The 49291-nt window shown below is 66.1% G+C and carries 50 protein-coding genes, 2 tRNA genes and 1 pseudogene; 35 read left to right on the top strand and 18 right to left on the bottom strand.

Going from position 1 to position 49291, the window contains the following annotated elements:
- From Q0982_RS07550 to Q0982_RS07525, 6 genes are all read left to right on the top strand, one after another.
- A partial coding sequence (locus Q0982_RS07550) for a class I tRNA ligase family protein (protein ID WP_299393722.1) occupies window positions 1-752 on the top strand: 752 nt, incomplete at its 5' end.
- Between the two features lie 53 nt (window positions 753-805).
- Window positions 806-1216: a DUF6314 family protein gene (locus tag Q0982_RS07545; protein ID WP_299393721.1), complete on the top strand. Its 411-nt coding sequence runs from the start codon at window positions 806-808 to the stop codon at window positions 1214-1216.
- A 63-nt stretch (window positions 1217-1279) separates the two neighbouring features.
- Window positions 1280-1891 carry a biotin transporter BioY gene (locus tag Q0982_RS07540; RefSeq protein ID WP_299393719.1) on the top strand — a complete coding sequence of 204 codons (612 nt, stop codon included), beginning with the start codon at window positions 1280-1282 and terminating at the stop codon, window positions 1889-1891.
- Between the two features lie 171 nt (window positions 1892-2062).
- A complete protein-coding gene (gene ilvD, locus Q0982_RS07535; protein WP_299393717.1) occupies window positions 2063-3802 on the top strand; it encodes a dihydroxy-acid dehydratase in 1740 nt (579 codons plus the stop codon).
- 21 nt (window positions 3803-3823) lie between these two features.
- A complete protein-coding gene (locus Q0982_RS07530; protein ID WP_299393714.1) occupies window positions 3824-5347 on the top strand; it encodes a M81 family metallopeptidase in 1524 nt (507 codons plus the stop codon).
- A gap of 183 nt (window positions 5348-5530) precedes the next feature.
- Window positions 5531-6142 (top strand): PilZ domain-containing protein, encoded by a 612-nt coding sequence (locus Q0982_RS07525; RefSeq protein ID WP_299393712.1) that lies wholly within the window; start codon window positions 5531-5533, stop codon window positions 6140-6142.
- Between the two features lie 27 nt (window positions 6143-6169).
- Here the strand turns inward: Q0982_RS07525 and Q0982_RS07520 are convergent, their stop codons facing one another.
- Genes Q0982_RS07520 through erpA form a run of 3 tightly spaced genes read right to left on the bottom strand, consistent with a single transcriptional unit; the run spans window position 6170 to window position 8147 of the window.
- Entirely contained in the window at window positions 6170-6943 is a 774-nt protein-coding gene (locus Q0982_RS07520) for a rhomboid family intramembrane serine protease (protein ID WP_299393710.1), read from the bottom strand.
- A gap of 28 nt (window positions 6944-6971) precedes the next feature.
- The gene (locus tag Q0982_RS07515; RefSeq protein WP_299393708.1) at window positions 6972-7751 is read right to left on the bottom strand and encodes an exodeoxyribonuclease III; all 780 of its coding nucleotides are present in this window, start codon (window positions 7749-7751) and stop codon (window positions 6972-6974) included.
- A 51-nt stretch (window positions 7752-7802) separates the two neighbouring features.
- A complete protein-coding gene (gene erpA, locus Q0982_RS07510; RefSeq protein ID WP_299393705.1) occupies window positions 7803-8147 on the bottom strand; it encodes an iron-sulfur cluster insertion protein ErpA in 345 nt (114 codons plus the stop codon).
- A 197-nt stretch (window positions 8148-8344) separates the two neighbouring features.
- On the opposite strand from erpA, the gene Q0982_RS07505 reads away from it, so the two are divergent.
- The 17 genes and pseudogenes from Q0982_RS07505 to Q0982_RS07425 all read left to right on the top strand — a co-directional run bounded on the left by Q0982_RS07505 (window position 8345) and on the right by Q0982_RS07425 (window position 24339).
- Complete coding sequence (locus Q0982_RS07505) at window positions 8345-9532, top strand: deoxyguanosinetriphosphate triphosphohydrolase (protein WP_299393703.1); 1188 nt, start codon at window positions 8345-8347, stop codon at window positions 9530-9532.
- On the top strand, window positions 9529-11286 hold the full coding sequence (gene argS / locus Q0982_RS07500; RefSeq protein WP_299393701.1) for an arginine--tRNA ligase: 1758 nt from the start codon (window positions 9529-9531) through the stop codon (window positions 11284-11286). Before Q0982_RS07505 ends, argS begins: the two co-directional genes overlap by 4 nt.
- Window positions 11287-12441, top strand: coding sequence for an SPOR domain-containing protein (locus tag Q0982_RS07495; protein WP_299393699.1), 1155 nt, complete (start codon window positions 11287-11289; stop codon window positions 12439-12441).
- A 69-nt stretch (window positions 12442-12510) separates the two neighbouring features.
- Window positions 12511-13536, top strand: coding sequence for a beta-N-acetylhexosaminidase (gene nagZ, locus Q0982_RS07490; protein WP_299393696.1), 1026 nt, complete (start codon window positions 12511-12513; stop codon window positions 13534-13536).
- A gap of 9 nt (window positions 13537-13545) precedes the next feature.
- On the top strand, window positions 13546-14253 hold the full coding sequence (locus tag Q0982_RS07485) for a site-2 protease family protein (RefSeq protein ID WP_299393695.1): 708 nt from the start codon (window positions 13546-13548) through the stop codon (window positions 14251-14253).
- On the top strand, window positions 14250-15056 hold the full coding sequence (locus Q0982_RS07480) for a ScpA family protein (protein WP_299393692.1): 807 nt from the start codon (window positions 14250-14252) through the stop codon (window positions 15054-15056). Before Q0982_RS07485 ends, Q0982_RS07480 begins: the two co-directional genes overlap by 4 nt.
- Window positions 15053-15601 (top strand): annotated as a pseudogene (gene scpB, locus Q0982_RS23805) (SMC-Scp complex subunit ScpB); the annotation flags it as partial. The gene Q0982_RS07480 and the pseudogene scpB, both read left to right, overlap by 4 nt.
- A gap of 535 nt (window positions 15602-16136) precedes the next feature.
- Window positions 16137-17225 (top strand): ABC transporter ATP-binding protein, encoded by a 1089-nt coding sequence (locus Q0982_RS07470; RefSeq protein ID WP_299393689.1) that lies wholly within the window; start codon window positions 16137-16139, stop codon window positions 17223-17225.
- Between the two features lie 89 nt (window positions 17226-17314).
- Entirely contained in the window at window positions 17315-17563 is a 249-nt protein-coding gene (locus Q0982_RS07465) for a twin-arginine translocase TatA/TatE family subunit (protein ID WP_299393687.1), read from the top strand.
- Between the two features lie 53 nt (window positions 17564-17616).
- Window positions 17617-18120 (top strand): Sec-independent protein translocase protein TatB, encoded by a 504-nt coding sequence (tatB, locus tag Q0982_RS07460; protein WP_299393686.1) that lies wholly within the window; start codon window positions 17617-17619, stop codon window positions 18118-18120.
- On the top strand, window positions 18117-18749 hold the full coding sequence (locus tag Q0982_RS07455) for a twin-arginine translocase subunit TatC (protein WP_299393684.1): 633 nt from the start codon (window positions 18117-18119) through the stop codon (window positions 18747-18749). The genes tatB and Q0982_RS07455 overlap by 4 nt, the downstream gene beginning before the upstream one ends.
- Window positions 18746-19624 carry a twin-arginine translocase subunit TatC gene (gene tatC, locus Q0982_RS07450; RefSeq protein WP_299393683.1) on the top strand — a complete coding sequence of 293 codons (879 nt, stop codon included), beginning with the start codon at window positions 18746-18748 and terminating at the stop codon, window positions 19622-19624. The genes Q0982_RS07455 and tatC overlap by 4 nt, the downstream gene beginning before the upstream one ends.
- A 245-nt stretch (window positions 19625-19869) precedes the next feature.
- Window positions 19870-21147 (top strand): serine--tRNA ligase, encoded by a 1278-nt coding sequence (gene serS, locus Q0982_RS07445; protein WP_299393680.1) that lies wholly within the window; start codon window positions 19870-19872, stop codon window positions 21145-21147.
- On the top strand, window positions 21140-21952 hold the full coding sequence (gene surE / locus Q0982_RS07440; protein ID WP_299393678.1) for a 5'/3'-nucleotidase SurE: 813 nt from the start codon (window positions 21140-21142) through the stop codon (window positions 21950-21952). The genes serS and surE overlap by 8 nt, the downstream gene beginning before the upstream one ends.
- Complete coding sequence (locus tag Q0982_RS07435) at window positions 21949-22623, top strand: protein-L-isoaspartate(D-aspartate) O-methyltransferase (RefSeq protein ID WP_322096974.1); 675 nt, start codon at window positions 21949-21951, stop codon at window positions 22621-22623. The genes surE and Q0982_RS07435 overlap by 4 nt, the downstream gene beginning before the upstream one ends.
- On the top strand, window positions 22620-23912 hold the full coding sequence (locus Q0982_RS07430; RefSeq protein ID WP_299393672.1) for a peptidoglycan DD-metalloendopeptidase family protein: 1293 nt from the start codon (window positions 22620-22622) through the stop codon (window positions 23910-23912). Before Q0982_RS07435 ends, Q0982_RS07430 begins: the two co-directional genes overlap by 4 nt.
- Before the next feature lie 100 nt (window positions 23913-24012).
- Window positions 24013-24339: an antibiotic biosynthesis monooxygenase gene (locus tag Q0982_RS07425; protein WP_299393670.1), complete on the top strand. Its 327-nt coding sequence runs from the start codon at window positions 24013-24015 to the stop codon at window positions 24337-24339.
- A gap of 103 nt (window positions 24340-24442) precedes the next feature.
- On the opposite strand, the gene Q0982_RS07420 is transcribed toward Q0982_RS07425, so the two are convergent.
- Window positions 24443-25318, bottom strand: a complete 876-nt coding sequence (locus tag Q0982_RS07420) for an ATP-binding protein (RefSeq protein ID WP_299393667.1) — start codon at window positions 25316-25318, stop codon at window positions 24443-24445.
- A 173-nt stretch (window positions 25319-25491) separates the two neighbouring features.
- Between Q0982_RS07420 and yajC the strand changes: the two genes are divergently transcribed.
- Genes yajC through Q0982_RS07400 form a run of 4 tightly spaced genes read left to right on the top strand, consistent with a single transcriptional unit; the run spans window position 25492 to window position 28929 of the window.
- Window positions 25492-25920 (top strand): preprotein translocase subunit YajC, encoded by a 429-nt coding sequence (gene yajC / locus Q0982_RS07415; protein ID WP_299393665.1) that lies wholly within the window; start codon window positions 25492-25494, stop codon window positions 25918-25920.
- Between the two features lie 57 nt (window positions 25921-25977).
- Window positions 25978-27537 (top strand): protein translocase subunit SecD, encoded by a 1560-nt coding sequence (gene secD / locus Q0982_RS07410; RefSeq protein ID WP_299393661.1) that lies wholly within the window; start codon window positions 25978-25980, stop codon window positions 27535-27537.
- A gap of 13 nt (window positions 27538-27550) precedes the next feature.
- Window positions 27551-28498 (top strand): protein translocase subunit SecF, encoded by a 948-nt coding sequence (gene secF / locus Q0982_RS07405; RefSeq protein ID WP_299393658.1) that lies wholly within the window; start codon window positions 27551-27553, stop codon window positions 28496-28498.
- A gap of 53 nt (window positions 28499-28551) precedes the next feature.
- Window positions 28552-28929, top strand: a complete 378-nt coding sequence (locus Q0982_RS07400) for an Mth938-like domain-containing protein (RefSeq protein WP_299393657.1) — start codon at window positions 28552-28554, stop codon at window positions 28927-28929.
- 96 nt (window positions 28930-29025) lie between these two features.
- Here Q0982_RS07400 and Q0982_RS07395 read toward each other — a convergent pair whose 3' ends face one another.
- From Q0982_RS07395 to Q0982_RS07385, 3 genes are all read right to left on the bottom strand, one after another.
- Complete coding sequence (locus tag Q0982_RS07395; protein WP_299393654.1) at window positions 29026-29628, bottom strand: superoxide dismutase; 603 nt, start codon at window positions 29626-29628, stop codon at window positions 29026-29028.
- Between the two features lie 286 nt (window positions 29629-29914).
- Complete coding sequence (locus Q0982_RS07390; RefSeq protein WP_299393653.1) at window positions 29915-30598, bottom strand: nitroreductase; 684 nt, start codon at window positions 30596-30598, stop codon at window positions 29915-29917.
- Window positions 30599-30810: 212 nt separating this feature from the next.
- Complete coding sequence (locus Q0982_RS07385) at window positions 30811-31407, bottom strand: urate hydroxylase PuuD (RefSeq protein WP_299393650.1); 597 nt, start codon at window positions 31405-31407, stop codon at window positions 30811-30813.
- Between the two features lie 219 nt (window positions 31408-31626).
- Between Q0982_RS07385 and Q0982_RS07380 the strand changes: the two genes are divergently transcribed.
- The gene (locus tag Q0982_RS07380; RefSeq protein WP_299393648.1) at window positions 31627-32466 is read left to right on the top strand and encodes a phytoene/squalene synthase family protein; all 840 of its coding nucleotides are present in this window, start codon (window positions 31627-31629) and stop codon (window positions 32464-32466) included.
- Between the two features lie 15 nt (window positions 32467-32481).
- On the opposite strand, the gene trmFO is transcribed toward Q0982_RS07380, so the two are convergent.
- The 4 genes from trmFO to uvrA form a co-directional block, all read right to left on the bottom strand.
- Window positions 32482-33858, bottom strand: a complete 1377-nt coding sequence (gene trmFO, locus Q0982_RS07375) for a methylenetetrahydrofolate--tRNA-(uracil(54)-C(5))-methyltransferase (FADH(2)-oxidizing) TrmFO (RefSeq protein WP_299393645.1) — start codon at window positions 33856-33858, stop codon at window positions 32482-32484.
- Window positions 33859-33935: 77 nt separating this feature from the next.
- Window positions 33936-35180: an adenylate/guanylate cyclase domain-containing protein gene (locus Q0982_RS07370; RefSeq protein WP_299393633.1), complete on the bottom strand. Its 1245-nt coding sequence runs from the start codon at window positions 35178-35180 to the stop codon at window positions 33936-33938.
- Window positions 35181-35257: 77 nt separating this feature from the next.
- Window positions 35258-35761, bottom strand: coding sequence for a GNAT family N-acetyltransferase (locus Q0982_RS07365; RefSeq protein WP_299393631.1), 504 nt, complete (start codon window positions 35759-35761; stop codon window positions 35258-35260).
- Window positions 35758-38613, bottom strand: a complete 2856-nt coding sequence (gene uvrA, locus Q0982_RS07360; protein ID WP_322096973.1) for an excinuclease ABC subunit UvrA — start codon at window positions 38611-38613, stop codon at window positions 35758-35760. Before uvrA ends, Q0982_RS07365 begins: the two co-directional genes overlap by 4 nt.
- Window positions 38614-38851: 238 nt before the next feature.
- Here uvrA and Q0982_RS07355 point away from each other — a divergent pair, with 238 nt between their 5' ends.
- The 5 genes from Q0982_RS07355 (at window position 38852) to Q0982_RS07335 (ending at window position 44796) form a co-directional block, all read left to right on the top strand.
- Window positions 38852-39349, top strand: a complete 498-nt coding sequence (locus tag Q0982_RS07355) for a single-stranded DNA-binding protein (RefSeq protein ID WP_299393627.1) — start codon at window positions 38852-38854, stop codon at window positions 39347-39349.
- Between the two features lie 400 nt (window positions 39350-39749).
- Complete coding sequence (gyrA, locus tag Q0982_RS07350; protein ID WP_299393626.1) at window positions 39750-42524, top strand: DNA gyrase subunit A; 2775 nt, start codon at window positions 39750-39752, stop codon at window positions 42522-42524.
- 36 nt (window positions 42525-42560) lie between these two features.
- Window positions 42561-43115: a pantetheine-phosphate adenylyltransferase gene (coaD, locus tag Q0982_RS07345; protein ID WP_299393623.1), complete on the top strand. Its 555-nt coding sequence runs from the start codon at window positions 42561-42563 to the stop codon at window positions 43113-43115.
- A gap of 151 nt (window positions 43116-43266) precedes the next feature.
- A tRNA-Lys gene (locus tag Q0982_RS07340) sits at window positions 43267-43342 on the top strand.
- A 371-nt stretch (window positions 43343-43713) separates the two neighbouring features.
- A complete protein-coding gene (locus tag Q0982_RS07335; protein ID WP_299393724.1) occupies window positions 43714-44796 on the top strand; it encodes a HAMP domain-containing sensor histidine kinase in 1083 nt (360 codons plus the stop codon).
- A gap of 114 nt (window positions 44797-44910) precedes the next feature.
- Here Q0982_RS07335 and Q0982_RS07330 read toward each other — a convergent pair whose 3' ends face one another.
- Together Q0982_RS07330 and Q0982_RS07325 are read right to left on the bottom strand one after the other, a co-directional pair.
- Window positions 44911-45111, bottom strand: coding sequence for a hypothetical protein (locus Q0982_RS07330; protein WP_299393620.1), 201 nt, complete (start codon window positions 45109-45111; stop codon window positions 44911-44913).
- 191 nt (window positions 45112-45302) lie between these two features.
- Window positions 45303-45548: a hypothetical protein gene (locus Q0982_RS07325; RefSeq protein ID WP_299393618.1), complete on the bottom strand. Its 246-nt coding sequence runs from the start codon at window positions 45546-45548 to the stop codon at window positions 45303-45305.
- A 322-nt stretch (window positions 45549-45870) separates the two neighbouring features.
- Here Q0982_RS07325 and Q0982_RS07320 point away from each other — a divergent pair, with 322 nt between their 5' ends.
- Complete coding sequence (locus tag Q0982_RS07320; protein ID WP_299393615.1) at window positions 45871-46089, top strand: hypothetical protein; 219 nt, start codon at window positions 45871-45873, stop codon at window positions 46087-46089.
- 75 nt (window positions 46090-46164) lie between these two features.
- Here the strand turns inward: Q0982_RS07320 and Q0982_RS07315 are convergent, their stop codons facing one another.
- The 5 genes from Q0982_RS07315 to Q0982_RS07295 form a co-directional block, all read right to left on the bottom strand.
- On the bottom strand, window positions 46165-46611 hold the full coding sequence (locus Q0982_RS07315; RefSeq protein ID WP_299393612.1) for a hypothetical protein: 447 nt from the start codon (window positions 46609-46611) through the stop codon (window positions 46165-46167).
- 326 nt (window positions 46612-46937) lie between these two features.
- A complete protein-coding gene (locus Q0982_RS07310; RefSeq protein WP_299393609.1) occupies window positions 46938-47246 on the bottom strand; it encodes a hypothetical protein in 309 nt (102 codons plus the stop codon).
- Between the two features lie 304 nt (window positions 47247-47550).
- A complete protein-coding gene (locus tag Q0982_RS07305) occupies window positions 47551-48042 on the bottom strand; it encodes a hypothetical protein (RefSeq protein ID WP_299393607.1) in 492 nt (163 codons plus the stop codon).
- A gap of 84 nt (window positions 48043-48126) precedes the next feature.
- Window positions 48127-48486, bottom strand: coding sequence for a TraR/DksA family transcriptional regulator (locus tag Q0982_RS07300; RefSeq protein ID WP_299393604.1), 360 nt, complete (start codon window positions 48484-48486; stop codon window positions 48127-48129).
- Between the two features lie 294 nt (window positions 48487-48780).
- Complete coding sequence (locus Q0982_RS07295) at window positions 48781-49014, bottom strand: hypothetical protein (RefSeq protein ID WP_299393602.1); 234 nt, start codon at window positions 49012-49014, stop codon at window positions 48781-48783.
- 178 nt (window positions 49015-49192) lie between these two features.
- Between Q0982_RS07295 and Q0982_RS07290 the strand changes: the two genes are divergently transcribed.
- Window positions 49193-49279, top strand: a tRNA-Leu gene (locus Q0982_RS07290).
- The last annotated feature ends 12 nt before the right edge of the window (window positions 49280-49291 follow it).

Here is a 49291-nt window from a genome sequence, read left to right as displayed (position 1 = left end):
TCAACGAGGCGGCCCAGGCGCTCTACCAGTTCATCTGGCACACCTACTGCGACTGGTACCTGGAGTTCGCCAAGCCGCTGTTCCAGGGCGATGACGAGGCGGCCAAGGCGGAGACCCGCGCGACGGCCCTCTGGGTGCTGCACAAGGCGCTGTTTCTGCTGCACCCCATCATGCCCTTCCTGACCGAAGAGCTTTGGCAGCAGAGCGGCAACGGCGATGACGCCCTGATGACCACCTCGTCCTGGCCGAACTTCCCGGCAACCCTGATCGACGAAGACGCCGACAGCGCGCTCAACTGGGTGGTCCGCATGATCAGCCAGATCCGCGCCGTGCGCTCGGAGATGAACGTGCCGCCGGGCGCGCGCGTGGCGCTGATCGTCAACGACGCCGCCGCGACGTCGAAAGGGCGCCTTGCCGATCACGAGGCGCTCATCAAGTCCTTGGCGCGCGTCGAGACCATTGCCTTCGACCAGCCGGTGCCAAAGGGCTCCGTGCAGGACGTGGTGGACGAGTGCACGCTGGTCCTGCCGCTGGCCGAGGTGATCGACCTGGCGCAGGAACAGGCGCGGCTGAAGAAGGAGATGGAGAAGCTGAAGGGCGAGATCTGCAAGCTCGACAAGAAGCTCTCCAACGAGCAGTTCCTCGCCAAGGCGCCGGAAGAGGTGGTCGCCGAGCAGCGCGAGCGCCTGGCCGACAGTCAGCAGACCATGGACAAGCTGCGGACGGCCCTGGACCGGCTGGCCTCTGCATAGGCCGGGGGATGGTTGCGGTGGATGAGCGAAGATGGCCTTTTCAAGTCAACGACTTGAAGGATTTTCTTGAAGGTTTGTGGAGCCTGGAGCGGCGGATCGACGACTGCCGCGCGGGGCAGGCGGGCCGGCTCTGCGGCAAGGCGGTTTTCACAGCCGAAGGTGCGGAACTGGTCTACCGCGAAGAGGGGCGCCTCCGCTTCGGCGACCATGAGGGCCCGGCGCTGCAGTCTTACCGCTACGGCTTTCCGACGCCGGCGCGTGCGGCAGTGCATTTCAGCGACGGGCGGTCGTTCCACGAACTGGACCTGTCGCGCGGCGTCTGGACCTGCACCCACCTCTGCGACCCGGACCGCTATGAAGGCCGTTTCCTGGTACCGGACGCCGATACCCTGCGCGTGGTCTGGAAGGTCATGGGGCCACGCAAGGAGCAGAGGCTTGACAGCACCTATCGTCGGGCGCTGTAAGATGGGCCCGGCGTGGTCGATTCAGACCACGAAAACATCTTTGATGAAGGGGAAGCGAACGACATGACGGCTTTGCAAGCACGGCACGCGACCTTGGCGGCGGCCTTGTGGCCCAGCCAGGGCAGACTGGCGGAAATGAACGGCCTCCTTCGGGCCTCCCTGCTGGCGGTCGCCGGTTCGCTGTTTCTCTGGCTCTGCGCCAAGATCCAGGTTCCGTTCTATCCGGTACCGCTCACCATGACCACGTTCGGCATTCTGGCCATCGGCATGGCCTTCGGCTGGCGCCTCGGCGCGGCGACCGTGCTGCTTTATCTGGCGGAAGGCGCCATGGGCCTGCCGGTCTTCGCCGGGACGCCGGAAAAAGGCATCGGCCTGGCCTACATGGCCGGCCCGACCGGCGGCTACCTGCTCGGTTACGTGCTGGCGGCAGCTGCCTGCGGCTGGCTGGCCGAGCGCGGCTGGGACCGCAACGTGGCCACCGCAGCGCTGGCGATGCTGGTCGGCAACGTCGTGCTCTATGTGCCGGGCCTGCTTTGGCTGGGCGTGCTGTTCGGCTGGGACAAGCCGATCCTGGAATGGGGTTTGATCCCCTTCATCACCGGCGATCTGCTGAAGCTGGCGCTGGTGGCCCTCAGTCTGCCGCTGGCCTGGAAGCTGCTGTCCCGGCTCCGCTAGACGGCGACTCAGCTTCACACCGTGCGGGGGCCGGCTGTTGCCGGCCCTTTCGCGTCGGGCTCCGATTTGCGCATGGCCGCATGCAGAATTCGCGGTGGTGAGGGCGCCGGGCCCCGGCTATCCTCGCTCCAATACGAAAAAGAGACACGATCAAAGAGGGAGCCCGCGTCAATGCCGCTCGATTCCAAGTCCAAGCCGGTCTTCGACAAGTCCAAGCTGCCCAGCCGCTACGTTTCGGTCGGCCCGGAGAGTGCGCCCCATCGCTCCTACTACTACGCGATGGGCATGACCGATGAGGAGATCGCCCAGCCCTTTGTCGGCGTGGCGACCTGCTGGAACGAGGCGGCCCCCTGCAACATTGCGCTGTCGCGCCAGGCCCAGGCGGTGAAGCTCGGCGTCAAGGCCGCCGCCGGCACGCCGCGGGAGTTCTGCACCATCACCGTCACCGACGGCATCGCCATGGGCCACCAGGGCATGAAGTCGTCGCTGGTAAGCCGCGACCTCATTGCCGATTCCGTCGAGTTGACCATGCGTGGCCACTGCTACGACGCGCTGGTCGGGCTGGCCGGCTGCGACAAGTCCCTGCCGGGCATGATGATGGCCATGGTGCGTTTGAACGTGCCTTCGATCTTCATGTACGGCGGTTCGATTCTGCCGGGCCGTCACAAGGGTAAGGACATCACCGTTCAGGACGTCTTCGAGGCTGTGGGGGCGCACTCCTCGGGCAAGATCTCCGATGAGGAACTGCGCGCGGTCGAGTGCGCGGCCTGTCCCTCTGCCGGGTCCTGCGGCGGCCAGTTCACTGCCAACACCATGGCCTGCGTCTCGGAAGCCATGGGCCTGGCGCTGCCGGGCTCCGCCGGCGCCCCGGCGCCCTACGAGTCCCGCGATGCTTACGCCGAGGCCTCGGGCCGTGCGGTGATGAACGCATTGGCCAAAGGCATCCGCCCGCGCGACGTTGTGACCCGGCGGTCGCTGGAGAACGCGGCACGCATCGTCGCCTGCTCCGGCGGCTCCACCAACGCCGGGCTGCACCTCCCGGCCATCGCCCACGAGGCGGGGATCGACTTCGACATGGAGGCGGTGACTGACATCTTCCGCTCCACTCCCTACATCGCCGACCTGAAGCCGGGCGGACGCTACGTCGCCAAGGACCTCTACGAGATCGGCGGCGTGCAGGTCATCCTGCGGGCGCTGCTGGACGGCGGCTATCTGCACGGCGACTGCCTGACCGTGAACGGCAAGACCATTGAGGAGAATCTGGAGGGCATCATCCTGCCGGAGGACCAGGACATCGTCCGCTCCTGCTCCAACCCGTTGTCGCCCACCGGCGGCGTGGTCGGCCTGCGTGGCACCCTGGCGCCGGAGGGGGCCGTGGTGAAAGTTGCCGGCTTGACGAACCAGCAGTTCCGTGGCCCGGCCCGGGTCTTCGATTGCGAGGAGGACTGCTTCAAGGCCGTGGAGAACCGCGAATATGAAGAGGGCGAGGTGCTGGTCATCCGCTACGAAGGGCCCAAGGGCGGCCCCGGCATGCGCGAGATGCTTTCCACCACCGCCGCGCTCTACGGCCAGGGCATGGGCGACAAGGTGGCGCTGATTACCGACGGGCGTTTCTCCGGCGCCACCCGCGGCTTCTGCATCGGCCATGTCGGGCCGGAGGCGGCGGTCGGCGGGCCCATCGGTCTGCTGGAGAACGGCGACATCATCGTCATCGACGCCGAGACCGGGGTGCTGGATGTCGAGCTGTCGGAGGAGGAACTGGCGGCCCGCAAGGCCAAGTGGCAGCCCCGCGAACACGACTATCAGTCCGGCGCGATCTGGCGCTATGCGGCGACGGTTGGCCCGGCCTTCCTGGGCGCGGTGACCCATCCCGGCGGCAAGGCCGAGACGCACGTCTTCGCGGACATCTAGGGCGGACATTTAGGCAAGGCCATGGCGCGCATCGCGGTCGGCGGGTTTCAGCACGAAACCAACACCTTCGCCCCTTCCAAGGCGACCTACGCCGACTTCGCCGCGGCCAGCGCCTGGCCCGGCCTGACGCGCGGGGAAGGGCTGTTCGAGGCGGTGGCCGGCATCAACATCGGCATCGCTGGCTTCGTCGAGGCCGCCGCCGCTGCCGGTCATGACCTGCTGCCGCTGTCCTGGAGCCAGGCCACCCCCTCCGCCCAGGTGACCGAGGATGCCTTCGAGCGCATCGTCGGTCAGATGGCGGAAGATCTGGCGGCCATGGACAGCCTCGATGGCCTCTACCTGGATCTGCACGGGGCCATGGTGGCCGATCACATCGACGACGGGGAGGGGGAGATGCTGCGGCGTTTCCGCGACGTCGTCGGGCCGGACCTGCCGATCGTGGTCAGCCTCGATCTCCATGCCAACGTCACGCCGCAGATGGTCGCGCTTTCCGACTGCCTGGAGATCTATCGCACCTATCCGCATGTCGACATGGCGGCGACGGGTAAGCGCGCGGCGGCGCAGCTGGACGCCCTGATCGCCGGGCGGGGCGGGCGCTTCAAGGCCTACCGCCAGCTGCCGTTCATGATCCCGCTGTCCAGCGGCTGCACCTACGAAGGGCCCGCGAAGGAGATTTACCGCGAGGTGAAGCTGCTGGCGCAGGAACCGGGAGTCACCGGCATTTCCTTTGCCTGCGGCTTCTGCCCGGCGGACTTTCCCGATGCCGGAGCGTCGCTGGTGGCCTACGGCGAGACGCAGAGCGCGGCCGACGCCGCCGCTGAGAACCTCTATGCCGCCGCGGCCGAGCGCGAGTCGGCTTTTGCGCTCGAGGTGCTGTCGCCGGTCGAGGCGGTGCGCGAAGCCAAACGCATCGCCGCCCACGCGGACAAGCCGGTCATTCTGGCTGACGCCCAGGACAATCCGGGCGGTGGCGGCAATGCCGACACCACCGGTCTGCTGCGTGCCCTGCTGTCGGAGCAGGCAGAAGGCGCCGTCATCGGCAACCTCTTCGATCCCAAGGCTGCCGAGGCCGCCCATGCGGCGGGCGAGGGGGCGGCGGTGGCGCTGTCGTTGGGTGGGCACTCCGGTATCCCCGGTGACGCTCCCCTCGACGCGGAATTCCGGGTGCTGCGCATTGGCGACGGCCGCCTGACCGGCACCGGCCCCTTTTACAAGGGTGCCCACATGCAGCTCGGGCGCACGGCCCTTCTGGAGCTGAACGGGGTGCGAATCGCGGTTGCCTCCAGCAAGGTCCAACTGGCCGACCAGGCGATGCTGCACCATCTGGGCGTCGAGCCGGCAGCCGAGAAGATCCTGGCCGTGAAGTCGACCGTTCACTTCCGTGCCGACTTCCAGCCCATCGCCGAGACCGTGCTGGTGGTGGTGGCGCCGGGCCCGGTCATCCTCGACAACCGGGAGCTGCCGTTCCGGCGCCTGCGGCCGGGTCTCAGGATCATGCCGATGGGGCCGGCTTTCGGCACGGAGGGCGGGAGCGCCGCCTCCTGAACGACCCGTCCCGGCCGCAGCCGCCCGATGCGCCGCAGAGATACGCGGATTTCGGGGGTTTCCGTCGAATGCGCGCCTTTGTCAGTTGTTAACGGACGGCACGTCATAGTGGGGTCTGAATTCATTCCGGGTGCCTGCTGAGCTTCGGCTGCGCCCGATTGAGCAACCCAGGCGGGCAGGGTCATGACAGAGCTACGGCTTGTCGAACAGCAGATCGCCGTCATGCAACCGGGCAAGATCCACAGCCCGGACGGCATCGTCGATTGCGAGGTGCTCTCCGTCTCGCGCAGCGGCGCGCGTGTACGCCCGCTGGGCGAGCTGCCGGAGCTTGGCCGCCTTTACCTGGCCATCCGCGGTTTCGGACAGTTGGAGTGCCGGCTTGAGCGTACGGAAGCCGACGCTGCCGACCTGGTCTTCACCGGCGATGCGCAGAGCCTGGACGCCATGTTCCAGGACATGCTCGACCGCTTCGGCGATGCGGAGGGGCGCCGCCGTTACCTGCGCCGCTCGGTGCTCTGGCCGGGCAGTTTGAAGGGCGATGGCGCCACCGTCGACTGTACGATCCTCAACATGTCGCTCGGTGGCGCCAAGGTCGCCCTGGCCGAAGAGCGCAGCTTCACCGGAACGGTCACCCTGGTTGGGGACCGCTTTCAAGGCCTGGCGGCGACCATCGTCTGGAAAAGCGGACGCGTGCTGGGGCTGCAGTTCAGGGCTGACACAGCCCAGGTGGCGGACGCTCTGGGTGAGGCGCTGCCCGCCATCAAGGAAAGCATGCTCGTCGGTGCCGCCCGCTAGAGCTTAAGGCGCTCTGCCTTAAGAGGACTATCCCCAGGGACCGCGGCGCGTGCCATCCCGGCCCTTCTGTTCGCGCTGCCAGCCGACGCCACGGCGCAACGTCACACCGCCGGGCGGATCGCCCAGACCGAACAGCGGCACGGCCCGGTACCGGAAAATCGGAATGAGGGCTGCCCCCGCGACGAAACCGCCGATGTGCGCCCACCAGGCCACATTGCTCCCGCCGCCGTCCGCCAGGGCGACGAACTGAAAGCCGAACCAGAAGACCAGCAGCAGCCAGGCCGGCAGGTAGAGGGGGATCACCACCACCGGGACCAGCACCTTCGCCTTCGGATGAAGGATCAGGTAGGCGCCCAGAACGCCGGAGATGGCGCCGCTGGCACCGATCAGCGGGGTGGTGGAGGCCGGATCGATTCCCAACTGTGCCAGTGCCGCCAGCACCCCGCAGAGCAGATAGAACAGCAGAAAGCGGACATGCCCCATGGCGTCTTCGACGTTGTCGCCGAAGACCCAGAGATAGAGCATGTTGCCGAAGAGATGCATGAAGTCGCCGTGCAGGAACTGGTAGGTGAGGAGGGTCACCCAGGGATCGACCAGGACCAGCGTCTCGGCCAGCTCCGCCTCGCCCGTCAGGGTCGCGGGGATTGTGCCCAGGCCGTAGACCATCCGGATGAAGCCCTCTTCGCCCGCCAGCACCTGGATCAGGAAGACAAAGGCGCTGACGGCCAGCAGGCTCCAGGCCGTGAGCGGCTTGGCGATCAGATAGCGTGGCGTGGTGTCATGCAGAGGAATGAACGGCATGGCGGCGGCCCCGTCCCGGAATCTGCGGTCAGGCCGCGTCGCGCAGCCGGCAGACCACCGGCGTGTGGTCGGAGGCCTTCTTTTCCCCGCGCGGCCCGCGGTCGATTTCGCAGCTTTCCAGCCGGTCCGCCGCCTGCGGCGACAGCAGGAAGTGATCGATCCTGAGACCGTGATCGTTCTGCCAGGCACCGCCCTGGTAGTCCCAGAAGCTGTATTGGTGCGGTTCGCCGTGGAGGGCGCGGAACGCTTCCGTATAGCCCCGGTTCAAGAGGGCGCGGAACCGCTGGCGGCTTTCCGGCTGCGCCAGCGCGTCGCCGGCGAAGGCCTTGGGGTCGTAAACGTCCTCATCCTGGGGGATGACATTGTAGTCGCCGCCCAGGACCACCGGCGCCTCGCTTTGCAGCAGCGCGCGGCCATGGTCCAGCAGCCGGTCCATCCAGGCCAGCTTGTAAGTGAATTTCTCGGTTTTGATGGGATTGCCGTTGGGCAGGTAGATGGAGGCGACGCGCAGGCCGAAGGTGGTGGCCTCCAGATAGCGCGCCTGTTCGTCTTCGGGGTCGCCGGGCAGGCCGGTCATCACGTCCTCCAAGGGGGCCTTGGAGAGGATCGCAACGCCGTTGTAGCTCTTCTGCCCGTGAACCGCGACGCTGTAGCCAAGGGCCTCGATCTCCAGCCGCGGAAAGCTGTCGTCGACGGTTTTCAGCTCCTGCAACAGAGCGACGTCGGGGCCGGCGCTCTCGAGCCAGGCGAGAACGTTCGGCAGGCGGGCCTTGATGGAATTGACGTTCCAGCTTGCGATACTGGTCATGGCAGGGCTGGTGCTGGCCGGGCGCACCCGGTTGCCGCTTGCGCCGTCCGTTCAGATCGCAAAGGAGGAGCCGCAGCCGCAGGACGAACTGGCATTGGGGTTGCGGATCTGGAAGGAAGACCCGCCAAGGTCTTCGACAAAGTCGATCTCCGAGCCGGCCAGAAGCTCCAGCGAGGTTTCGTCGATGACCGCGACCACGCCGTCGCGCTCAAAGGTGCGGTCGTCCGGGTTGACGGCCTTGTCGAAGGAGAAGCCGTACTGGAAGCCGGAGCAGCCGCCGCCGGACACCGAGACGCGCAGCATCAGGCTGCTGTCGTCTTCCTGCTTGATGAGCCAAGCGACGCGCTTCGCGGCGTTTTCCGTCAGGGCCAGTGCGGGGGCGGTCTCTACGTCCATCGCAGGCATCGTTCCCGTTCATGATTGGTTAACCATAGGCGCCATGGGCTTTTTGGCCGCCGGCGCGCAGCTGTCTCCCAAGATGTAGGGACTCCCGCGGCCTTGTCAAACCGTGCTTGTCCTTCGTTCAGGCGGCGGTCCGAAAACGGCGGAAAACCGCCATTGCCAGCGGCTGGGGGAGGTCTTAGGGTCGCGCCATGGCCGAGCCGATTCCCGCTGCCCCCTTCGCCTGCCGTCCGGACGAGACCCGGGGCCGGGACCATCCGGAGCCGGAGAGCCCGACCCGGTCGTGTTTCCAGCGAGACCGTGACCGCATCGTCCATGCCGCCGCCTTCCGTCGCCTGAAGTACAAGACCCAGGTCTTCGTCTACCACGAGGGCGATTACTATCGGACCCGGCTGACCCATTCCATCGAGGTCGCCCAGATCGCCCGCTCCATCAGCCGCCGCCTCGGCCTGAACGAGGATCTGGCCGAGGCCATGGCGCTGGCCCACGATCTGGGCCACACCTGTTTCGGCCATGCAGGCGAGGACGCCCTGAACAAGGCGATGCAGCCCTACGGCGGGTTCGACCACAACGAACAGACCTTCCGGATCCTCACCCTGCTGGAACGGCGCTACGCCGATTTCGACGGCCTGAACCTGACCTGGGAGACGCTGGAGGGGATCGTCAAACACAACGGTCCGCTCACCGGGCCGTGCGCGCGTAACGAGGGCGTTCCGGAAACCATCGCCCGCTACTGCCGCGAGGTGCGCGACCTGGAGGTTGACACCTTTGCTGGGGCGGAGGCCCAGGTGGCGGCGCTGTCGGACGACATCGCCTACAACAACCACGACATCGACGACGGCTTGAGGGCCGGCCTCTTTCCCCTGGAGGAGCTGCGCGATCTTCCGCTGGTCGGTCCCGTTTTGGCCGAGGTCTCGCGCCGCTATCCGGATCTGGAAGAAAGCCGCCTGATCCATGAGACCATCCGGCGTATGATCGACCTCATGGTCAACGACCTGCTGCAGGAGACCCGCAGCCGCATCGACGCCCATGCGCCGGCTTCGGCGGAAGACGTCCGTCTCATGGACCGGCCCTTGGTTGCCTTTTCCGACGAGATGCGCCAGAACGACCGCGCGCTGCGGGCATTCCTGTTTCAGCGCATGTACCGCCACTACAAGGTCAACCGCATGACCAGCAAGGCCAAGCGGGTGGTGCGCGAGCTCTTCGACCACTATCTCGAGCGGCCGGATTGCCTGCCGGACGAGTGGCGCGCCGAGGCCGAGGGCGTCCGCGGGACGGCCCGGGCCCGGCTGGTGGCGGACTACATTGCCGGCATGACCGACCGCTACGCGCTGGTCGAGCACGCCAAGAACTTCGATCTTCGAGTTGGAAACGCATGAATCTTTTCAAGGAGTTCCGGGGCATCGTCATCGAGCAGCTTGAGGCGCTGACGGCCGAAGGCCGGCTGCCGCAGGGGCTCGACCTCGCGCGCGTCGCGGTGGAGCCGCCGCGCGACCCGGAGCATGGCGACATGGCCACCAACGCGGCCATGGTTCTGGCCAAGGCCGCCGCCTCCAAGCCGCGGGACCTCGCCGAGGCCCTGGCGGACAAGCTTTCCGCCGTCGATCACGTCAGCGAAGCCACGGTGGCCGGGCCCGGCTTCATCAATCTGCGGCTCGAAGGCGCGCTCTGGATGGAGCAGCTGCGCGAGATCCTCAGGGCCGGAACCGCCTATGGCGCCAGCACCCTGGGGGAGGGCCAGGCCGTCAATGTGGAGTACGTTTCCGCCAATCCGACCGGACCGCTCACCGTTGGCCATGCGCGCGGCGCGGTCGTCGGCGATGCCCTGGCTGCGCTGCTGGCCAAGGTGGGCTACGCCGTCACGCAGGAGTACTACATCAACGATGCCGGCGGGCAGGTGGATGTGCTGGCGCGCTCGGCCTACCTGCGCTACCGCGAGGCGCTGGGCGAGGACATCGGCGCAATCCCCGAGGGCTTCTATCCCGGCGACTACTTGAAGGAGACCGGCAAAGCGCTGGCCGAGCGCGACGGCGACAAGTGGATGGCGGCGGAGGAGGCGGACTGGCTGCCGGTCCTGCGACGCTTTGCCATCGACTCCATGATGGACCTGATCCGCCGCGACCTGGCAGCGCTCGGCGTCCACCAGGAGGTCTTCTCTTCGGAGAAGGATCTTGTCGAGGCCGGCGGCGTGGATGCCGTGCTTTCGCAGCTCGAAGACCAGGGACTGATCTACACCGGTACCCTGGAGCCGCCGAAGGGTAAGCCGCCGCCCGATGACTGGGAGCCGCGTCCCCAGCTTCTCTTCAAGGCGACGGAGTTCGGCGACGACGTCGACCGCGCACTCAAGAAGTCCGACGGCAGCTGGACCTATTTCGCCAACGACATGGCCTATCACCTGGACAAGTTCCGCCGGGGTTTTCCGATGATGATCGACGTCTGGGGCGCCGACCATGGCGGCTACATCAAGCGCATGCAGGCCGGTGTGAAGGCGCTGACCCAGGGCGAGGGCGCGTTGGACGTGAAGGTCTGCCAGCTGGTCAACCTGAAGCGAGGCGGCGCGGCGGTGAAGATGTCGAAGCGGGCCGGGACCTTCGTGACCCTGCGCGAGGTGATCGACGAGGTCGGCAAGGACGTCGTCCGCTTCATCATGCTCACCCGCAAGAACGACGCGTCGCTGGATTTCGATCTTGAGAAAGTGGTCGAGAAATCGCTCGAAAACCCCGTCTTTTACGTGCAGATGGCCCATGCCCGCTGCCGTTCCGTGCTGCGGCTGGCGGCACAGGAACTCCCAGAGGTGGATCTAGATCCTGTGTCTTTGGCGGGTGCAGACCTCAATCTCTTGACCGACTCGGGAGAGCTGGGTCTGATTAAACAGTTGGCGGAGTGGCCGCGGCTTCTGGAGGCGGCGGCAGAAGCGCATGAGCCTCATCGCGTCGCATTCTATCTCTACGATGTGGCCGCGGCGCTTCATGCGCAATGGAACCGCGGGCAAAACCAGGCGCTGTTGCGTTTTCTGCTCCCTGACGAACCGCAGGTCACCCGGGCGCGCTTGGCGCTGCTGCAGGCCGTGGCCTTTGTGATCGCATCCGGGCTCGAGGTCTTTGGCGTCGAGCCGGTTGAGGAGTTGCGCTGAATGGCACCGAGCGACGGTCGGAACAACGCTGGTCCGGGCGGCCGGGAGTCCGATCTATCGGTTGATCCTTCCGACGGCCCGGAGCGGGCCGCGTTCAGCGACGAAGGGATGCGGCGCATCATCTATGCTCAGGACCGCGAGCCGCGCAGCTCCGTCTTCGGAGAGGATACGGCAGAGCTCGAGGCCGACCTGCAGGGACGGCGGCGTCTGATCCCCGTCGTGGTGGCGCTCGCCGCGCTGGTCTGCTTCGGCGGCATCGTCTGGTACGCCTATTCCTGGGGTACGGGCGAAGTGGCGGAGGACCGCCTTCCGGTCGTTGAAGCGGACCCCGGTCCGGATAAGACACGGCCCGAGCAGCCCGGCGGCCTGGAGGTTCCCCACCAGGACAAGCTCGTCCTTAACGACGGCGAGCCGGAGGGCGGGGCGGCACGGGTCGAGCAGCTTCTGCCGCCGCCGGAAACGCCGCAGCCGCCCGAACCGCTGCCGGCACAACCCTCCGCCGGAGCCACGGCCACTGTGCCGCCGGACAGCGAACTGCCGGATCTTCCACCGCCGCCGGCCGCCGTTGCGGACGGCAGTGAAGCCTCGGGCGCCGGTGTTCCGGCTGCGGGGGGGCAGACTGAAGCCCCCGAGGTTGCGGCGATCCCGGAGATTCCCCAGATCCCGGAAATACCGCAAGCGCCCGGCAGCGATGCGCAGGGCACGGCTGAGGCGCCGCCGCCGGTGGCCGAAGGGGGGATCGCCCTGCCGCAACGCAAGCCCGAAGCGCCGGAGACCGGCGCCAGCAGCGGCGAGGATCAGATCGCCCGTCTGCTGGAAACTGTGCCGCTGGAGACTGCCGCTGGCCAGCCTGCCCCTCAATCCGCCGCCCAGACCGCTACTGCGCCGGCTGGCCAAAGCCCGAGCGCGGGCGACATCGTTCTGCAGCTTTCTTCAGTGAAGTCCGAAGCGGCGGCGGCGCGCGAATGGGCGCGGCTGCAAGGCGAGCATCCGGCGTTGTTGGGGGGGCTGGCATTGGCGCTCGACACCGCGGAGGTGCAGGGCACCACCTACTACCGCGTTCAGACCGGACCCTTTCCCAGCCGCAGCGCCGCCAACGATCTTTGCGGCCAGCTGAAAAGCAGGAATCAGGACTGCCTTGTTAAACAGCGCTAAGGGGTCAAACAGCGCTAGCGCGGCAGAGCATGGCAGGCAGACCAGCGTCGTCGCCGTGGTCTTTGCGCGATGAGCGGCGGCGCCGCGCCCCGGGCGGTCATCTACGGTTGTGCCGGCCCGACACTCTCGGCGGCGGAAGAGGCCTTCTTCAGGGACGCCGATCCGCTGGGCTTTATTCTCTTCGCGCGCAACTGCGAGTCCCCGGATCAAGTCCGCGGCCTGGTCGCTGCGCTGCGCGCCGCCGTCGGGCGGGCTGACGCGCCGGTTCTGATCGACCAGGAAGGCGGCCGCGTGGCGCGCCTCAAGCCGCCGCAGTGGCGCGCGGTCCCGCCGCCCAGCTTCTTCGGCCGGCTGGCGACCCATGACCGCGACCGCGCCGCCGAAGCGCTCGGCCTCAACACCCGCCTCCTCGCGATGGAGCTTTGCGATCTGGGGATCGACGTCGACTGCGTGCCGGTTCTGGACTTGCAGTTTCCCGGCGCCAGCGACGTCATCGGCGACCGCTCCTTCGGCGGCGATCCGGCGCTGGTCGGCGACCTGGGGCGCATCGTCTGCGACACCATGCTGGCCGAGGGCGTGATGCCGGTGGTGAAGCACATTCCGGGGCACGGGCGGGCGCGGGTCGACAGCCACAAGGATCTGCCGGTGGTCGGCACCGGCCTCCCCGAGCTTTCGGCCACCGACTTTCAGCCCTTCGAAGCCCTGGCGCAGGCCCCTTGGGGCATGACCGCCCATGTCGTCTACACGGCGCTCGACCGCGAACGGCCGGCAACGACCTCGCCGAAGGTGATTTCGGAGGTCATTCGCGGCCAGATCGGGTTCCAGGGCCTGCTGTTGTCCGACGATCTGTCGATGGAGGCCCTGGAGGGCGGCCTGGACGCGCGGGCGTCGAAGGCCCTGGAGGCCGGTTGCGACATCGCGCTGCACTGCAACGGCAAGCCTGACGAGATGGAGGCGATTGCCCGCATCGCTCCGGTCATGACCACGGCGGCGCAGGACCGCTTTGCGGCAGGGCGGCAGCGCCTGGGGCGGCCGGAGGCCGCGGACCGGGAGCTTCTGCAGCGGCGGCTTGACGTTCTGATGAGTGTCGGCTAGGCGCTGGTGATGGATTTCGATCTTTCCGAGCTTGCCTATATCGCCTCCGTCTGGGCGCTGCCGGTCCTGCTGGCGATCACCCTGCACGAGGCGGCGCATGGCTTCATCGCCTGGTCCTATGGCGATGACACTGCCTACAAGCTGGGCCGCGTCACGATGAACCCGCTGAAGCACATCCATCCGATCGGGACGATCCTGCTGCCGCTGGCGCTGATCGTTCTCAAGGCGCCTTTCCTGTTCGGCTATGCCAAGCCCGTCCCGGTGGCCACGCACCGCCTGCGCAAACCGCGGCGGGACATGGTCTATGTGGCCGCTGCCGGACCCATGGCGAACCTCATCCTGGCGACCATCTCGGCGCTGCTCTACAACCTCGTCCCGCTGCTGCCGGACGCGGCGGCGCTCTGGCTCGCGCAGACCCTGCGGATCTCCATCATCGTCAACCTGGTCCTGGCGGTGCTCAACCTGCTGCCGCTGCCGCCGCTGGACGGCGGGCGCATCGCTGTGGGCATCCTGCCGATCTCTCTCGCCGTTCCGCTGGCCCGCCTGGAACGGTACGGGATTTTCATCCTACTGGGGGCGTTTTTCCTGCTGCCTTACCTGGGCCGGGAACTGGGCCTGGACATCCGCGTGTTTGATTGGCTCATCCGGGCCCCTGTAAACTGGATGCTGCCGTTCTTTTCGGGCTTGGCCGGTCTACCGGAGGCAATGCGACTGTGAGCGATGTGATCCCCTTTGAAGAAGGTGTCGAGGGTGCGCGCAGCGCCACCCGCGACCGCCTGTTGCTGGAACTGGACGGCTATGCCGGGCCCATCGACGTGTTGCTGGAGCTGGCGCGCGATCAGAAGGTCGATCTGACCCAGATCCGCATCCTGGATCTCGCCGAGCAGTACCTCGACTTCGTGAAGGAAGCGCGGGCCATCCGCCTGGAGCTGGCGGCCGACTACTTGGTCATGGCCGCCTGGCTGGCCTACCTCAAGTCGCGTCTGCTGCTGCCGGAGGTGGGCGGCGAGGAGGAACCGACGGGCGCCGAGATGGCGGCGGCGCTGAAGTTCCAGATGCAGCGCCTGCAGGCTATGCGCGACGCCGGCCAGAAACTGATGGCGCTGCCGCAGCTGGCGCACGACATCTTCGCCCGCGGCACGCCGGAGCGGCTGCGCACGCGGACCACCACAACCTATGACGCCAGCCTCTACGACCTCTTGAAGGCCTATGGGCGAAACAAGTCCCGCGCCACCGTCACCAACCTGGAGATCAAGGCGACCGAGCTCTACTCGGTCGACGAAGCAATGTCGCGCCTGTCCTCGCTGTTCGGGATGCCGGTTCCGGGCTGGCGGTCGCTGTCGTCGTTCCTGCCGCCTGAACTGCGCGGTGATCCGCTGCTGACCCGCTCGGCCCTGGCCTCGACCTTCGCGGCCAGCCTTGAACTCTGCAAGGCGGGCAAGCTGCGCATTCGCCAGGACGGCACCTTCGGCACAATCTATCTGCGCGGCACCGATGAGGAACAACAGGAGCATCCATGAGCACTGACTTTGACAACGTGCGGCTGGTCGAGGCCCTGCTCTTTGCCTCTGCCGAGCCGCTGGCGCCGGCCCAGTTGGCCCGCTTCCTGCCGGAAGACACCGATCTGGATGCGATCCTGAGCGATCTGGAAACGCTCTACGCGAACCGCGGCGTGAACCTGGTCAAGCGCGGCGGGCGCTGGGCCTTTCGCACCGCGGTCGACCTTGCGCCGCGCATGGAGTTGGAGACCAAGGTCGTCCGCAAGCTCTCGCGCGTTGCCCTGGAGACCCTGGCGGTGATCGCCTACCACCAGCCGGTGACCCGCGGCGAAATCGAAGAGATCCGCGGCGTCGCGCTTTCCAAGGGCACGCTCGACACGCTGCTGGAAATCGGCTGGATACGCCCCAAGGGGCGGCGCAAGACGCCGGGGCGGCCGGTCACCTGGGGCACCAGCGAGGCCTTTCTCGACCACTTCGGCCTGGACTCCCTCGATGCACTGCCGGGCGCCGAGGAGTTGAAGGCGGCCGGGCTGCTGGACAGCCGGCCGGCGATCACTGCGCTGGGCGACCGCGGTCTGCTGCCGGGGGTTGGCGAGGTGGCGCCGGAGGCGGTCGACGAGGACGGGGAAGAAGCCGAGGACGAAAACGGCGAGGGCGGCCTCGCCGAGGGTGACGAGGGGGTGCTCGATCCGGAGTTCGGCGAGAACCTGCTGCCGCAGGAGGTCGACCTCGCCGCACTCTCCGCCGAGGACCAAGACGGCGCCGGGGCGCCGGACGCGGAAGACGAGCCCGCAGAGGACGAGCCCGCAGAGGACGAACCCGCAGAGGACGAACCCGCGCCGGAGCAGACCGCGACAGAGCCGGAAGACCAGGAAGCCCGTGAACCGGAAGAGCATGGCCCGGACGAGGATGACTCTGAGGATGACTCTAAGGACGACGAGCCGGCGGACGAAGAGAGGGGCGAACTCGTCGACCTGAACGCAGAGGGCGCCAAACGCGGCCACGGCTGACGGCACGGCACGGCGGCAATCCGTTGCGAACGGCTTGCAGAACCGGCGGCAAGTCAGTATGGCAAGGGCGGTCCAATCCGCCGGAATGTCGATGCAAGCGCCCGTCCCATCAGCCCTCGTTCTTGAGCACGTCAGTCATGCCTTTGGCGACCTCCAGGCTGTCGACGACCTGAGCCTCTCCCTATCTTCGGGCGAGGTCGTCTGTCTGCTGGGTCCTTCCGGTTGCGGCAAGACAACCGCCCTGAGGGTGGCGGCGGGCCTGGAAGCCCTGCAGCGCGGCCGGGTGCTGATCGGCGGCCAGGAGGTAGCCGGCGCGGGCCGGGAGATGCCGCCGGAGAGCCGTTCTGTCGGCCTGGTTTTCCAGGACTATGCGCTCTTTCCCCATCTGACGATTGCCGCCAATGTGGCCTTCGGGCTCAAGGGCCTGCCGGCGGCAGAGCGCCGGTCACGCGTGCTTGAGGCGCTGGAACGGGTCGGCATGGCCCAGTCCGCTGAGGCCTATCCCCACACGCTTTCCGGCGGCCAGCAGCAGCGGGTGGCGCTGGCGCGGGCCCTGGCACCACGGCCACGGGTTATGCTGCTGGACGAACCCTTCTCCAACCTCGATGCCCGGCTGCGCCAGAAGGTGCGGGACGAGACGCTGCATGTTCTGAAGGAGAGCGGCACCACCACCCTGATGGTGACCCACGATCCGGAGGAGGCCATGTTCATGGCCGACCGCATCGCCCTGATGCGGGAAGGGCAGGTCGTGCAGGAGGGGACGCCGGCGGAGCTCTACTACCAGCCTGTGGACGCTTTTGTTGCCTCTTTTTTCGGTGAAATCAATATTTTGGAGAGCGTTGTTCACACGGGACAGGTATCCACACCCTTCGGCCCGGTGGACTCCGGCGGCTTGGCGGAGGGCACCGCGGTGGAGGTTCTGATCCGCCCGGAGGCGCTGCATCTGCGCCCCTTCGCGGCCGCCAACGGCAGCGCGGCGCCGGAGCAGGCGGTGGAGGTGATGGCGGCGCGGCTGATGGGGCGGACCAGCCTCATCCATATCCGCGCGCTTGACGTAACCGATCAAGAGACACACTTCCATGCTCGGGTGCCCGGGCGTTTCTTGCCGCCCGAGAACGAGCGCCTGCGGGTTGAGCTCGATCGCTCGCAAGCCTTTGTTTTTCCGCGGGAGACGGATTAACCCTTTTGGCCAGGATCGTTGCGGCGCACGGGCCTTTTTGCCATAGTCCGCGACAAGAGGCCTCACGACAAAAGTAAGGAGATCCCGGAATGGGAACCTTTAGTATTTGGCACTGGCTCATTGTGCTGGTGGTGGTTCTTGTCCTCTTCGGTGGGGGTGGAAAAATCCCCAAGCTGATGCGTGACATGGGACAGGGTATCAACGCCTTCAAAAAGGGCCTGAAAGAAGATCAGAAGGCCAAGGACAAGGCCGCCGACGGGGACGACACCAAGGTGATCGACCAGGAGGCGCCGGCCATGGCGTCCACCGAGGAAAAGGACAAGGCTGCAAACGGCTGAGGGTCTGCCCTCACGCCGTGTCTTGAGTCTTTTCCCTGAAATGACGGGCGGCCATGTTTGATATCGGCTGGACCGAGATGATGGTGATCGCGTTGATCGCCCTCATCGTCATCGGACCGAAAGATCTTCCCGGAACGCTGAAGACCGTCTCGCAGTGGGTGCGCAAGGCGCGCTCGCTGACGCGCGAGTTTCAGTCGGGGATCGACGACATGGTCCGCGAAGCCGAGCTCGATGACGCCCGGAAGATGCTGGAGGAAACCCGGCGCGGCAATCTCGAGAAGACGATCAGCAACGCGATTGACCCCACCGGCGACGTGGCCGACGAAGTCCGCGATATCGAGCGCGAGGCACGGCGCGAACAGCCCGCCGACAGCACGAGTGCCGAAGCCGAGCCTTCCGACGACAGCAATGCGGCCAAGGCTTCGGTTCTGATGTCCAAGCCGGCGGCACCGGTTGCACCGCCCCATTCGCTGGACACGGGCAAACCCGCGGAGACCGAAGCCCCATCCACCGAACCGGCGCAAGCGTCGAAGCAGGACAGTAAGCAGTCGGCATGACCACGGCGACCGAGGCGCAAGACTCAAAAAGAAGGCTGCAAGCTGGGCCGCTTCGTCGCGTAGCCTACTGCTCGTCCGCGCTCTTGGTGGTCTTTCTAGTCTGCTTCTTTTTCGCGGAGCAGATACTCGGTTTTCTGTTGCAGCCGGTGCTCTCTGTTCTGATCGAAAACAACATGGTCGAAGCGCATAGCGCTTACCAGTTCACCTCCCTCAAAGCGCTCTTCGGCATGTATGCGACGGTGGCGCTTTTCGCGGCTGCTTTCCTGTGCTTTCCGTTCATCTTGTACCAATTCCAGGCGTACTGGGCCGGGCGGCGCCGCGAGCCGTCGAACCTGGGAGAGGGCACCACGATCGCGGTTTTGGCGCTGCCCCTTCTGCTTGGGGGAGCGCTGGCCTACTACGTCGTTTTTCCCTTTGTCGCAGGCCCCATTGCTGAACTGCAGGGGCCGGGTTCCGAGTTTGATCGGGTCGTATGGGCGGATCTTTGGGTCGAGGGACACCTGTATCTGCTGATGAAGGTTATTGCTGCCACTGCGCTTTGCTTTGTGCTGCCGGCAGCATTGTTTGTCTTGAGTCGTGTGGGTAAGGCCGTGAGGCTTTCCGGCAGCAGCTCCGGCAGTTACGAATGACCACGGTGACCGACTCCCACGACGAGAAAAAGATGCCGTTGCTCGATCATCTGATCGAGCTGCGCCAGAGGCTCCTCTGGTCGGTCGCCTCGCTTCTGGTGGTCTTCCTGGTCTGCTTCTTCTTCGCCGAACAGATCTTCGATTTCCTCGCCAGGCCGCTGGCCGACGTCCTGCTCGAGGGGCGGGAGGACAACCGCCCGCCGCGCCTGATCTTCACCAATTTGACCGAGGTCTTCTTCACCTACGTCAAGGTTGCCTTCTTCGCCGCCGCCTTCATCTGCGCGCCGGTCTTTCTCATGCAGCTCTGGCTGTTCGTTGCGCCCGGCCTTTACAGGCACGAGAAGGCGGCCTTCGCGCCCTTCCTGGCGGCGACGCCCTTCCTGTTCTTCCTCGGCGGCGGTCTGGTCTACTGGATCATCTTCCCCTTCGTCGTGGAGTTCTTCATCGCCTTCGAGACGTCAGGCGGAGACGGCAACCTGCCCATTGAATTGGAACAGCGGGTAGCCGAGTACTTCTCGCTGATGATGAAGCTGATCTTCGCCTTCGGGCTCTGCTTCCAGCTACCGGTGATCATGACCCTTCTGGCAAGGGTCGGCCTCGCCACCTCCAAGGGCATGGCGGCCAAGCGCAAGTACGCCATCGTCGGCGTCTTCATCTTCGCGGCGATCTTCACCCCGCCGGATCCGATCAGCCAGCTCTCCCTGGCGATCCCCATCGTCCTGCTCTACGAGATCTCCATCTACATGGCCAAGTGGGTCGAGCGCAGCCGTCCGAAGGACGAATACGACGACCTGGATGACGACGAACTGGGCGGCGACGACAGCGGTGAAGAGAGCAGCGGGGGGAGTGGCGGCACGTCGCCGGCGACGACCTGACGGCCGGCGGGCGGGCGGCAGGCAGTCCCAACAGTCTTCTTCACAGATCACTTTACCTTCGGCGAAATTGCCGAATCGGGCGAAGGGCTTCGCCCCGAAGGCTGCGGTTTTCCGTGAAGGGCCTGGCGGTCCGGCGATGACATTTGTTGGGCGAATCGGGCCAGTCCGGCGTGGACAGGCGCCGCGCGGGGACCGTATAAGTCCTTCGATTCGCTTAGCAACAGACCCGATTCGACTGACCGCCCATGCTGGACATCAAATGGATTCGCGACGAGCCTGAGGCCCTCGACGCCGCGCTGAAACGCCGCGGCCTCGATCCGCTGTCGGAGGCCGTGCTGTCCATCGACTCCCGGCACCGGGCGACCCAGGCCGAGCTGCAGGCCATGCAGACGCGCCGCAACGAAGCCTCCAAGGCCATCGGCGAGGCCAAGCGCAAGGGCGAGGACGCGACGGCCCTGATGGAGGAGGTCTCCGGACTCAAGACCCGGATGGCCGATGCCGAGGACGCGGAGCGGCGGCTCAGCGCCGAGCTTGGCGACCTCCTGAGCGGCATCCCCAACCCCACACTGCCGGACGTACCGGAAGGGGCTGATGAGGATGCCAACGTCTGCCTGCGCGAGCACCTGGCGCCGACCGACTTCGCCTTTCCGCCCAAGGAGCACTACGAGCTGGGCGAGGCGCTGGGCTTTCTGGATTTCGAGACCGCGGCCAAGCTTTCCGGCTCGCGCTTTGTGGTGATGCGCGGACAGATCGCCCGGCTGCATCGGGCGCTGGCCCAGTTCATGATCGACCTGCACACCACCGAGCACGGCTATGAGGAAGTGGCACCGCCGCTGCTGGTGCGCGACCACGTGCTCTACGGCACCGGGCAGTTGCCGAAGTTCGCCGAGGACCAGTTCCGCACCACCAGCGATCACTGGCTGATTCCGACGGCAGAGGTGCCGCTGACCAATCTGGTGGCGGGCGAGATCCTGGAGTCAGACGCGCTGCCGATCCGGGTGACGGCACTCACGCCCTGCTTCCGCTCGGAAGCGGGCTCGGCCGGGCGCGACACCCGCGGCATGCTGCGCCAGCATCAGTTCGAGAAGGTGGAGCTGGTCTCCATCACGCGCCCCGAGGACTCTGCCGCCGAGCACGAGCGCATGGTGGGCTGTGCCGAAGAGGTGATGAAGCGCCTCGGCCTGCCGTACCGCGTGATGGTGCTTTCCACCGGGGACATAGGCTTCGGCGCTGCCAAAACCTACGACGTCGAGGTCTGGCTGCCGGGGCAGAAGGCCTATCGCGAGATTTCGAGCTGCTCCAACTGCCTGGATTTCCAGGCGCGGCGCATGAAGGCGCGCTACCGGCCCGTGGATGAAAAGGGCACCCGCTTCGTACACAGCCTTAACGGCTCCGGCGTTGCGGTGGGCCGCGCCCTGATCGCGGTCATGGAAAACTACCAGCAGGGTAACGGCAGCATCGCCGTGCCGGAAGCCCTGCGGCCCTACATGGGCGGGCTGGAGGTGATCGGCGATCATGGCTAAGAGCGGCACCGGCAAATCTGGCACCGGCAAATCTGGCATCAATCTGAGGCGTGCGCGCATCCTCGTCACCAACGACGACGGTATCAACGCGCCGGGGCTGAAGGTGCTGGTGAAGCTCGCCAAGACCTTGAGCGACGACGTCTGGGTGGTGGCGCCGGAAAGCGAACAATCGGCGACCAGCCATTCGCTGACCCTGCGCCGGCCATTGCGGGAAAGGCGCCTGGGCAGCAAGCGCTTTTCCGTGGACGGCACGCCCACCGACTGCGTGCTGGTCGCCCATCACCGGATCCTTGCCGACCGGCTGCCGGACCTCGTGCTGTCCGGCATCAACGACGGCGGCAATCTGGCCGAGGACGTGACCTATTCGGGCACCATCGCCGCGACCATGGAAGCGGCCCTGCTGGGCATCCCGGCCATCGCATTCTCCCAGCAGCGCGGGGAGGACGGTATCGCCCGCTGGAAGGTACCGGAGGCCTTTCTGCCTGATATCGTCCGCAAGCTGGTGAAGATGCGCTGGACCAAGGACCTGCTGGTCAACGTGAACTTTCCGGCGGTGGCGCCGGAGGACGTCACCGGCATCGAGGTCTGCCGTCAGGGGCGCCGCGACGAGGGGACGACCGTCAACGAGACCTTCGATCCTTCGGGACGGCGTTTCCTGTGGATCGGTGGCTACCAGCTCGACACTTCCGAGGAGCGCGACAGCGATCTGGCGGTGACCGCCAAGGGCGGGATCTCGATCACGCCCCTTCATCTGGACCTGACGCACCGGGCAAGCATGAAATCCCTGAGGGAGCTCTTCGGCTGATGGTGGCGTCGCGCAAGATTCGGCTGATCATGGAGCTGCGGCGCGGCGGTATCGCCGACACCGACGTGCTCTCGGCCATCGAGCGCATCCCGCGGGAGGCCTTCACGCCCGATAGCTTCCGTCATCAGGCCTACGAGAACGTGGCGATCCCCATCGGTCAGGGCCAGACGCTCAGTCAGCCGCAGGTGGTCGCCCTGATGACCCAGGCGCTTGGCGCCAGCCGCCGCACCAAGGTGCTGGAGATCGGCACCGGCTCCGGCTACCAGGCCGCCGTCCTTTCGCGGCTCTGCCGGCGGGTCTACACCATCGAGCGATTCAAGGATCTGCTGGAGACGGCGGAGCGGCGCTTCCTCGATCTGCGCCTGCACAACATCACCACGCGTCATGGCGACGGCTGGAAGGGTTGGCCCGAGCAGGCGCCCTTCGACCGCATCATGATCACCGCGGCGGCCGCCGACGTGCCGGCGGCCCTGGTCGATCAGTTGGCGGAGGGCGGGCGCATGGTGCTGCCGGTCGGCCGCAGTTCGCGCGACCAGGCCCTGCTGTCCCTGCGGCGCGAGGGCGGCGAGATCGTCGAAGAACACCTGGGCGACGTCCGTTTCGTGCCGCTGGTCGAGGGCGTCCCCGAGGAAGAGGCCTACTTTGCCCAGAGGGGCGGGAGTTTGGCATGACGCTGCATAGGATCGCCATTTTGACCGCAGTGGCGCTGGCGCTTTCCGCCTGCAACCTGACGCCGGTCTACCGGGACGCCAGTTTCCAGACGCCGAAGGACCCGCCGCAGTTGCCGCAGCGCAAGCCTGCACCGCCGGCCAACTTCGCCGCCCTGAGCGTGCCTTTCGAAACGGCAGCGGCGCCGCAGGCCGGGACGACGGTTACCGTGGAAACCCTGGCGCCCCTGGGTGCCGCGCCACAGGCCCAGGCGGCCCCGCTGCCGCGCGCCCAGCAACCCTTGGCCCAGCAACCTTTGGTCCAGCAGCCCCTGGTGCAGCCGGCGGCGGCTCAGGTGCAGCCGGTCGCCCAACCTTTGGCTCAGGCAATCCCGGCCGACGGCCGCTATGTGGTCGCGCAGGGTGACAGCCTCTATGGCATCGCCCGCCGCTTCGGGCTGCCGATCCGCGCGGTGATCGACGCCAACGGCCTGCAGCCGCCCTACCGGCTGGCGCTGGGGCAGGGCCTCACGATCCCTCAGGCGCAGGTCCACGTCGTGGCGCCCGGCGACACCGTCTTCAACATCGCCCGGCGCTATCAGGTGGACCGCAGCGAACTGGTGCGTCTGAACGGCATCGATGCGCCCTACACCATCCCGCTCGGTCAGAAACTGATCCTGCCGCAGCCGGGCAGCAGCCCTGCCGCCTCCGTCGTTGCGGCGACAGCACAGCCGCGGGCCGGCAGCGGCGCAGCGGCTGCCGGCTCGGCAGCCCCGGGAGGCCAGACCGCCGCCCTGCCGAAGGCTCCGCCGGGCAAGACGCTGGCGCCGGCCCCGCAGAGGGCGCAGCCCGCCATCGCCAAGCGCGGCACCACCGACAAGCCGCCGCCGCGCGCGCAGTCGACCTTCCTTTGGCCCGTGCAGGGACCGGTGTTGTCCTCCTTCGGTGGCAAGGCCGATGGTGTGCACAACGACGGCATTAACATCGCAGCGCCACGCGGCACGCCAGTCCGCGCCGCCGAGAACGGCGTCGTCGCCTACGCCGGCGAGGAGTTGAAAGGCTTCGGCAAGCTGCTGCTGGTCAAGCACGCCGACGGCTGGATCACTGCCTATGCCCACAATGAGAAGCTCTTGGTCGTGGCCGGCGACGTGGTGAGCCGCGGGCAGACCATTGCCCGGGTCGGGTCCAGCGGGTCGGTCGGGCGCCCGCAGTTGCACTTCGAGGTGCGCCGCGGCACGCGGGCGGTCAATCCGGAGACCATGCTGGGCCCCCGTCCCACGACGGCTGCCAAGCCTGCCACTGCCAGCAACTGAGCATTCATACTTCGACACGGGCCAAAGCATCGGCGCTGGCGGCGGACCTTGCAGCCTGCGATTTTGACGACCGACAGCCACACCAGAAGGAACTGGGACCTTGCACGTCGTAATCTTCGAGGTGCGGCCGAAGGACGGCCGCAAGCAGGACTACCTGGACATCGCCGCTTCGCTGCGCAGCGAGCTGGAGAAGATGGACGGCTTCATCTCGATCGAGCGCTTTGCCAGCCTGACCGATGAGGGAAAGATCTTGTCCCTGTCTTTCTGGCGCGATGAGGAGTCCCTGGTCCGCTGGCGCCATCACGCCGAACACCAGGCCGCCCAGGGGCGGGGGCGCAACGAGATCTTTCAGGACTACCGCCTGCGCATCGCCTCGGTCGTCCGCGACTACGGCATGCACGACCGCAAGGAAGCGCCGCAGCCCTGACCCTCCGCCATGCTTCGAGACGGGCCTGCGGCCCTCCTCAGCATGAGGCCCAGTTGAAGCCTCACCCTGAGGAGGCGCGGCAGCGCCGTCTCGAAGGGTGCGGTCAGTCCTCCAGACGTTTGCCGAGGCGGCCGGCGAGGTCCTGGATGAACTGCCAGGCGACACGGCCGGAGCGCCCGCCGCGGGTCACGGCCCATTCCTTGGCCTCCGCGCGCAGCTCTTGCTGCGGCACCGCCAGGCCGTAGCGCTCTGCGTAGCCTTCGATCATCGCGAAGTAGGTGTCCTGGTCGCAGTTGTGAAAGCCGAGCCAGAGGCCGAAGCGGTCGGAGAGGCTGACCTTTTCCTCCACCGCCTCGGAGGTATGGATTGCCGTGGAGCGCTCGTTCTCGATCATGTCCCGCGGCATCAGGTGGCGGCGGTTGGAGGTGGCGTAGAAGATCACGTTGGCCGGTCGGCCTTCGATGCCGCCCTCCAGCACCGCCTTCAGCGACTTGTAGCTCGCATCCCCGCCGTCGAAACTGAGGTCGTCGCAGAACAGCACGCAGGGCCGCTCGGTGCCGCGGAGCAACTGCAGGAGGCGCGGCAGGCTGGGAATGTCTTCTCGGTGGATTTCCACCAGCGCGAGCCGGGCCGCCGACGTCGCCTCGGCGTTGACCCGGGCGTGCACGGCCTTGACCAGCGAGGACTTGCCCATGCCCCTGGCGCCCCAGAGCAGGGCATTGTTGGCCGGCAGGCCCTGGGCGAAGCGGCGGGTGTTCTCGTACAGGGTCTCCGCCTGCCGCTCTATCCCTTGCAGAAGCACGAAGTCGACCCGATTTATCTGCAACACCGGCTCCAGCCGGTCGGCCTCGGGCTGCCAGATGAAGCCGTCGGCAGCGCCGAGATCAACGCGCGAAGAAGGTGCCGGAGCGATTCGCTCCAAAGCCTCGGCGATGCGCTGGAGCAAGGGATCGAGGCGCTCACTGTCGGGTTTGTTCATGAATTTTCCAAAGAAATGCGGGCAAGAGATTGAATTTTTGCGCAAAAGCTAATACCTGCTTCGCGTGGGGTCAATCGGGTCCCGGCAGTTCTCAGCCTATCCCGGGTGGCGTTGCAATTCGCGGGCTTGCGGGTATAGTCCGCCGGTCTGACTGCTCGGAAAAGGTCTAAATCATGCTCATTTCACCGGCCTACGCCCAGGCCGCAGGTGGCGGTGGAGCCGATCTCTTCACGTCCTTCCTGCCCATCATCCTGATCTTCGTGGTCTTCTACTTCCTGCTGATCCGGCCTCAGCAGAAGAAGGTGAAGATGCACCGCGAAATGGTGCAGGCGCTGCGCCGCGGCGACAAAGTGGTCACCGCCGGCGGACTGATCGGGACCGTGACCAAGGTTCTGAGCGATACTGAGGTTCAGTTGGAACTCGCGGAAGGGGTGCGGGTTCGCGCCATGCGCCATACAATCCAGGACGTGATGAGCCGCACCGAGGCGGCGCCCAGCAAGGGCGGCGCGCCGAAGGCGGCAAACGACGCAGGGGGCGACAAGCCGAAGAGCATCCTCGGCGGCCTCTTTGGCGGGGCCAAGCGGCCCAACGACAAGTCCTGAGAGGCGGTCCCGCCGCACTGCCTTAGAAGCCGCGACCCCTAGAAAGCGACGACGGTCATGGTCAACATCCCACGCTGGCAAGTCATCCTGATCATTCTGGTCGTTGTGGCGGGTTTCGCCTATGCCTCGCCCAATCTCCTGGGCGCCAGGGACGCGGAGAGCCTGCCGGGCTGGGTGCCGCACCAGCAGGTGAACCTGGGGCTCGACCTGCGCGGCGGATCCTACCTCCTGCTGGAGGTCGATCTGCCGACGGTCTTCGAGGAGGACCGCGAAAACCTCGTCGAAGAGCTGAAGGGCGCCTTGGCCCAGCGCGGCGTCGAGGCGACGGACTGGGGGCTGTTCGGCCTGGCGGCCGGCTTCACGCTGGTCAATCCGGACGATTCCGGGCGCGCGCGCCAGGCCATCGCCGAGACCATCCTGCGCAGTCTGGACATCGACAACAGCAGCGGCACCTTCCGCGTGACGATCTCCGAACAGGGGATCCGCGAGCGCGCTACCAACGTCGTCAATCAGGCGATGGAGGTGATCCGCCGGCGCATCGACGAGACCGGCACCAAGGAGCCCTCGATCCAGCGCCACGGCGACGACCGTATCCTGATTCAGCTTCCCGGCGTCGAGGACCCGGAGCGCATCAAGGCGCTGATCGGCGAGACGGCGGTGCTAAGCTTCCGCTTCGTGCACGACAGCTTTACGACGGGCGGGCGTGTTCCGCCCTCGGTCGAGGTGCTGCCGGCCGACGAACCGGGGCCGGGCGAGCCTGATGCCTATCCCGTCAGCAAGCGCGTCATGGTCAGCGGCGACCGTCTGGTCGATGCCCAGCAGACCTTCCAGGATGGCCTGCCGGTCGTCAGTTTCCGCTTCGACACCCAGGGCGCCAAACGCTTCGGCGATGCCACGACCGATAACGTCGGGCGCCTCTTCGCCATTGTTCTCGACGAGCGGGTCATCTCCGCACCGCGGATCCGCGAGCCGATCATCGGCGGCAGCGGCGTGATCTCCGGCACCTTCACGATTCAGGAAGCGCAGGACCTGGCCCTGCTGCTGCGGGCCGGCGCCTTGCCGGCGCCGATCAACTATCTGGAAGAGCGGACCGTGGGTCCGGGCCTGGGCGCCGACTCGATCCTGGCCGGCGAAATTGCAGCCGTGCTTGGCATGATCTTCGTGGTTGTCTTCATGTCGACGATCTACGGCCTCTTCGGGGCCATGGCCAGCGTGGCACTGCTGATCAACCTGGTGCTCATGCTGGCGGCACTCTCGGTCCTGCAGGCGACGCTGACCCTGCCGGGGATCGCCGGCATCGTGCTGACCATCGGTATGGCGGTCGATGCCAACGTCCTGATCTTCGAGCGGATCCGCGAGGAGATGCGCAATGGCCGCGGACCGGTGACAGCGGTCGACGCCGGCTACCGGCGCGCGCTGACCACAATCATCGACTCCAACGTGACGACGCTCATCGCCGCGCTGCTCCTGTTCAACTTCGGCTCCGGCCCCATCAAGGGTTTCGCTGTGACTCTGGCCATCGGTCTTCTGACCTCCATGTTCTCGGCCATCATGCTGACCCGCTCGCTGGTCATCCTCTGGCTGCGCCGGCGCCGGCCGCAGGCCCTGGCAATATAGGGGAGGGCGCAGCATGGCTCTGATCCGCAAGCTTCCCCTCGACCTCGGCCTCAACTTCGTCGGCAAGCGGGGCCTGTTCCTGGTGATGTCGGCCTGCCTGATGCTGGGCTCGATCGGTCTCTTCTTTACCCAGGGGCTCAACTTCGGCGTCGATTTCCGCGGCGGCATCCTGATGGAGGTGCGCACCGACGGTCCTGCCAATCTGGCCGACCTGCGCAGCCGCGTCTCCGGCCTCGGGCTGGGCGAAGTCACGCTGCAGGAATTCGGCGAACCGACCGACGTGCTGATCAACATCGAACGCCAGGAGGGCGCCCAGGAGGAGCAGATCCGGGCCATCGAACTGGTGCGCGGAGCCCTCGGCGAAGGGGTCGAGATCCGGCGTCAGGAGTTCGTCGGCCCGAAGGTGGGCGACGAGCTGAAGCAGGCCGGCATTCTGGCCACCCTGCTGGCCCTGGCGGGAATCGGTCTCTACATCTGGTTCCGTTTCGAGTGGCACTTCAGCGTGGCCGCGCTGGTCGCTCTGGCGCACGATGTGATCGCCACCATAGGCTTCTTCGCGCTGACCCAGCTGGAGTTCAACCTGGCCACCCTGGCAGCGGTGCTGACCATTGCCGGTTACTCGATCAACGACACCGTCGTGATCTTCGACCGCGTGCGCGAGACCCTGCGGCGTTACAAGAAGCTGCCGCTGGGCGAAGTCTTGAACCGCGCGCTTAATCTCACGCTGTCGCGCACCATCCTGACCTCGATGACCACGCTGCTGGCCCTGGGCGCGCTGTTCTTCTTCGGCGGCGCCGTCATCCAGGGCTTTACCTCCGGACTGATCTGGGGCGTGGTGATCGGCACCTATTCCTCCGTCGCTCTGGCGGTGCCGCTGCTTTCCTACATGAAGCTGCGCCGCGGCGGCGAGGAGGACGAGGCCGAGGCCAAGCGCGAGGCCGCGCAGACCTCCACGTCCTGACGCCGGGCCCAGGCGGGCGGTTCGGCAGTCGAGAGGAAAAGCTGAGGACAGCCATGGACGTCACGCCTCTGGTCCCGGAGGGCCTTCAGATCATCGAGAGCTATGGCGGCGGCGGGTTCCGCGTTTCCGGGAAGCACTACAGCGGCAACGTGCTGGTGCTGCCGGACCGCACGCTGGCCTGGACGCCGGGCGATATCGCCGCCCTGTCTCTGTCGGACTTCGCCGCGGTCGTGGCTGAAGACACCGCCATCGAGGTGTTGCTGGTCGGCTGCGGGCCGGCGATGGTCTTCATCGACCCGGATCTGCGCGAGGCGGTTCGGGCCCGGGGGCCGGCGCTGGAGCCCATGGACACCGGCGCTGCCTGCCGTACCTACAACGTCCTTGCCGCCGAAGGGCGCCCGGTTGCCGCGGCGCTGATCGCCGTCGACTGATTGGGCCTGTCGTTAGCCGTCCAGCACAAAAAACCAGCGCACAAAAAAGGGGCCCCGCAGGGCCCCTTGTTCTCACGGCACGGAAGCCTGAGCGCGCTACTCGGCAGCGGCGCTCGCCACGTCCTCGAAATTCGCGGCGGCGAAGTCCCAGTTCACCAGGTTGTCGAGGAACGCCTGGATGAAATCCGGCCGCCGGTTCTGGTAGTCCAGATAGTAGGCGTGCTCCCAGACGTCGCAGGTCAGAAGCGGCGTCTGGCCGTCGGTCAGCGGCGTTTCCGCATTGCCCGAGGTGACGATCTTCAGGCCGCCGTTGTCTTTCACAAGCCAGACCCAACCGCTACCGAACTGGCCGACGCCGGCAGCCTTGAACTGCTCCTTGAAGGCATCCAGGCTGCCGAAGGCTGCGTCGATGGCTTGCGCCAGAGCGCCGTCCGGCGCACCGCCGCCGGCGGGCTTCATGGAGTTCCAGAAGAAGGTGTGGTTCCAGATCTGCGCGGCCTGGTTGAAGAGCCCGCCCGTGCTGGATGCGATGATTTCCTCCAGGGTCTTTTCCTCATCGGCGGTGCCGGCGATCAGCTCGTTCAGCTTGTTCACATAGGCCGCATGGTGCTTGCCGTGGTGGAAGCTGAGGGTGTTGGCGGAGTAGTGCGGCTCCAGGGCGTCCTGGGCGTAGGGCAGGGGGGGAAGCTCGAAGGCCATGCCGTCTCTCTTTCTTTCGGTCGCTTGTGACTTTGAAGTTTGGCGTTCGTTCGTACAGGCGCGATCTCTCCTGATCACGAGAGCCCTGTTACTCGGTGAATTAGGAATCGCTGACGGGATTTCCAGCGGAATCGGCCACAAAAGCCGACAATCAACGCGACTGGATCAGTGACCAGACCAAAGCCCGGTCTGGAGGTTTTCCGCGGTCGGAAAGCCCGCATCAACGGTGCGTTCTCGTGACGGCTCTGTGACGATCTTCGGCGGCTGGCGCGTCAGATGGCGCAGGTCAGTCGGTCGGTTCTTCCGCCGCCGGCAGGCTGCTCAGATAGCTGGCCACGGCATCGCGTTCCGGGCGGACGCGCTCGCCCGGCGGTTCCGCCGCGGTGCCGATATAGATGAGGCCGATGATGTGCTGGTCGCCGGGGATGCCAAGCGCCGTCTTGACGGAGTCGTTGTAAGCCGGCCACTCGGTCAGCCACTGTGCGGAAAAGCCCAGCGCAACGGCAGCATTCAGAATGTTGGTGCAGACCGCGCCGCAGGACAGAAGCTGCTCGATCTCCGGGACCTTGTGCTGCCGGTTGAGCCTGCTGCTGACAACGATAAAGCCCGGCGCCCGCTGCGGGCGGTTGCGCTCGAAGGCGACCTGCTTCTCGTTCGCCTCTGGGAACTTGGCCAGGAACTCGCCCGCCAGCACCGCGCCGAGCTCAGCCTGCGCCTGTTTGTCGAGCACCTGCAGACGCCAGGGGCCGATCTTGCCGTGATCGGGCACGCGGATGCCGGCGCTGAGGATCAGGTCCATCTGGTTCCGGTCGGGACCGGGTTCGCCAAGCTGATTGGCAACTACCGATCGCCGGGTCAGCAGCAGGTCGATCAGGTCCCGCTCCAAGGTGATGCGGCCCGGCGTCAGGCTGTCGTCCTTTGGGTTCCGTTCTTCCGCAATGCTCGCGCCCGTCGTACTCGCACCCGCCATGGATCCTCGCTGTCTCCTGTCGTCCCTGCGGCTCAGCCGCTTGGCCAGCCTACCCCATCTTCAGACAAGATAGGGGCGCCGCTCGGTTTTGCAATTGCGAATGATTCGCGACCGGTGGCTTGGCCAGGAATGTCGGGCGATGCCGCAGAGGGCTGGGGCCGGGACTGTTCAGTCCCGGCCCCGGATACAAGGTCCTGCTAGAAGAGACGCCTCTAGAAGAGGTTCTGCGCCGACACCATGGCAAAGAGCATGGGCACGGACAGCAGCGTGTTGGTACGCGAGAACAGCATGGCGGTCCGGGCCGACTTGGCCTTGGTGTCCGCATCCGCCTCGACGATGCCGAGGGCGCGCTTCTGGTTCGGCCAGATGACGAACCAGACGTTGATGAACATGATGGTGCCCAGCCACATGCCGATGCCGATCATGGTGTGCTTGGGCACGCCATCGGTGAGGCCCAGCAGGTAGGCTTCGACGAGATAGCCGTTGAAGCCGGCCAGGATGATGCCGGTGACGATGGTCGCCATGGCGCCCCAGCGGAACCACCAGAGCGCGGCCGGTGCGATCACCTTGCCGATTGCCGGCTTCTGTTCGTCCGGGATGTTCGGCATATTGGGGATCTGAACGAAGTTGAAGTACCACAGCAGTCCGATCCACATGACACCGCTGATCACGTGAAGCCAGCGGAACACAAAAGCACCGAAGCTATATCCGTCGTAGCCCTGCATGCCGGCATAGATCAGCGCCAGGATGACCGCCAAGACAAACCCTGAAATCACCGTGTTGCGTAAAGACGTCAGTATGCCAGCCATAGGGTCCCCTCCATATTTCCGCCGGGCAGACCTGCCGCGAGGCGGAGATCAGCATGGTTCTTTACTTGAAACGACTAAGCGACTTGTTGCCCAGCCACTTGGATTCGCTGTGAAAAATATTAGAGCCCGCTTGAACCCTTGCCAAGGGGCGCCCCGAAGCGCCTCCCGAAGCGCCTCCCGAAGCGCCGACCGAAGGCCTGCCCGACCGGTCCGCCGGCCATGGTAGCGGCGCTGCCGGGCCACATCGCCAGCCTCCGCCAACACGACCGCGACCGTTACCAGACCTGTCTCTTCGCGCCGGCGGCGTCGCGCGATCATCTCTTTGCGCTCTATGCCTTCAACTACGAGGTCGCCAAGACCGCCGAGGTGGTGAGCGAGGCGATGCTGGGTCAGATCCGCCTGCAGTGGTGGCGTGAAAGCCTGGAGGGGATTTACGCCGGCACACCGCGCGCGCATGAAGTGGTCGAGCCGCTGGCCCGGGCGGTCGCGGCGACAGCTCTGCCGCGCGATGGACTGGAAGCCCTCATCACGGCGCGTGAATTCGATCTGGAGGGTGAACCGCCACAGACGCTGGACGCCCTCGAGAGCTATGCTGCCGGCACCTCTTCCCAGCTTCTGCGCCTCGCCCTGAAGGTGCTGGGGGTCGAGAGCGCGGCGGCGGAGACCGCGGCGCATCACCTGGGGATCGCCTGGGCTTATCTGGGCCTGCTGCGGGCCGTGCCCTTTCACGCCCGGCAGAAACGCCTCTATCTGCCGGTCGACCTCTGCCATGCCGCCGGTGTCGACTATGGCGGGCTTTTCGAACTGCGCGGGTCGGAGGGGCTGAGCGCCGTGGCGCGGGACCTCTGTGCCGCTGCGGGAGAGCATCTGCGGCAGGCCAGGGCTGCCGATGCCGTGCCGCGCGCAGCGCGGGCGCCCCTGCTGCTTGCGACTCTGGCGGACCGCCACCTGCGCCGTCTCGAAGCGGCCGCCCACGACCCCTTTCATCCGGACCTGCAGACAGAGGCGCCCGGCCAGATCTGGCGTCTGGCCTGGACTCACTGGCGCGGGCGCTACTAGCGCAGTAAGGCCGGCTTACTCCGCTGCTTCGGCGGGCGTGGTCAGCCAGGCGGCGAGATCGGTGAGGGCGCGCGCCGACATGGCAGGCTTGCGGTCCTTCTTGCGCACCTTGCGCTTGCCCTCCGGCGGGGTCAGCGGCGGGAAGAGCCCGAAGTTCACGTTCATCGGCTGAAACGTCGACGCATCGGCGCCGCCGGTGATGTGAGCCAGCAGGGCGCCGTGGGCGGTGGTCGCCGGCGGCGGTGCAAAAGCCTGGCCCTGACGCTCCGCGGCGGCGAAGCGCCCGGCCATCAGGCCGACGGCGGCGGATTCCACGTAGCCCTCGACCCCGGTGATCTGGCCGGCGAAACGCAGCCGCGGCATGGCCTTCAGGCGCAATTCCCCATCCAAGAGCCGTGGCGAGTTGATGAAGGTGTTACGGTGCAGGCCGCCGAGGCGGGCGAACTCCGCCTGCTCCAAGCCGGGGATGGTGCGGAAGATGCGCACCTGCTCGCCGTACTTCAGCTTGGTCTGGAAGCCGACGATGTTGTAGAGCGTGCCTAGGGCATTGTCCTGGCGCAACTGCACCACGGCATAGGGGCGCTCGTTGCGGTGCGGGTCGTGCAGGCCGACCGGCTTCATGGGCCCGAAGCGCAGGGTCTCCGGCCCACGGCTGGCCATTACTTCGATGGGCAGACAGCCCTCGAAATAGGGGGTCGAGGTCTCCCAGTCCTTGAAGTCGGTCTTCTCGCCTTCCAGCAGCGCGGCGATGAAGGCCTCGTACTGCGCCTCGTTGAGGGGGCAGTTGACGTAGTCCGCCGTGCCGCCGCCCGGGCCCGGCTTGTCGTAGCGGGATTGGAACCAGGCCTTGGAGAAGTCGATGGAGTCCTTGTGCACGATGGGGGCGATGGCATCGAAGAAGGCGAGGTACTCCTCGCCGCTCAGCCTGCCCACTGCCTCCGCCAGTTCGGGCGAGGTGAGGGGCCCGGTGGCGACGATGACCTGATCCCAGTCCTCGGGCGGCAGCCCCGCCACCTCGCCGCGCTGAATGGTGACCATGGGATCGGCCTCCAGCTGCGCCGTGACCCGGTCGGAGAAGGCGACCCGGTCGACCGCCAGCGCGCCGCCTGCGGGCAGCTTGGTGGCATCACCGCAGGCCATGATGAGGGAGCCGAGGCGCCGCATCTCCTCGTGCAGCAGGCCGACGGCATTGTTCTCCGCATCGTCGCTGCGGAAGGAGTTGGAGCAGACCAGCTCCGCCAGCCCGTCGGTCAGGTGGGCCTCGGTGCCCCGTTCCGGGCGCATTTCGTGCAGCACCACCGGAACCCCGGCGCGCGCAATCTGCCAGGCCGCCTCACTGCCGGCGAGCCCGCCGCCGACGACATGGATGGGTTTTGGGTCTGTCTCGGTCATGATCCGAACCTTCGTTTCTCCGGCCCCTCGGTGGCCTCCTGACTTGCCGGAGCAGATAGCCCCGCAAGCCGGAATCATCAAGCCGGAGGGTCGGCCAGGGTGAACACTTCCTGCGCCTCGGCGATGCCCTTCAGCGGATGGACCCCGAGGCTGCGGCTCTCGCCGCCCCAGTGTTTGGCGAAAGCGGCGGAGTAGATGAGCGAGAGGCCGAGGGTCCCGTTCAGGCCTTCGATCCGGCTTACCAGGTTCACGGCCGGCCCGATCACGGTGAAATCCAGCCGGTCGGCAGCGCCGATATTGCCGTACATCACCTCGCCGACATGCAGGGCCATCCCGATCCCGTAGGTCTGCAGGCCCGCGGCACGGCGGCGCTCCTGCAGCTTGCCGATGTTCTCCAGGGCTTGCTGCGCGGCGTCCATCGCCGCTGCACAGGCGCTGTCCGTTGCCGTCTCGCCCTGATGGTCCGTGGGGTAGATGGCAAGCAGGCCGTCGCCGATGAACTTCAGGATCTCACCGCCCGTACCGACGATCGCGGTGCCCATGATCTCGAAGTACTCGTCCAGCAGCTCGACGATCTCCTGCATCGGCAGGGCTTCGGACAACGCCGTAAAGCCGCGAACGTCGGAGCAAAGCAGGACCGCCGAGATCTGCTCCACATCGCCGCGCTTGACGGTACCGCTCAAGAGCCGGTCGCTGGTTCGTGCGCCGATGTAGGTCTGGAGCAAGGTGCGGGCCGTGCGGTAGACGTTGCGCAGTTCGAGCACCGTGGCGAAGGCCGGAAGGCAGGCGTCGATGGTGGCGATGTCCAGGTCGTCGAAACCGCTTTCGCTTTTGCTGGCGAAGGTGATGGTGTTGATCTGCTTGTTGCTGAAGGGCAAGGGGCGGGCCGTGTAGTCGCTGTAGGCCGCCGCGTGCAGATCCTCGACGATGGGAAAGTCGATCGGACAGTCCGGCTCGCAGAGCCGCCGGCGGATTGCCGGACCGCCCTCGTTCACCAGCCGCACAGGGCTGGCCATGAAGAAATCCGTCCGCTCGACGCCGTGGGCGCGCGGGATCTCCATGGCGCCGCCGGCCTCTGCCTCCCAGAGCACGGTGACGGCCCGCATCTGCGGGTGAAGCTGCGGCAGATGCAGGGTGGAGCGGTCGATGGGGATGCCGATGGCGGTGAGCTGGCGGACAAATCCGTCGTGCAGCATGGTGATGCGGCTGCGGCGCATGCCCATGTCGGTCAGCCAGTCGATGACCGGCTGGGCTTTCAAGCGGGCCTGGGGCCGCAGTTCGGCTGCCTGCAGGCTGTCGCGCCCGGGGTCTGCAAGCGTCATGTCGGGAGTGTGGAGGGCCGGGCGTCCGCTGGCAAGGCCCGGCTGGTGAGGCCCCTGGCTGGTGAGGCCCAGCGCCGTCAGCCGCCTTCCGCGAAGCGCCGCAGGGCCGCACCGTCGAAGCGGTAGTAGACCTTGTTGGTCACCAGCTGCGCGCCGATATGGGCGTAGAACTCCATGGCGCGGGGGTTGTTCTCCTCCGCCGTCCAGTCGAAGCGGACGCAGCCGCGCTCCAGCGCCGTCACGGCCAGGAAGCGCATGAGGATGAGGCCGACGCCCTTGCCGCGGGCCCGGTCGAGCACGAAGAGATCCTTGAGGTAGAGCTGACCGCCCAGGTTCGGGGCCGGATACATGATGGTGAAGGTGGCAAAGCCCAGGGCGTCGCCATCCTCCTCGGCCAGCACGATCTCCACGGTCGCGTCCTCGGCCATCACGCGCTCGCGGACATGGGCGGCCATGGCCTCGGCTGTGGGCGCCTTGTCGCCCCAGTAGTGCAGGTCGCAGCGGTAGAAAAGCTCGCCGACCTTTGCAGCGTCGGCCTTGCCGGCAAAGCGGCAGAGGATCGATCCGTCCGCGCCGCTCATGCCCGTTTGCGCTTCGGTTTGTTGGATATTCCCAGATAGGGCGCCAGATACTGGCCCGTGTGGCTCGCCGCGACCCGGGCGACGTCCTCCGGCGTGCCGGCGGCGACGATGCGTCCGCCACGGTCGCCGCCGTCGGGTCCGAGGTCGATGATCCAGTCGGCGGTCTTGATGACCTCCAGATTGTGCTCGATGACCAGCACGGTGTTGCCCTGGTCTACGAGGGCCTGGAGCACTTCGAGCAGCTTGCTCACATCCTCAAAATGCAGGCCCGTGGTGGGCTCGTCGAGGATATAGAGGGTGCGCCCGGTCGCGCGGCGCGACAGCTCCTTGGAGAGCTTGACGCGCTGCGCCTCGCCGCCGGAGAGCGTGGTCGCAGGCTGGCCGATGTGGATGTAGCCCAGACCCACCTTCTGCAGCGTTTCAAGCTTCGCGCGGATGGAGGGCACCGCCTTGAAGAACTCCACGCCCTCGTCGACGGTCAGGTCCAGGATGTCGGCGATGGACTTGCCCTTGAAGGTGATCTCCAGGGTTTCCCGGTTGTAGCGCTTGCCCTTGCAGACGTCGCACTGGACATAGACGTCGGGCAGGAAGTGCATCTCGATCTTGATGACGCCGTCGCCCTGGCAGGCTTCGCAGCGCCCGCCCTTGACGTTGAAGGAGAAACGCCCCGGCTTGTAGCCCCGGGCGTTGGACTCCGGCAGGCCGGCGAACCACTCGCGGATTGGTGTGAAGGCACCGATGTAGGTTGCGGGGTTGGAGCGCGGTGTGCGCCCGATGGGCGACTGGTCGATGTCGATGATCTTGTCGAGGTACTCCAGCCCTTCGATGCCGTCGTGCCTGCCGGGGTTGGCGCGCGCCTTGTGGAGGCGCCGGGCCAGGGCCTTGTAGAGGGTCTCGATGATCAGCGTCGACTTGCCGCTGCCGGAGACTCCGGTGACGCAGGTGAAGGTGCCCAGCGGGATCTCGGCATCGACGGAATGCAGGTTGTTCTCCTCGGCCCTCAGGATCTTCACGGCCTGGCCGGGATGGCCTTCGCGCCGGAGGCCCGGAATGGCGATCTGACGCATGCCGGTGAGGTACTGCCCGGTCAGACTCTCCGGGGCGGACATCACCTCTTTTGGTTTGCCGCTGGCGACCACCTGCCCGCCGCGGGTGCCGGCGCGCGGCCCCATGTCCACCAGATAGTCGGCAGAGCGGATGGCGTCCTCGTCATGCTCCACCACGATCACGCTGTTGCCCAGATCGCGCAGGCGCTTCAGGGTTTCCAGCAGGCGCGCGTTGTCGCGCTGGTGCAGCCCGATGGAGGGCTCGTCCAGCACGTAGAGCACACCGGTGAGGCCGGAGCCGATCTGCGAGGCGAGGCGGATGCGCTGGCTTTCGCCGCCTGAAAGGCTGGCCGAGCCGCGGCTGAGGGTGAGGTAGTCGAGGCCGACGTCCACCAGAAAGCGCAGACGCTCGTTGATCTCCTTCAGGATGCGCGCGGCGATCTCGCGCTGCTTGGGCCGCAGCTTCTTCGACAGCTTGGAGAACCACTCGGCCGCCTGGGCCACGGAGAACTCCGACACCTGGCCGATGTGGTGGCCGTCGATCTTGACGGCCAGGGCCTCCGGCTTCAGGCGAAAGCCGCCGCAGGCCTCGCAGGCCTGGTTGCTCTGGTACTTGCCGAGGTCGTCGCGCACCCAGTCGCTGTCGGTCTCCCGCCAGCGCCGCTCCATGTTGGGGACCACGCCTTCGAAGGGCTTGGTGGTCTTGTAGCTCCTCAGCCCGTCCTCGTAGGTCATGGTGATCGGCTTCTTGCCGGAGCCGTAGAGGATGGCGTCGCGCACTGTCTTCTTCAGCTCGCGCCAGGGCGTGCGGGTCGAAACCTTGTAGTGGCGGGCGATGGAATCGAGGGTCTGCTGATAGTAGGGCGAGGGCGTGGCCGAGCGCGACCAGGGCGCGATGGCGCCCTCGCTCAGCGACAGCTTGTCGTCCGGCACCACGAGGTCGGGATCGAAGAAGAGGGTCACGCCCAGCCCGTCGCAGGAGGGGCAGGCGCCGAAGGGGTTGTTGAAGGAAAACAGCCGCGGCTCGATCTCGTCGATGGTGAAGCCGGAAACCGGGCAGGCGAAGCGCGCGGAGAAGGTGGTGCGCGTGCCGGCCTTGTTGGCCTCTTCGGTGAAGGCCAGACCGTCGGCCAGCCCCAGCGCCGTTTCGAAGCTGTCGGCGAGGCGCGTTTCGATCCCTTCGCGGACGATCAGGCGGTCCACCACCACCTCGATGTCGTGCTTGCGCTTCTTGTCCAGCGCCGGGGCGCTCTCGATCTCGTGCAACTCGCCGTCGATCTTCACCCGCTGGAAGCCGCGTTTCTGCAGGTCGGCCAGTTCCTTGCGGTACTCGCCCTTGCGTCCGCGCACGATGGGCGCCAGCAGGTAGAGACGCGTGCCCTCCGGCATCTCCATCACCCGGTCGACCATCTGACTGACGGTCTGGCTCTCGATCGGCAGGCCCGTGGCCGGCGAGTAGGGCACACCCACCCGCGCATAGAGCAGACGCAGGTAGTCGTAGATCTCCGTCACCGTGCCGACGGTCGAGCGCGGGTTCTTGGAGGTGGTCTTCTGTTCGATCGAGATCGCCGGCGACAGCCCCTCGATGGAGTCCACGTCGGGCTTCTGCATCAGCTCCAGGAACTGGCGCGCATAGGCGGAGAGGGACTCGACGTAGCGGCGCTGGCCCTCGGCGTAGATGGTGTCGAAGGCAAGGGAGGATTTCCCCGATCCGGACAGCCCGGTGATCACCACCAGCTTGTTGCGGGGCAGGGTGACGTCGATGTTCTTCAGATTGTGTTCGCGGGCGCCACGAATCGCGATCACAGGACCTTGCGGACCGTTTGGCATCAAATCGGCACGGCCTTTCGGGGGCTTGGGTTCTGGTTTGGATACCATGGTCGTCGAGCGACCGGCAGGAAGCAATATGGAGGATGGCCGCAGGAAAATCGACCCCCTGATGGTGCCACCGGCCTTGCGGAGACGGCATTGCTGACATAGACCTGCCAGACGCGCTAGAGTCGCGCGCTTCTAGGAAAAACCTCTGAAATTGGAGACAGTCGGTATGGCGGGGAGCGTCAACAAGGTCATTCTGGTCGGCAATCTGGGGCGCGATCCGGAAATCCGCAGCACCCAGGACGGGACCCGCATCGCCAACCTCTCGCTGGCCACCTCCGAGACCTGGCGCGACCGCAACAGCGGCGAACGGCGCGAGCGCACGGAATGGCACCGGGTGGTGATCTTTAACGAGCGGCTTTCCGAGGTGGCGGAGAAGTACCTGCGCAAGGGCTCCAAGGTCTACATCGAAGGCCAGCTCCAGACCCGCAAGTGGACCGACCAGTCCGGCCAGGACCGCTACACGACCGAAGTGGTTCTCCAGCGCTTTCGCGGGGAACTGACGATGCTGGACGGCCGCCAGGACGGCGGCGGCTTCGGCGGCGGCGACCAGGGCGGCTACAGCGGCGGCGGGGGCGACTTTGGCGGCGGTTCCGGCGGGGGTTCCGGTGGCGGCTCTGGCGGTCCGGGTCCGGCCGGCGACCTGGACGACGAGATCCCGTTCTAGGCCGGCGTCCGGTCAGCGCGGAGCCTGTCCTTAAGGGCGTGTGCTCCGCCCTCCTGTACAACCAAAGCGCGGTTTTCGGTGCGCTGCCGGCCATGGCATGCGCCCGCCTGCCCGTGTTTTGCGAAGGCCGCTGAAGCGGCCTTATAAGCCTATGAAATCAAAAGGATTCTCGCCGCCCTTTCGCAGGCGCGAGAGTTGTCGTGCCTGGGCTGCATTGCTATAGTCTTATGAGCGACTCGCAGGGGCCCTCCCGGGCTTCGGACCGGCCTCGGTCCAGGGTATCGGGAGACAAGGGGATCGCCCGGCGTGTTGTGCGAATTTAGTCCCTTCGCGGCCCTCTCCGGCCGCCCGTTCTCTACCCGGACACTGGGGTCCGGGACCGTCTCAAGGCCTTGATAACTTGTCCGACCCGACACAGCCGACTTCCGATCACGACATAACACCGGTCACCATCGAAGACGAGATGAAGCGCTCGTACCTCGATTATGCGATGAGCGTGATCGTGGCCCGCGCGCTGCCGGATGTGCGCGACGGCTTGAAGCCGGTGCACCGGCGCATCCTCTACGCGATGAAGGAGGCCGGCTACGACTGGAACCGGCCCTACCGCAAATCGGCCCGCGTGGTCGGCGACGTCATGGGTCAATACCACCCGCACGGCGACAGCGCGATCTACGACACCATGGTGCGCATGGCGCAGGAGTTTTCCATGCGCCTGCAGTTGATCGACGGCCAGGGCAATTTCGGCTCCATGGACGGCGATCCGCCGGCGGCCATGCGCTACACCGAGGCGCGGCTGACCCGGGCGGCGAGCGACGCTCTGCTGGCCGACATCGACGAAGACACGGTCGACTTCCAGGACAACTACGACGAGTCGACGCAGGAGCCGGTGGTCCTGCCGGCGCGCTTCCCGAACCTGCTGGTCAACGGCGCCGGGGGCATCGCCGTCGGCATGGCCACCAACATCCCGCCGCATAATCTGGGCGAGGTGATCGACGGTTGCCTGGCCGCCATCGACAAGCCCGACATCAGCATCGACGAGCTGATGGAGATCATCCCCGGACCGGACTTCCCGACCGGCGGCGTGATCCTGGGCCGGGCCGGCATCCGCGATGCCTACCACACCGGCCGCGGCAGCCTGCGGGTGCGGGCCAAGACCGAGATCGAGGAGATCCGCAAGGACCGCCAGGCGATCATCGTCACCGAGGTGCCCTATCAGGTGAACAAGGCGCGCATGCTGGAGCGGATTGCCGAGCTGGTGCGTGCCAAGACCATCGAGGGCATTGCCGACCTGCGCGACGAAAGCGACCGCCAGGGCCTGCGCGTGGTTATCGAACTGCGCCGCGATGCGGAGCCGGAGGTGGTGCTGAACCAGCTCTTCCGGCATTCCCAGCTCCAGGGCTCCTTCGGCTGCAACATGCTGGCGCTGAACGGCGGCCGCCCGGAGGTGCTGGACCTCCGCGCCATCCTTTCCGCCTTCCTCGATTTCCGCGAGGAGGTGGTGACGCGGCGCACCGCCTTCCGCCTCGGCAAGGCCCGCGACCGCGCCCATGTGCTGGTCGGCCTCGCCATTGCCGTGGCCAACATCGACCCGGTGATCGCCCTGATCCGCGCGGCGCCGGACCCGGTGACCGCGCGCGAGCAGTTGATGGCCCGGCGTTGGCCGGCCCAGGACGTGGCGCCGCTGATCGCCCTCATCGACGAGCCGGGCCGCGCCGTCGAAGAGGACGGCACCTACAGCCTTTCCGAGACGCAGGCGCGGGCAATTCTGGACCTGCGGCTTCAGCGGCTGACCGGCCTGGAGCGCGAGAAGATCGCCGCCGAGCTGGAGGAGATTGCCGGCGAGATCCGTGAGTTCCTGGAGATCCTTTCCTCCCGCGAGCGGCTGCTGGCTGTGCTGCGCGAAGAACTCACGGACATGAAGGAGCGCTTTGCCAACCCGCGGCGCACCGTCATCCAGGAGCAGGGATTCGAGCAGGAAGACGAGGACCTGATCCAGCGCGAGGACATGGTGGTGACCGTCTCCCACGGCGGCTACATCAAGCGCGTGCCGCTTTCGACCTATCGCGCCCAGCGCCGCGGCGGCAAGGGGCGCGCGGGCATGGCCACCCGCGACGAGGACTTCGTCAGCCAGGTCTTCGTCTGCAACACCCACACGCCGGTGCTGTTCTTCTCCTCGCGCGGCATGGTCTACAAGCTGAAGGTCTACCGCCTGCCCATCGGCACGCCCCAGGCCCGCGGCAAGGCGCTGATCAACCTGCTGCCGCTGCAGGAAGGGGAGTGGATCACCACCTTCATGCCGATGCCCGAGGATGAGGCCACCTGGGACCGCATGTACGTGGTCTTCGCCACCTCTGACGGCAACGTCCGCCGCAACAAGCTCTCCGACTTTGTGCGCGTCATGGCCAACGGCAAGATCGCCATGAAGCTGGATGGCGGCGACAGCGAGCTGGTGAGCGTGCGCCCCTGCGGGCCCGACGACGACGTGCTGCTGGCGACGGCCGGCGGGCGCTGCATCCGCTTCAGCGTCTCCGACGTCCGGGTCTTTGCCGGGCGCACCTCGACCGGTGTGCGCGGCGTCAAGCTGGCCAAGGGCGACAAGGTGATCTCCATGTCCATCCTCCGCTCCGGCGAGGCCGAGAGCACGGAGGAGCGCGGCGCCTATCTGCGTTATGCCAACGCGCGCCGGCGCGGCGAGAACGGCAATGGCGATACGGCCCATGAGAACGGCATCGAGCTTTCGCCCGAGCGTCTGGCCGAGCTGGCCGAGGGCGAGCAGTTCATCCTCTCGGTCGCCAACGACGGCTATGGCAAGCGCACCTCGGCCTACGAATACCGCCTGACCGGTCGTGGCGGGCGCGGCATCGGCAACCTCGACCTCAGCCGCGCCGGCGGGCGGGAGTCCGGCGTCGTCGCTGCTTTTCCGGTGGCCCCGGGCGATCAGATCATGCTGGTCACCGACGGCGGCAAGCTGATCCGCAGCCCCGTCGACGACATCCGCATCGCCGGGCGTACCACCCGCGGCGTCATGCTGTTCCGCATCGACGAGAGCGAGCGCATCGTCTCCGTCGCCCACCTTCCCGAGGAAGACGACGAGGATGAGAACGGTGGGGACGAGAACGGCGAAACCGCGGAACCGTCCACGGGCGCTGCGGAAGCGCCCCCAGAGACTTCGTAGCCCAGAGACCTCATAGTAAAGGGAGATCGAAGGACCATGAAAAAGCCGCTGGTCGGTGTTTATCCCGGCACCTTCGATCCCATCACCAACGGCCACCAGGACATCATCGGCCGTGCCTGCAAGATCCTGGACCGCCTGGTCATTGCGGTAGCGCGCAATGCCGGCAAGGGACCGCTCTTCACCATCGACGAGCGGGTGGAGATGGTGCGCGACGAGATCGCGCAAATGAACCACTACGGCGCCCAGGTGGTGGTCCACAGCTTCGACAGCCTGCTGATCCACTTCTGCCACGAGGTTGGCGCCCAGGTGCTGGTGCGCGGCCTGCGCGCCGTCTCCGACTTCGAGTACGAGTTCCAGATGGCCAGCATGAACGCGCGCCTGGATGACGACATCGAAACCGTTTTCCTCATGGCCTCCGAGCGCCAGCAGTTCATCTCCTCGCGCTTCGTCAAGGAGATCGGCCGCCTCGGCGGTGACATCTCCAGTTTTGTCGGCCCCCAGGTGGCGGCCCGGCTGCGCGACCGCTTCCACCTGGAGCAGGAAGACGGCAAGGCCGCGGCCAAGCGCCTGCAGACCCTCAAGCAGGATTGACCGGGCTTGTTGGCCGGGCCTGTTGACCGGAGCAGTTGACCGGAGCAGTTGACCGGGGCGGGGCGCGGCCTTATGGTGCGCGCGCCCTGCACCCGGGGCCGTTTCGCCAGAATCTGGCGGCGGCCGAAATGCAGGCAATCCCGTCTCTCGGGGGCCCGTAGCTCAGTTGGTAGAGCACCTGACTTTTAATCAGGTTGTCGCAGGTTCGATCCCTGCCGGGCTCACCACCCTTCCTGCAGTTTAGCGCCCTGCGATCTCGCCGGTCCGGTCGGGGCGTGCTCCCAGTGTGAGCCGGACCTGCCTGAATCATGTCCCGATCAAGCGCCGCCTGGGGGGGCCGCGGCCGACCGGCACGCCGAGCCTTCGCGGGCCTTGGCTCCGTCCTGTGAAGACAGCTTCCAGCCGGCGGAGTCCGCTCTGGCGCCCGCGCCTGCCGCGACGCCCGCTCGGCCTCGTGACTACAAAAGCATGAAGTTAATCAAATCGTGTATTTTCATTTACCAATCGTTATAAGTGACGGCGCTAAGCTTGGCTTCGCGTTCTATATTTTAGCAATTACTGCAATGGCTTGGCGGTAAGGGAAGGGCTCTTGGACTTCGTGATGCGGATCGGGCGTTACACGCTGCCCAATGCAGCCGTCGACATCATTTTCGCCACCCTCGGCTTCTTCCTCGCGTTTCTTGTGGCGGGCGCATTCGATCTGGCCGAGATGTGGGACGACTTCGCCGCGGACCACGAAGCCTGGGAAGTGGACGAGATCCCCATTGCGGTCATGCTGCTGACGGTCTCTTTCGGCTGGTTTGCCTGGCGGCGCTGGTACGAGTTCAAGGCGGAGGCCCGCCGCCGCAAGGAAATGAATGCCCAGCTCGAGGAGGAACTGCTCCGGCGCAAGGAGATCGAAGAGGGCCTGCTGCGCGCCCAGAAGAAGGCTGAGGCGGCCGATCTCGCCAAGACCCAGTTTCTCGCCAACATGAGTCACGAACTGCGCACGCCGCTGAACGCCACGATCGGTTTTGCGGAGCTGATGGAGCGGGAGGTGCACGGGCCCATCGGCGTCGACGCCTACAAGGACTACATCGCCGATATCCGCTCCTCAGGCCGCCACCTGCTCGGGATCATCAATGACATTCTCGACCTCACGAAGATCGAGGCCGGCAAGCTGGATCTCCATGAGGAGGACTTCCTGCTGGAGCCGGTTGTCGAGGCGGCGGTCCGGCTGGTTACGCCGCTCGCCCAGGATTACGACATCACTCTTCAGGTGGAGCCGCTGCCGGGTGCATTCGGGCTCTGCGGCGATCCGCGGCTGGTCACGCAGATGCTGACCAACCTCTTGTCCAACGCCATACGCTTCAGCCACCCCGGCGGTCAGGTCCACCTGCGCAGCCAGACGGATATGGCCGGGCGCTGCGTGATTTCCGTAAGCGACGACGGCATTGGGATGAACGCGGAAGAGATCGACCTGGCGATGAAGCCCTTCGGCCAGGTCGACAACGTTTTCGCTCGCAAGCGCGGCGGAACCGGTCTTGGTCTGCCGCTGGTCAAAGCCTTGACAGGTTTGCACGATGGCGAGGTGAAGGTGGAAAGCACGCCCGGCCGCGGCACCAGGGTATCGGTCATTCTTCCGTCCGAGCGCTGCCGCGCCAACGCCGCTGCAGTAGAATCTGCCAAGGCGGCGTCGTAGCCTCAGCAGGCATCAAGGATCTGTTTCGGGCTTTCCGGGCCGGAGTGGGGCGGGGCAGCCGCTGCCCGGTCGGTGACCGCGGCCAGTTCCCCGCGTGATACCCCCTGCAGTGTCTTAGTGCTTGGTCATCCCGGGCCGGTTCCAGGGTGAGCGCAGCGGCCGGCGCAGGCTGCGCTCGAAAGCGGCCAGCTCCGTCGAGGAATGCTGCGTGCACGGCAGGTGGCGGCGATCGCGCGGCCCGCGGATCGGTGCGTGGTTCTTGCGGATGGTCTCTTCCAAGCCGGTCGACCGCCAAAACATCATGTGATTTGCCATTGTGATCTTCCCTGATTCTGGTCTCGTGCGTCCGGGCCAAAGTTGCGGGCCCGAACCCTTCGCTCGATACCTAGTCGAAGGCTATCGGCGCGCGGTTCAGACCCTTGTGGGTATTGTCACACTCAGGGGTAAATATTGGATTGCACCGGATGCACCGACTGCGACTGTCGGTACCGATAAAGCGCAGCTGATCAGTCGTCTTTTTTGCGCTGCAGCATCATCAGGTTCGCCGCCATCGAGACCGAGCCGAAGGTGATGAACAACCCGAAGAACAGCAGTGCCAGCGCCAGGACCGGGGTATCGCTGGAGAGTGTCAGGCGACGCAGCCCGGCGAAGTCGCTGGCCAGAATGGCGGCGCCGAACAGCGCGCCCGCGGCAATGCCGGTGGCCAGATGCCGGGCAAGAAACCCAAGAAAGGAACGTTCCTGAGGCGTCAAAGGCGGCGTCCTCACCAGGGCTGCGCCGGCGCCCGGATGCAGGGGCGCAGTCAAAAGCGGCAGCCGGGTCGGAGAAGCGACGGAGCGATGCCGTTCTTCTCCCTCCGGCCCTCAGAATCGGCCTCGCGGCGGTGATCTTCAAGGAGCTTCTTCGTGGCCCATTGTCGCATCTGCGGAGGTGAGAAAACCCACAGTAATCGGACATCCGGACCGCAATACTAAGTCAGGAATTTTCGCCAAATCTCAGCGGCAATTTAGTAACCGAACGTTAAAACAAGAGGTGCAGGCTATGTTGATGCTAGGCATGGGAGAGGTTGGAGCGATGAAGGCTCAGCAAGGCTTCGATCCGGCTCAATGGATCGCCGACGCCTTTCGGGCGGGCATCTTCGCACGTGTGAACGCCAACGGCGACCTGGCCCTTGACGTGGTCAACGCCTGTCCGCGCCAGACCGAGGAGCTTCTCGGCCGCTTGAGCGGCAACTCGGAAGCGGTGATTCTGCAAATGCCCAAGCCTGATAGCGACGTCCTCTATCTGAACTGACGTTTCTGACTGGCACATCGGCGGCGCACGCGCTCGGCAGGCCGCCCGTCAGTAAACGCCCCCGTCAGTCAACCGTCAGTCGACGCCGATAACGTCGATGTCGTTATCGAGCACCAGCTGCCGCAGCGTCTTGAGCCCGATCTCCAGCTCCTCGTATTCCCGCCGCAGCAGAGCCACTTCCTCTACCGCCGTCTTTCGACTTGCCTGGCTGCGCGGCAGCTCCATCAGAGCAGCGAGGTAGCGGCCCTTGGCGTGAGCAGCCCGCCGTACCAGGGCCCTGATCTCACTCTGGCGCAGATTGACCAGAACGGACATCACTTCGCGGCGGCCCTGCTCCTGGATGCTGTCGTCGATCTGCTCAACGAATTCGCCGGCCGAGACCTTCGACCGTTCTGGCTCGGGCACCGCCAGGGTCTCTTCGAGCATGCGCAGAGTTTCGCGGGGTTTTCCGCTGGTGCGATGGAACCACTGCAGCGCATCGTTCGTCCGGGAATCGGCTCGGGAGAGATCGGTAAAGGTCATTCCAGTTTCCCAGCTCCTGCCATTGGAATCTGCAAAGCGCCCGGCGGGCATGACTTTGCCCGCAGATGGACGCACAGAGCTCTGCAATTGACGGGCCAGTTTTAAGGCCCGGGCGGGGCAAGGCAGCCCGCGGACCGGCCAAGCCGGCGCACGGCAGGGCGGCAGGGTTTCCGCGGAATGCGGCAAGTCTTGCCGGGTGGAATCTGCCGCTCTCAACGACACCGCGGCAAGGCCAGCACAGGGGCGTCCCGCGCGCGTCTGCGGGTCATGGGGCACCCGATACGCGGACGTAGCAGCCTGGGAGTTGTATCAGGTGGGGAAGCGTGTCAGTCGGCGACCAGCCAGCGACCGCTCAGGGCCGGGTGATCGTCATTGGCGGGCCCGGGGATCTCCAGGCTTCCGTCGGGCCCCTCGGCCAGGCGCAGAACGCGGCTGCGGACGCGCTTCAGTCCGGCCCGGTTCTGGCGGTTCCGCCGGAACCTCCGCAGGACGCGCCAGCTCACGACCGTCGCGATGATGCCCAGCCACATGTAGGGATACCACCACGGCATCAGGACAATGAAATCCTTGAGCAGCACGTAGTAGGGGTCGGCTTCCGCGCCGGGGCCGTAGATCCATTGCAGGACGTCTAACATGACGTCATCGCCTCCGCGGTTCGTTCCAATACCTGAACTCTGCTTATTATTTGGCAATCTTAAGAGAAAATCAACTAAATTTTTAGATATCGTTAACTATGTTTGCCTCAAATTCAAGTAAATTTGAAATAAATCATAGATAAATACAGATCGCATTTTATGTAATCGGAGCGCGGGCGGGCTGCTTTGGGGGGCTGCTTTGGGGGGCTGCTTTGGGGGCTGCTTTGGGGGCTGCCGGACGCCGGCAGCGGGCACCTGACGTCGACTGCGGATTGCTGGGCTCGGCGCTGTTGTTCTGCTGAGGCTATTCGCCCAGGCCGCAGGCCCAGCGGTTGAAGTCTTCCTTGGCTGGAACGCCCGCGGGGGCGGGCTCGATGTGACTGAGCCCAAGCGTCATGAAGTCGCCGGAGCCGTCGATGGAGGCCACCGTGTCGACGTAGTTCAACCGCCCGCGGTAATAGAGCCGGGGGGTCTGCGGAACGACCCGGATCGGCGGCAGTTCGGAGATATGGCCGCTGGCGCGGTCGAGCACGAAAAGCTCGACGGCCTGTCCGGCCTCCCACAGCGTCGGCCCCAGAGTGACCAGCAGCATCTCCTCGCTCTTATAGGCCCGTGACTGACCGTCCAGGATGTAGCCCCAGCCGCGCCAGCACTCGGTCGCCTGGCCGGCGGAAAGGGTTTCTGGCGCGCTCTGCGCGAGCGCCGACGGCCCGGCTGCGCCACTGGCCGCCAGCAGCGCACCGCCCAGGGCCAGAGCCGGCACGGAGGGGAAGCCTATGGAAAACACGGAAGACAAGGCTGGTCGCTTCTCATGGCTTGGGAAAGATAAGCTGTGGGGGAATGACACGTTGCTGTCGGCGGTTCCCGGGCTTGCTGACCCTCAATGCCCGCCTGCCTTGCTGGCGCAGTCGACACAGGTCGGCAGGGTGGGGTCCAACTCCAGCCGGCGCAGCGGAATGCGCGCCCCGCAGGATACGCAATAGCCGTAGTCTCCTGATTCGATCCGCTTCAGGCTTGCTTCGATGCGCTGCAGCTCCGCCTTGCGGCGGCGCTCAGCCTCCAGGGACATTGCTTGACTTTGGAGCGCATCCATTCGCGACAGCCTGCCAACCCTGGTCTGATCCAGTTCGACCGGTTTGCGGCTGTCCGCAGAACTGGCAGCCAGATCCAGCAGCTCCTGGCGGCGTAGGATCAGGCGTTCGCGAAGAGCGGCGAGGTCCACCTGAATCGGTTCACTCATCCCGTATGATGAACCCCGCTGTTTCGCACGGCAAGGGGCTTTGCGCAGCGGCCGAGCGGTCGTCCGGTCGTAGGATAACGCAGTTGTGGGATCGGGCACTTGAGGAGAGGAAGCCTGCAGGGATGTCTGGGGGCCCCGGCCGTCTTCGGGGGTTGGTAGACATGAAGTCGTACAGGGAGGCAGGGTCCCCATCCCTGCAGGCTTACCTATCAAAGCCTAGGGGGCAGCCGAAATCTGCGGGGTGATCTTTTTGTGTCAAGCCTTAGGGTTTCCACCCTAAAGGGTTACGACTACTCATATTTCCGGCCCGCGATGGTGGTCGTCGTCGTGACCTCTGCGGCTCGAATAGAAGACCAGGAACATGAGGCCGCCGCCGAGCAGCAGCGAGACGAGGCAGCCGAGCGTCAGGGCGATCATGCCGTGCAGACTGATGTCGACGTCGCCCAGGCTCCACCAGACAAAGAGTCCGCCGACAACGGACACGACAAGGAGCGCGCCGAGCACGGCGATCAAGAGGGCAGTCTTCATAATCTGGGACGCGGTCCAGGTTTGGGAATCAGCGGATTTACCGCGCAGCGCCCGGTATGGTGGACCCGGGCCCGGAGCCCCGTCCAGCCCTTTTTTCGGCACAGATTTCCGTTGCCCTTTTGGCGCAGAGCGCTATAACACCCGCTCCGAGCCGGTGGCCAGGAGCCAGCGGATACCTGCGGCTGTGGCGGAATCGGTAGACGCGCAGCGTTGAGGGCGCTGTGGGGGAAACCCCGTGGAGGTTCAAGTCCTCTCAGCCGCACCAACCCGTTTCCAG

The organism is Pelagibius sp. (assembly GCF_028281305.1).
Taxonomy (GTDB): domain Bacteria; phylum Pseudomonadota; class Alphaproteobacteria; order Kiloniellales; family Kiloniellaceae; genus Pelagibius.
The sequence above is the reverse complement of the archived record's forward strand: the minus strand, read 5'-3'. Positions and strand labels throughout refer to the sequence as shown.

What these genes read in the sequence shown, in the direction of transcription:
- Q0982_RS07540 (WP_299393719.1), top strand. Translation starts at nt 1,280, where the DNA reads ATGACGGCTTTGCAAGCACGGCACGCGACCTTGGCGGCGGCCTTGTGG.
- ilvD (WP_299393717.1), top strand. Translation starts at nt 2,063, where the DNA reads ATGCCGCTCGATTCCAAGTCCAAGCCGGTCTTCGACAAGTCCAAGCTG.
- Q0982_RS07530 (WP_299393714.1), top strand. Translation starts at nt 3,824, where the DNA reads ATGGCGCGCATCGCGGTCGGCGGGTTTCAGCACGAAACCAACACCTTC.
- Q0982_RS07525 (WP_299393712.1), top strand. Translation starts at nt 5,531, where the DNA reads ATGACAGAGCTACGGCTTGTCGAACAGCAGATCGCCGTCATGCAACCG.
- Q0982_RS07520 (WP_299393710.1), bottom strand. Translation starts at nt 6,943, where the DNA reads ATGCCGTTCATTCCTCTGCATGACACCACGCCACGCTATCTGATCGCC.
- Q0982_RS07515 (WP_299393708.1), bottom strand. Translation starts at nt 7,751, where the DNA reads ATGACCAGTATCGCAAGCTGGAACGTCAATTCCATCAAGGCCCGCCTG.
- erpA (WP_299393705.1), bottom strand. Translation starts at nt 8,147, where the DNA reads ATGGACGTAGAGACCGCCCCCGCACTGGCCCTGACGGAAAACGCCGCG.
- Q0982_RS07505 (WP_299393703.1), top strand. Translation starts at nt 8,345, where the DNA reads ATGGCCGAGCCGATTCCCGCTGCCCCCTTCGCCTGCCGTCCGGACGAG.
- argS (WP_299393701.1), top strand. Translation starts at nt 9,529, where the DNA reads ATGAATCTTTTCAAGGAGTTCCGGGGCATCGTCATCGAGCAGCTTGAG.
- Q0982_RS07495 (WP_299393699.1), top strand. Translation starts at nt 11,287, where the DNA reads ATGGCACCGAGCGACGGTCGGAACAACGCTGGTCCGGGCGGCCGGGAG.
- nagZ (WP_299393696.1), top strand. Translation starts at nt 12,511, where the DNA reads ATGAGCGGCGGCGCCGCGCCCCGGGCGGTCATCTACGGTTGTGCCGGC.
- Q0982_RS07485 (WP_299393695.1), top strand. Translation starts at nt 13,546, where the DNA reads ATGGATTTCGATCTTTCCGAGCTTGCCTATATCGCCTCCGTCTGGGCG.
- Q0982_RS07470 (WP_299393689.1), top strand. Translation starts at nt 16,137, where the DNA reads ATGCAAGCGCCCGTCCCATCAGCCCTCGTTCTTGAGCACGTCAGTCAT.
- Q0982_RS07465 (WP_299393687.1), top strand. Translation starts at nt 17,315, where the DNA reads ATGGGAACCTTTAGTATTTGGCACTGGCTCATTGTGCTGGTGGTGGTT.
- tatB (WP_299393686.1), top strand. Translation starts at nt 17,617, where the DNA reads ATGTTTGATATCGGCTGGACCGAGATGATGGTGATCGCGTTGATCGCC.
- Q0982_RS07455 (WP_299393684.1), top strand. Translation starts at nt 18,117, where the DNA reads ATGACCACGGCGACCGAGGCGCAAGACTCAAAAAGAAGGCTGCAAGCT.
- tatC (WP_299393683.1), top strand. Translation starts at nt 18,746, where the DNA reads ATGACCACGGTGACCGACTCCCACGACGAGAAAAAGATGCCGTTGCTC.
- serS (WP_299393680.1), top strand. Translation starts at nt 19,870, where the DNA reads ATGCTGGACATCAAATGGATTCGCGACGAGCCTGAGGCCCTCGACGCC.
- surE (WP_299393678.1), top strand. Translation starts at nt 21,140, where the DNA reads ATGGCTAAGAGCGGCACCGGCAAATCTGGCACCGGCAAATCTGGCATC.
- Q0982_RS07430 (WP_299393672.1), top strand. Translation starts at nt 22,620, where the DNA reads ATGACGCTGCATAGGATCGCCATTTTGACCGCAGTGGCGCTGGCGCTT.
- Q0982_RS07420 (WP_299393667.1), bottom strand. Translation starts at nt 25,318, where the DNA reads ATGAACAAACCCGACAGTGAGCGCCTCGATCCCTTGCTCCAGCGCATC.
- yajC (WP_299393665.1), top strand. Translation starts at nt 25,492, where the DNA reads ATGCTCATTTCACCGGCCTACGCCCAGGCCGCAGGTGGCGGTGGAGCC.
- secD (WP_299393661.1), top strand. Translation starts at nt 25,978, where the DNA reads ATGGTCAACATCCCACGCTGGCAAGTCATCCTGATCATTCTGGTCGTT.
- secF (WP_299393658.1), top strand. Translation starts at nt 27,551, where the DNA reads ATGGCTCTGATCCGCAAGCTTCCCCTCGACCTCGGCCTCAACTTCGTC.
- Q0982_RS07400 (WP_299393657.1), top strand. Translation starts at nt 28,552, where the DNA reads ATGGACGTCACGCCTCTGGTCCCGGAGGGCCTTCAGATCATCGAGAGC.
- Q0982_RS07395 (WP_299393654.1), bottom strand. Translation starts at nt 29,628, where the DNA reads ATGGCCTTCGAGCTTCCCCCCCTGCCCTACGCCCAGGACGCCCTGGAG.
- Q0982_RS07390 (WP_299393653.1), bottom strand. Translation starts at nt 30,598, where the DNA reads ATGGCGGGTGCGAGTACGACGGGCGCGAGCATTGCGGAAGAACGGAAC.
- Q0982_RS07385 (WP_299393650.1), bottom strand. Translation starts at nt 31,407, where the DNA reads ATGGCTGGCATACTGACGTCTTTACGCAACACGGTGATTTCAGGGTTT.
- Q0982_RS07380 (WP_299393648.1), top strand. Translation starts at nt 31,627, where the DNA reads ATGGTAGCGGCGCTGCCGGGCCACATCGCCAGCCTCCGCCAACACGAC.
- trmFO (WP_299393645.1), bottom strand. Translation starts at nt 33,858, where the DNA reads ATGACCGAGACAGACCCAAAACCCATCCATGTCGTCGGCGGCGGGCTC.
- Q0982_RS07370 (WP_299393633.1), bottom strand. Translation starts at nt 35,180, where the DNA reads ATGACGCTTGCAGACCCCGGGCGCGACAGCCTGCAGGCAGCCGAACTG.
- Q0982_RS07365 (WP_299393631.1), bottom strand. Translation starts at nt 35,761, where the DNA reads ATGAGCGGCGCGGACGGATCGATCCTCTGCCGCTTTGCCGGCAAGGCC.
- Q0982_RS07355 (WP_299393627.1), top strand. Translation starts at nt 38,852, where the DNA reads ATGGCGGGGAGCGTCAACAAGGTCATTCTGGTCGGCAATCTGGGGCGC.
- coaD (WP_299393623.1), top strand. Translation starts at nt 42,561, where the DNA reads ATGAAAAAGCCGCTGGTCGGTGTTTATCCCGGCACCTTCGATCCCATC.
- Q0982_RS07330 (WP_299393620.1), bottom strand. Translation starts at nt 45,111, where the DNA reads ATGGCAAATCACATGATGTTTTGGCGGTCGACCGGCTTGGAAGAGACC.
- Q0982_RS07320 (WP_299393615.1), top strand. Translation starts at nt 45,871, where the DNA reads ATGAAGGCTCAGCAAGGCTTCGATCCGGCTCAATGGATCGCCGACGCC.
- Q0982_RS07315 (WP_299393612.1), bottom strand. Translation starts at nt 46,611, where the DNA reads ATGACCTTTACCGATCTCTCCCGAGCCGATTCCCGGACGAACGATGCG.
- Q0982_RS07310 (WP_299393609.1), bottom strand. Translation starts at nt 47,246, where the DNA reads ATGTTAGACGTCCTGCAATGGATCTACGGCCCCGGCGCGGAAGCCGAC.
- Q0982_RS07300 (WP_299393604.1), bottom strand. Translation starts at nt 48,486, where the DNA reads ATGAGTGAACCGATTCAGGTGGACCTCGCCGCTCTTCGCGAACGCCTG.
- Q0982_RS07295 (WP_299393602.1), bottom strand. Translation starts at nt 49,014, where the DNA reads ATGAAGACTGCCCTCTTGATCGCCGTGCTCGGCGCGCTCCTTGTCGTG.